Annotated in this window: 45 protein-coding genes; 23 read left to right on the top strand and 22 right to left on the bottom strand. The window is 67.7% G+C overall.

Annotation, left to right across the window (positions count from 1 at the left end):
• Positions 1-370 precede the first annotated feature (370 nt).
• Positions 371-1,099: a response regulator gene (locus N5D45_RS18940; RefSeq protein WP_010482825.1), complete on the bottom strand. Its 729-nt coding sequence runs from the start codon at positions 1,097-1,099 to the stop codon at positions 371-373.
• Positions 1,100-1,226: 127 nt separating this feature from the next.
• On the opposite strand from N5D45_RS18940, the gene rlmD reads away from it, so the two are divergent.
• The 9 genes from rlmD (at position 1,227) to N5D45_RS18895 (ending at position 8,560) form a co-directional block, all read left to right on the top strand.
• Complete coding sequence (gene rlmD / locus N5D45_RS18935) at positions 1,227-2,561, top strand: 23S rRNA (uracil(1939)-C(5))-methyltransferase RlmD (RefSeq protein ID WP_010482826.1); 1,335 nt, start codon at positions 1,227-1,229, stop codon at positions 2,559-2,561.
• 33 nt (positions 2,562-2,594) lie between these two features.
• Complete coding sequence (locus tag N5D45_RS18930) at positions 2,595-3,080, top strand: CYTH domain-containing protein (protein WP_043402365.1); 486 nt, start codon at positions 2,595-2,597, stop codon at positions 3,078-3,080.
• 111 nt (positions 3,081-3,191) lie between these two features.
• On the top strand, positions 3,192-3,887 hold the full coding sequence (locus N5D45_RS18925; RefSeq protein ID WP_010482828.1) for a DsbA family oxidoreductase: 696 nt from the start codon (positions 3,192-3,194) through the stop codon (positions 3,885-3,887).
• A 165-nt stretch (positions 3,888-4,052) separates the two neighbouring features.
• Positions 4,053-5,060 carry a beta-N-acetylhexosaminidase gene (gene nagZ / locus N5D45_RS18920; protein WP_010482829.1) on the top strand — a complete coding sequence of 336 codons (1,008 nt, stop codon included), beginning with the start codon at positions 4,053-4,055 and terminating at the stop codon, positions 5,058-5,060.
• On the top strand, positions 5,060-5,614 hold the full coding sequence (locus tag N5D45_RS18915) for a hypoxanthine-guanine phosphoribosyltransferase (protein ID WP_005410592.1): 555 nt from the start codon (positions 5,060-5,062) through the stop codon (positions 5,612-5,614). Before nagZ ends, N5D45_RS18915 begins: the two co-directional genes overlap by 1 nt.
• A gap of 82 nt (positions 5,615-5,696) precedes the next feature.
• Positions 5,697-6,443 carry an S-methyl-5'-thioinosine phosphorylase gene (locus N5D45_RS18910; protein ID WP_010482830.1) on the top strand — a complete coding sequence of 249 codons (747 nt, stop codon included), beginning with the start codon at positions 5,697-5,699 and terminating at the stop codon, positions 6,441-6,443.
• A gap of 88 nt (positions 6,444-6,531) precedes the next feature.
• Complete coding sequence (locus tag N5D45_RS18905; protein WP_005410590.1) at positions 6,532-6,738, top strand: cold-shock protein; 207 nt, start codon at positions 6,532-6,534, stop codon at positions 6,736-6,738.
• A gap of 103 nt (positions 6,739-6,841) precedes the next feature.
• A complete protein-coding gene (locus N5D45_RS18900) occupies positions 6,842-8,110 on the top strand; it encodes an NAD(P)/FAD-dependent oxidoreductase (protein WP_164194166.1) in 1,269 nt (422 codons plus the stop codon).
• Between the two features lie 180 nt (positions 8,111-8,290).
• The gene (locus N5D45_RS18895; protein ID WP_019336695.1) at positions 8,291-8,560 is read left to right on the top strand and encodes a hypothetical protein; all 270 of its coding nucleotides are present in this window, start codon (positions 8,291-8,293) and stop codon (positions 8,558-8,560) included.
• Position 8,561: 1 nt separating this feature from the next.
• Here the strand turns inward: N5D45_RS18895 and pdeM are convergent, their stop codons facing one another.
• Genes pdeM through N5D45_RS18875 form a run of 4 tightly spaced genes read right to left on the bottom strand, consistent with a single transcriptional unit; the run spans position 8,562 to position 14,251 of the window.
• Positions 8,562-9,203, bottom strand: a complete 642-nt coding sequence (gene pdeM / locus N5D45_RS18890; RefSeq protein ID WP_010482837.1) for a ligase-associated DNA damage response endonuclease PdeM — start codon at positions 9,201-9,203, stop codon at positions 8,562-8,564.
• Positions 9,193-11,652: a ligase-associated DNA damage response DEXH box helicase gene (locus N5D45_RS18885; protein WP_057502227.1), complete on the bottom strand. Its 2,460-nt coding sequence runs from the start codon at positions 11,650-11,652 to the stop codon at positions 9,193-9,195. The genes pdeM and N5D45_RS18885 overlap by 11 nt, the downstream gene beginning before the upstream one ends.
• The gene (locus N5D45_RS18880) at positions 11,649-13,256 is read right to left on the bottom strand and encodes an ATP-dependent DNA ligase (RefSeq protein WP_019336698.1); all 1,608 of its coding nucleotides are present in this window, start codon (positions 13,254-13,256) and stop codon (positions 11,649-11,651) included. Before N5D45_RS18880 ends, N5D45_RS18885 begins: the two co-directional genes overlap by 4 nt.
• Positions 13,253-14,251, bottom strand: coding sequence for a ligase-associated DNA damage response exonuclease (locus N5D45_RS18875; RefSeq protein WP_053443362.1), 999 nt, complete (start codon positions 14,249-14,251; stop codon positions 13,253-13,255). The genes N5D45_RS18880 and N5D45_RS18875 overlap by 4 nt, the downstream gene beginning before the upstream one ends.
• Before the next feature lie 113 nt (positions 14,252-14,364).
• On the opposite strand from N5D45_RS18875, the gene N5D45_RS18870 reads away from it, so the two are divergent.
• Positions 14,365-16,002 (top strand): acyl-CoA dehydrogenase family protein, encoded by a 1,638-nt coding sequence (locus N5D45_RS18870; RefSeq protein ID WP_057502228.1) that lies wholly within the window; start codon positions 14,365-14,367, stop codon positions 16,000-16,002.
• Positions 16,003-16,281: 279 nt separating this feature from the next.
• Here N5D45_RS18870 and N5D45_RS18865 read toward each other — a convergent pair whose 3' ends face one another.
• From N5D45_RS18865 to N5D45_RS18855, 3 genes are all read right to left on the bottom strand, one after another.
• Complete coding sequence (locus N5D45_RS18865; RefSeq protein WP_049467900.1) at positions 16,282-16,692, bottom strand: hypothetical protein; 411 nt, start codon at positions 16,690-16,692, stop codon at positions 16,282-16,284.
• A gap of 158 nt (positions 16,693-16,850) precedes the next feature.
• Positions 16,851-17,192, bottom strand: a complete 342-nt coding sequence (locus N5D45_RS18860; RefSeq protein WP_004153024.1) for a hypothetical protein — start codon at positions 17,190-17,192, stop codon at positions 16,851-16,853.
• A 124-nt stretch (positions 17,193-17,316) separates the two neighbouring features.
• Complete coding sequence (locus N5D45_RS18855) at positions 17,317-18,492, bottom strand: thiolase family protein (RefSeq protein ID WP_010482849.1); 1,176 nt, start codon at positions 18,490-18,492, stop codon at positions 17,317-17,319.
• A gap of 183 nt (positions 18,493-18,675) precedes the next feature.
• On the opposite strand from N5D45_RS18855, the gene N5D45_RS18850 reads away from it, so the two are divergent.
• Positions 18,676-21,516 carry an autotransporter serine protease gene (locus N5D45_RS18850; protein ID WP_279939465.1) on the top strand — a complete coding sequence of 947 codons (2,841 nt, stop codon included), beginning with the start codon at positions 18,676-18,678 and terminating at the stop codon, positions 21,514-21,516.
• A gap of 44 nt (positions 21,517-21,560) precedes the next feature.
• Here the strand turns inward: N5D45_RS18850 and N5D45_RS18845 are convergent, their stop codons facing one another.
• A complete protein-coding gene (locus N5D45_RS18845) occupies positions 21,561-22,658 on the bottom strand; it encodes a Glu/Leu/Phe/Val dehydrogenase dimerization domain-containing protein (RefSeq protein ID WP_279939464.1) in 1,098 nt (365 codons plus the stop codon).
• A gap of 278 nt (positions 22,659-22,936) precedes the next feature.
• On the opposite strand from N5D45_RS18845, the gene N5D45_RS18840 reads away from it, so the two are divergent.
• Positions 22,937-24,013, top strand: a complete 1,077-nt coding sequence (locus N5D45_RS18840; RefSeq protein ID WP_049409049.1) for an HDOD domain-containing protein — start codon at positions 22,937-22,939, stop codon at positions 24,011-24,013.
• 3 nt (positions 24,014-24,016) lie between these two features.
• Here N5D45_RS18840 and N5D45_RS18835 read toward each other — a convergent pair whose 3' ends face one another.
• The 3 genes from N5D45_RS18835 to N5D45_RS18825 all read right to left on the bottom strand — a co-directional run bounded on the left by N5D45_RS18835 (position 24,017) and on the right by N5D45_RS18825 (position 26,959).
• On the bottom strand, positions 24,017-25,609 hold the full coding sequence (locus N5D45_RS18835) for a phospholipase D family protein (RefSeq protein WP_049481929.1): 1,593 nt from the start codon (positions 25,607-25,609) through the stop codon (positions 24,017-24,019).
• Positions 25,610-25,712: 103 nt separating this feature from the next.
• Positions 25,713-26,411, bottom strand: a complete 699-nt coding sequence (locus tag N5D45_RS18830; protein ID WP_019338833.1) for an RNA pseudouridine synthase — start codon at positions 26,409-26,411, stop codon at positions 25,713-25,715.
• 47 nt (positions 26,412-26,458) lie between these two features.
• The gene (locus tag N5D45_RS18825) at positions 26,459-26,959 is read right to left on the bottom strand and encodes a M48 family metallopeptidase (RefSeq protein ID WP_049409052.1); all 501 of its coding nucleotides are present in this window, start codon (positions 26,957-26,959) and stop codon (positions 26,459-26,461) included.
• Positions 26,960-27,021: 62 nt separating this feature from the next.
• Here N5D45_RS18825 and N5D45_RS18820 point away from each other — a divergent pair, with 62 nt between their 5' ends.
• Positions 27,022-27,579, top strand: coding sequence for a DUF2058 domain-containing protein (locus tag N5D45_RS18820; RefSeq protein WP_019338831.1), 558 nt, complete (start codon positions 27,022-27,024; stop codon positions 27,577-27,579).
• A 170-nt stretch (positions 27,580-27,749) separates the two neighbouring features.
• The gene (locus tag N5D45_RS18815; RefSeq protein WP_010482865.1) at positions 27,750-28,016 is read left to right on the top strand and encodes a DksA/TraR family C4-type zinc finger protein; all 267 of its coding nucleotides are present in this window, start codon (positions 27,750-27,752) and stop codon (positions 28,014-28,016) included.
• A 512-nt stretch (positions 28,017-28,528) separates the two neighbouring features.
• Here N5D45_RS18815 and N5D45_RS18810 read toward each other — a convergent pair.
• Entirely contained in the window at positions 28,529-29,122 is a 594-nt protein-coding gene (locus N5D45_RS18810) for a mechanosensitive ion channel family protein (protein ID WP_010482867.1), read from the bottom strand.
• A 34-nt stretch (positions 29,123-29,156) separates the two neighbouring features.
• Positions 29,157-29,336: a hypothetical protein gene (locus N5D45_RS18805; RefSeq protein WP_057504189.1), complete on the bottom strand. Its 180-nt coding sequence runs from the start codon at positions 29,334-29,336 to the stop codon at positions 29,157-29,159.
• Positions 29,337-29,462: 126 nt separating this feature from the next.
• On the opposite strand from N5D45_RS18805, the gene N5D45_RS18800 reads away from it, so the two are divergent.
• From N5D45_RS18800 to N5D45_RS18790, 3 genes are read left to right on the top strand one after another with little or no spacing between them, the layout of a single operon-like run.
• Positions 29,463-30,041: an RNA polymerase sigma factor gene (locus N5D45_RS18800; RefSeq protein WP_279939462.1), complete on the top strand. Its 579-nt coding sequence runs from the start codon at positions 29,463-29,465 to the stop codon at positions 30,039-30,041.
• Entirely contained in the window at positions 30,038-30,571 is a 534-nt protein-coding gene (locus tag N5D45_RS18795) for a hypothetical protein (protein ID WP_057504190.1), read from the top strand. The genes N5D45_RS18800 and N5D45_RS18795 overlap by 4 nt, the downstream gene beginning before the upstream one ends.
• Positions 30,572-30,581: 10 nt before the next feature.
• On the top strand, positions 30,582-31,463 hold the full coding sequence (locus N5D45_RS18790; protein ID WP_005414223.1) for a DUF4097 family beta strand repeat-containing protein: 882 nt from the start codon (positions 30,582-30,584) through the stop codon (positions 31,461-31,463).
• 49 nt (positions 31,464-31,512) lie between these two features.
• Here the strand turns inward: N5D45_RS18790 and N5D45_RS18785 are convergent, their stop codons facing one another.
• The 3 genes from N5D45_RS18785 to N5D45_RS18775 form a co-directional block, all read right to left on the bottom strand.
• Positions 31,513-31,695: a hypothetical protein gene (locus N5D45_RS18785; protein ID WP_005410566.1), complete on the bottom strand. Its 183-nt coding sequence runs from the start codon at positions 31,693-31,695 to the stop codon at positions 31,513-31,515.
• Positions 31,696-31,706: 11 nt separating this feature from the next.
• Positions 31,707-32,000, bottom strand: a complete 294-nt coding sequence (locus N5D45_RS18780) for a YkgJ family cysteine cluster protein (protein WP_053462562.1) — start codon at positions 31,998-32,000, stop codon at positions 31,707-31,709.
• Positions 32,001-32,229: 229 nt separating this feature from the next.
• Complete coding sequence (locus N5D45_RS18775; protein ID WP_057504191.1) at positions 32,230-33,591, bottom strand: Hsp70 family protein; 1,362 nt, start codon at positions 33,589-33,591, stop codon at positions 32,230-32,232.
• A 181-nt stretch (positions 33,592-33,772) separates the two neighbouring features.
• On the opposite strand from N5D45_RS18775, the gene N5D45_RS18770 reads away from it, so the two are divergent.
• A complete protein-coding gene (locus N5D45_RS18770) occupies positions 33,773-34,108 on the top strand; it encodes a zinc ribbon domain-containing protein YjdM (protein WP_010482882.1) in 336 nt (111 codons plus the stop codon).
• A gap of 6 nt (positions 34,109-34,114) precedes the next feature.
• Here N5D45_RS18770 and N5D45_RS18765 read toward each other — a convergent pair whose 3' ends face one another.
• Complete coding sequence (locus N5D45_RS18765) at positions 34,115-35,269, bottom strand: tetratricopeptide repeat protein (RefSeq protein WP_197657229.1); 1,155 nt, start codon at positions 35,267-35,269, stop codon at positions 34,115-34,117.
• A gap of 228 nt (positions 35,270-35,497) precedes the next feature.
• Here N5D45_RS18765 and N5D45_RS18760 point away from each other — a divergent pair, with 228 nt between their 5' ends.
• The 4 genes from N5D45_RS18760 to N5D45_RS18745 all read left to right on the top strand — a co-directional run bounded on the left by N5D45_RS18760 (position 35,498) and on the right by N5D45_RS18745 (position 38,363).
• Positions 35,498-36,100 (top strand): hypothetical protein, encoded by a 603-nt coding sequence (locus N5D45_RS18760; RefSeq protein ID WP_279939461.1) that lies wholly within the window; start codon positions 35,498-35,500, stop codon positions 36,098-36,100.
• 50 nt (positions 36,101-36,150) lie between these two features.
• On the top strand, positions 36,151-36,324 hold the full coding sequence (locus N5D45_RS18755) for an oxidoreductase-like domain-containing protein (protein ID WP_049398321.1): 174 nt from the start codon (positions 36,151-36,153) through the stop codon (positions 36,322-36,324).
• Positions 36,321-36,938: a DUF998 domain-containing protein gene (locus N5D45_RS18750; RefSeq protein ID WP_010482890.1), complete on the top strand. Its 618-nt coding sequence runs from the start codon at positions 36,321-36,323 to the stop codon at positions 36,936-36,938. Before N5D45_RS18755 ends, N5D45_RS18750 begins: the two co-directional genes overlap by 4 nt.
• Positions 36,939-37,016: 78 nt before the next feature.
• Entirely contained in the window at positions 37,017-38,363 is a 1,347-nt protein-coding gene (locus tag N5D45_RS18745) for an AcvB/VirJ family lysyl-phosphatidylglycerol hydrolase (protein ID WP_279939460.1), read from the top strand.
• Positions 38,364-38,392: 29 nt separating this feature from the next.
• On the opposite strand, the gene mprF is transcribed toward N5D45_RS18745, so the two are convergent.
• Positions 38,393-40,957: a bifunctional lysylphosphatidylglycerol flippase/synthetase MprF gene (gene mprF, locus N5D45_RS18740; RefSeq protein ID WP_197657228.1), complete on the bottom strand. Its 2,565-nt coding sequence runs from the start codon at positions 40,955-40,957 to the stop codon at positions 38,393-38,395.
• A gap of 191 nt (positions 40,958-41,148) precedes the next feature.
• On the opposite strand from mprF, the gene N5D45_RS18735 reads away from it, so the two are divergent.
• Positions 41,149-41,496, top strand: a complete 348-nt coding sequence (locus tag N5D45_RS18735; protein WP_005410556.1) for a RidA family protein — start codon at positions 41,149-41,151, stop codon at positions 41,494-41,496.
• Positions 41,497-41,547: 51 nt separating this feature from the next.
• On the opposite strand, the gene rnfB is transcribed toward N5D45_RS18735, so the two are convergent.
• The 3 genes from rnfB to metG form a co-directional block, all read right to left on the bottom strand.
• The gene (rnfB, locus tag N5D45_RS18730; protein WP_010482896.1) at positions 41,548-41,961 is read right to left on the bottom strand and encodes an Rnf electron transport complex subunit RnfB; all 414 of its coding nucleotides are present in this window, start codon (positions 41,959-41,961) and stop codon (positions 41,548-41,550) included.
• Between the two features lie 25 nt (positions 41,962-41,986).
• Entirely contained in the window at positions 41,987-42,577 is a 591-nt protein-coding gene (locus N5D45_RS18725) for an HAD family hydrolase (protein ID WP_010482899.1), read from the bottom strand.
• A gap of 76 nt (positions 42,578-42,653) precedes the next feature.
• Positions 42,654-44,735 carry a methionine--tRNA ligase gene (gene metG / locus N5D45_RS18720; RefSeq protein ID WP_049411854.1) on the bottom strand — a complete coding sequence of 694 codons (2,082 nt, stop codon included), beginning with the start codon at positions 44,733-44,735 and terminating at the stop codon, positions 42,654-42,656.
• Positions 44,736-44,779 lie beyond the last annotated feature (44 nt).

Below are 44,779 nucleotides of genomic sequence, written 5' to 3'. Positions count from 1 at the left end.
GACACTCCCGCAACCGGACCCACCCCGCCTTCGACAGATTCTTGCGAGCTGTTGGACATGCCGACGGGGTCAGATCCGTTTTCCGAAGGAAAACGGATCTGACCCCAGTTTGAATTTCGATATCTGACAGAGATTCATCCACGCATGGCGTGGATCTACTGGCCACCGGTCAACTGTCGAAGGCGGGGCACTGTGGGTTTGCGGGGTGTGAGCGCCATGGATGGCGCGACCAAGGCTACATGGACGTACTTGCGCCGTCCCCGCATACCCACAGTGCCCCGCCATCCCACGGGGTGCCTGCTGTTGCCGTTGCTTCGGCTGTTGCTCTGGCTTGAAGCAGGTGCAGGGCTGCAAGCCCTGCCGCCCCCCCTCAGTGCAGGAGCGCTGCCACCGCCGCGCGGAATCCGTCCTGGGCCTGCCCGGACTCCGGCGCATGATGCAGCTGCCGCACCGCGCGTCCCAGCCGTGCCGCGCCGACGAAGCCACAACTGGCCTGCAACCGGTGCAGCTGGCTGCGCAGCTGGCGCTCGTCGTGCTGGTCCACGGCCTGCTCGACCGCGTCGCGTACCCCCGGCAACTCGGCCAGGAACAGCTCGCGCAGGGCGATCAGGTGGTTGCGCTGGCCATTGAGCGCGGCCAGTGCCGCGGTCTCGTCCCAGTCCTGCACCTGCAGCTCGACCGCAGCCGGAGCCGGCGCAACGAAGATCCCCGCGGGGCTGTTCACCAGCGCGCGGCGCACGGCTTTCAGCAACTGGTCGCGGCCCAGCGGCTTGACCAGCGTGTCGCTGAAGCCAGCTTCACGCAGGCGGGCATGGATGGAGGTGTCGCCATCGGCGGTATGCGCCAACGCCGGGGTGTCGGGGTGTGAACGGCGCAGTTCGCGCAGCAGCTGCGCGCCATTGCCGTCCGGCAGGTTGACGTCGATCAGCCACAGGTCATGCGCGCCGGGTTCGGCGCTCGCCAGCGCACTGGCCAGTGAATCTGCGGTGTCCACGTCCGCCGGTAACGTTTCCAACGCCGCCTTGAAAAAACCGCGGCTGATGATGTCGTCCTCGACAAGCAGGAAGCGGGGCCGGCTGGCCCGCGGGGTCATCTGCATCAGGGCTGCCTCCATGTCAGCTGTTGCAATCATCAAGCACGGCGGCGGCGGGCGCAAGCGGGTCCGGGCCCTGCCGGTCAGGATCTGCGACAATACGCCCCCATTTTTGCCCGCAGCCTGTTGCCACGTGGCCCGATCCCGCTCCCGCATCGACCGTACCCCGTTCCAGACCGAGATCCTCGACCTCAGCCATGATGGTCGCGGCGTCGCCCGCCGTGAGGGTGAGGGCGGCAAGGTCACCTTCGTCAGCGGCGCACTGCCGGGTGAGGTGGTCATGGCCGAACAGACCGCCCGCAGCCGCCATTTCGACGAAGCGCGCACGGTGGAAGTGCTGAAGGCCTCGCCGCAGCGCGTCACCCCGAAGTGCCCGCACTTCGGCACCTGTGCCGGCTGCGTGCTGCAGCACCTGGACGAAGACCAGCAGATCGTGGCCAAGCAGCGCGTGCTGATGGACAACCTGGAGCGCATCGGCCACGTGAAGCCGGGAACCGTGCTGGCGCCACTGGTCGGCGAGAGCTGGGGCTACCGGCGCAAGGGCCGCTTCTCGGTGCGCCGGGTCGAGAAGAAGGACAAGACCCTGGTCGGCTTCCGTGAACAGGACCCGCGTTTCGTCGCCGACCTCAGCCAGTGCCTGACCGTGATCCCGGAAATCGGCACCAAGGTCGAGGCGCTGTCCACTTTCATCGAATCGCTCGACGGCAAGCGCGATATTCCGCAGATCGAGTTCATCGCCGGTGACCAGGCCGTGGTCCTGACCGTGCGCCACCTGCAGCCGCTCAGCGATGCCGATCGTGCGGCCTGGGCCGCCTTCGGCCAGCAGCATGGCTTCGTGATCTACCTGCAGTCCGGCGGCGTGGACACCGTGCAGCCGCTGGACGGGCAGGGCGTGCCGCTGTCGTTCCGGCTGGCGCCGTGGGACGTGGAACTGGCGTTCCGTCCGCTGGACTTCATCCAGGTCAATGCCAAGCTCAACGAGAAGATGATCGCCCACGCCCTGGACCTGCTGGAACCGGGTGAGGACGAGCGCGTGCTGGACCTGTTCTGCGGCCTGGGCAATTTCACCCTGCCGCTGGCGCGCCGCGTGCGCGAAGTGGTCGGCGTGGAAGGCGATGCCGGCCTGGTCGCGCGTGCCCGTGAGAACGCCGAGCGCAATGGCCTGGCCAACGCCCAGTTCTTCAGCGCCGACCTGACCCAGGATCAGCGCAGCACGCCGTGGATGCGCCAGGGCTTCGACAAGCTGCTGCTGGACCCGCCGCGCTCGGGCGCGATCGAAGTGCTGCAGCAGCTGCCGCTGAAGCAGTTCAAGCGCATCGTCTACGTCAGCTGCCACCCGGGCTCGCTGGCCCGCGATGCCGGCTATCTGGTCAACGAACAGGGCTTCACCCTGGTCAGCGCCGGTGCCATGGACATGTTCCCGCACACCGCGCACGTGGAAAGCATCGCGGTGTTCGAGAAGCGCTGATCGGCTGTCATGCCCATCGCGCATAATGGTGCGATGGGCATCGAAATCGAACGCAAATTCCTCGTCAGCAGCGATGGCTGGCGCGCCGCCGCGCACCGGGTGATCCCGATGGCGCAGGGCTACATCAACGACATGGGCGCGCTTGACCGCGGCACCCAGAACGCCTCGGTGCGGGTGCGCATCGAAGGCGACCACGCCGCGTTGAACCTGAAGTCGCGCACCATCGGCCATACCCGCCAGGAGTTCGATTACCCGATCCCGGTGGACGATGCACGCGCACTGCTGGCGTTGTGCGTGGGTGGCCTGATCGACAAGCGCCGTCATCTGGTCGAACACGCCGGCCTGACCTGGGAGGTGGACGAGTTCCTCGGCGACAACGCCGGCCTGGTGGTGGCCGAGGTCGAGCTGGACAGCGCCGACCAGGCGATCGACCTGCCGGATTGGGTGGGTGCCGAAGTCACCGACGATGCGCGCTACTACAACGTCGCGCTGGCCAGTCACCCCTATTCACAGTGGTGAATCCCAAAAAGGGGACGAGGGGATTAAGTCATCTTTACCCCACCTGTGCGGGAACCGACTTAGTCCCCTCCGTCCCCTTTTAACGAGGGAGGCGGGCCCCATGTCGTGGGGATGAGAATCGATATCTACTCCGACGTGGTCTGCCCCTGGTGCTGGATCGGCAAGCATCGTTTCCAGCAGGGCGTGCAGTTGCTGGGCGCGAACGCGCCTGAACTCGATATCCACTGGCAGCCGTTCCAGCTGGATCCGGATGCGGACGCCACCCCGGTGCCGCTGCGCGAGGCCTACGTGCGCAAGTTCGGGGGCGTCGAGCGTACCGAGCAGATCCTCGGCCAGACCCAGACCACCGCGCGTGCCGAGGGCCTGCCGATGGACTTCAGCCAGGGCCAGGTGCGGGTGACCACGCTGCCGGCGCACCGGGTGCTGTGGCTGGCCGGCGAGCACGGCGTGCAGGATGCGGTCGGCGAGGCTCTGTTCCGCGCCCACTTCGAGCATGGCCAGAACCTGGCCGACCCCTCGGTGCTGATCAAGGCCGGCGTGGCGGGCGGCCTCGACGCCGGCGAAATCGCGCAGATGCTGGCCTCCGACCGCGGCCTGGCCGAGGTCGAAGCCAAGCTGGCGCAGGCCCACGCATTGGGCGTTTCTTCGGTGCCGACCTTCGTCATCGATGGGAAGTGGGCCATTTCCGGGGCACAGCCGCCGGAGGCCTTCGCCAACGCCCTGCGCCAGATCGCGGCCGAACAGGGCGCTCCGGCAGCGTCGGCTGACGGCGACGAGGCCTGCGGCCCGGACGGCTGCAAGGTCTGACCTGCCCCCCCAAAAGGGGACGGAGGGGATCAAGAGGTATCCAGCCCACCTGGGTCGATTGCGCCTTGATCCCCTCCGTCCCCTTTTTCTGACCACTGCGCCTGTCGGCCGGTTCTGCGACAATGCGGCACTGCGCCATGCGGGCGCGCGTTGTGGAGATCGACCATGCTGCTGATCGGCGTTGCCGGTACCGAACTGACCGCCCAGGAACGTGACTGGCTGCAGCACGATGCCGTGGCCGGGGTGGTGCTGTTCAAGCGCAACTTCGCCTCGCGCCAGCAGGTGACCGATCTGAGCGCGGCCATCCGCGCCGCTGCCCCACGCCCGCAGTTGATCTGCGTGGACCAGGAAGGCGGCCGCGTGCAGCGTTTCCGCGAGGGTTACAGCGATCTGCCGCCACTGCAGGACATTGGTGCGCTGTATGCCACCGACCCGCAGCAGGCCTTGGCATTGGCCGAACGGCACGCCTGGCTGATGGCCAGCGAGGTACGGGCCAGCGGTGTGGACCTGAGCTTCGCGCCGGTGGTCGACCTTGGCCGTGGCAACCGTGCCATCGGCAACCGCGCCTTCAGTGAAGACCCGCAGGTGGTGGCCGCGTTCACCGCCGCCTACGTGCGCGGCATGCATTCGGTCGGCATGGCCGCCACGCTCAAGCATTTCCCCGGCCACGGCACCGTGCTGGAAGACACCCACGTGGATACCGCGATCGACCCGCGCGCGCTGGACGAGCTGCGCGCGCAGGACCTGGTGCCATTCCAGGCCGGCATCGCCGCCGGTGCCGACGCGGTGATGATGGCGCACGTGATCTACCCGCAGATTGCGCCTGAACCGGCCGGCTACTCGCCGCGCTGGATCCAGGACATCCTGCGCGGCGAGCTCGGCTTCCGCGGCGTGGTGTTCTCCGATGACATCGGCATGGCCGCCTCGCACAGCGCCGGTGGTGTGCCCGCGCGCGTGCACGCGCATCTGGATGCCGGCTGCGACGTGGTGCTGGTCTGCCACCCGGAACTGGTCGATGAAGCCCTGCACGCGGTGCAGGGACGCTCCCTCAATACTGCTGCGCTGCTGGGCCTGATCGGCCGTGGCGCGCTTGGCTGGGATGGCCTGCTGGCCGATGCCCGCCATGGCGACACCCAATCCCGTCTGCTTGAAACCCTTGGAAGAACCGTCTGATGCCCAACCTCACCATTTCCCAGGCCCTGGCCCAGGCTGACCTGCTGGTCGACCGCCCCACCATCGACAAGGCCATCGCTGGTATCGCCGACGCCATCGCGCGCGATTACAAGGGCGAGGTGCCGCTGTTCCTGTCCATCATGCACGGTGCGCTGCCGTTCGCCGGCCAGCTGGCACTGGAACTGGGCGCGCGCGGCCAGGACGTGCAGTTCGATTACCTGCACGCTACCCGTTACCGCGGTGAAACCACCGGCGGCGACCTGGTCTGGAAGCACAAGCCGGCCACTTCGCTGTTCGGCCGCCGCGTGCTGCTGGTCGACGACATCCTGGACGAGGGCTACACCCTGCAGGGCGTGCGCACCTGGTGCCTGGAACAGGGCGCGACCGACGTGCGCATCGCCGCGATGACGGTGAAGAAGCACGACCGCGCGCTGCCGGACGTGACCGCCGACTACGCCGGCATCGAACTGCCGGACCGCTACGTGTTCGGCTTCGGCATGGACGTCAATGAAACCCTGCGCTGCGTGCCGGCCATCTACGCGATGAAGGAATAACGGCGCAGCCGCCCGCGGCGCGTCTTCTTCTGCCGCCGGCATCCTCGGGTGCCGGCGTTCGTCTTTTCATGGAGTGCTTCGAATGCAACAGATCGCCCTGGCCGTGATCGGCGGTACCGGTGTCTACAATCTGGCCAAGCTTGACGATGTGCAGACCCACGAGGTCGACACCCGCTTCGGCCGCCCGTCGGGCCCGGTGCGCGTCGGTACGCTGCTCGGCCATCGCGTGGCGTTCCTGGCGCGGCATGGCGAAGGCCATTCGCTGCCGCCGCACAAGATCAACTACCGCGCCAACCTGGCCGCGCTGCAGCAACTGGGCGCGCAGCGCGTGCTGGCGTTGAACACGGTGGGGGGCATCACCGAACACTTTGGTCCGCGCGTGCTGGCTTGCCCGGACCAGATCATCGACTACACCTGGGGCCGCATCAGCACGATCTGTGAAGAAGAAGGCACCGACGTGGTCCACGTCGATTTCGGCCACCCGTACACGCCGATGCTGCGCAGCAAGATCCTGGCCGCGGCCAAAGTGACCGGTGTCACGGTCCATGACGGTGGCTGCTACGGCGCAACGCAGGGCCCGCGCCTGGAAACCATCGCTGAAATCGCCCGTATGCGCCGCGACGGCTGCGACCTGGTGGGCATGACCGGCATGCCGGAAGCCGCGCTGGCACGCGAGCTGGGGCTGGATTACGCCTGCCTGGCGATCATCGCCAACTGGGCTGCCGGGTGTGGTGATGGCGAGGAGATTACGATGGCCGAAGTGCTGGCCAACGTGCAGGCGGCCGGCAACGGACTTCCGGAACTGGTGGGCGAATTGGCACGGGGGTGATTGTCTTCCCCGAGCAAGCTTTGCATACTCAGCTTGTGCGCGGGTTCAGCGTACACCACCCATTCATTGCATAAGGTCTCGCATCACCATGCCGAACGGTACCGTCAAGTGGTTCAACGACGCCAAGGGATTTGGCTTCATCTCGCCGGAGGATGGCAGCGCCGACGTGTTCGCGCACTTCTCCGCCATCAACTCCAAGGGCTTCCGCAGCCTGCAGGAAGGCCAGCGTGTCACCTATGACGTGACCCAGGGCCCGAAGGGTGCCCAGGCTTCGAACATCACGCCGGCCGAGTGATCCACTCGACAGTGCGTTGAAAACCCCGCTCCGGCGGGGTTTTTTTTTGTGCGGCATGCCTGTGGCCCGTTCGCGATCCACCCACCTCGGGCACAATGCGTCCATGAAGGAACGACTGCGCATCGCCGTGATCGGCTACGGCACCGCTGGACAGGCAGTGTCCATCCTGCTCACCCGTGACGGCCACGAGGTGGAGATCTTCGAACGCGTGCCGACGCCGGGACCGGTTGGCGCCGGCTTCCTGCTGCAGCCCAGCGGCCTGCAGGTACTGTGGCAGATGGGCCTGCTTGATTCCGTGCGCGCACATGCCGCGCCGGTGCACCGCCTGTATGGCGACACGCCGTGCGAGCGCGCGGTGATGGACATGCGTTACGACGGACTGGATGCGCGCCTGCACGGCCTGGGCATGCAGCGCGGGGCCTTGTTCTCGCTGCTGGATGAAGCGCGTGCGGGTGCAGGCCAGTTGCATGCGGGCGTCAGCATCGCGGCGGTGGATGCCGAGCAGGGCCGCCTGCGCGACAGCGACGGTCGCATGCACGGTCCGTTCGATCTGGTGGTGGCCGCCGATGGCGCCGCCTCGACGCTGCGCGGCACGATCGCCGGCGGTGCCGGGCTGGACCGCGTGTATCCGTGGGGGGCGCTGTGGTGCCTGCTGCCGGCCGAAGACTGGCCGCACGTGCGGGAGCTGCGCCAGCGCTACGTGGCCGCGCGCAAGATGATCGGGCTGCTGCCGGTCGGCACGCGCCCCGGTGATGACACGCCGCGCCTGAGCTTCTTCTGGAGCCTGCCACGCGCCGACTTCGAGCGCTGGCAGGCCGACGGCATGGCCCCCTGGCTGGATGAACTGCATGCACTGTGGCCGCAGGCCAGTGCGCGCTTCGCCGATCTGCGCGATGCCGGCCAGATGGCGCGCGCGGTCTACCGTGATGCGGTGATGACGCGCTGGCACCAGGGCCGCATGGTGCTGGCCGGTGATGCCGCGCACGCGATGAGCCCGCAGCTGGGGCAGGGGGTGAACATGGCGCTGCTCGATGCGTTGGCATTGCGCGATGCCGTTCGCACGCATGGCGGTGGTGCCGAAGCGTTGCAGGCGTACCAGGCGCAACGCAGGGCGCACGTTGCGGTGTACCAGCGCTGGAGTCGTTGGCTGACGCCGCTGTTCCAGTCCGACCGCGACGCCTGGGCCAAGGCGCGTGATGTGCTGCTGGGCCCGATGGGGCGCCTGCCCGGTGGCCGTGGCCACATGCTGCGCGTGCTCAGTGGCACCCAGCACGGCTGGTTCGGTGCGCTCGCACTGGATCCGGCTTTCGTCGACGCATTGGCCACCGCAGCGGAGACACCTCGCATCAACGCGATCACGGCCAATGCGTGAAGCGCGTCGTCACGTGAATTAACGGTTGCCTCACCGCGGATATGCGAGAAGTAGGTTGCACGCGATTGCGCGTCGCCCGTTTTCCTTTCCGTGATCAACATCGCGCGTGGCCCGGGCGGCGCTGCCGTTGCGGCCTGTTGCGGCCCGGACGTGCCGCCTGTTGTTGAAGAGGAGGACGCCATGTTGTTCGCGGTCGAGGAGCTGGAATCGGAAATCTGCAAGCTGCGCGGATTGCTGCAGATGCTGCACGAGGACCAGCCCGACGTACTGGAGGACGTATTCGAGTTCCATGTCGGCAGCCTGATCAGTCATGCATCAGCTGAGCACCACGCACGCATCCGCACCTGCGCGCAGGAGATGCTGGCGGCGATCCAGGCGTTGCCGCGACGACGTGAAGATGACACGCCTGATTTCCGGTTGATGCCGCAGCTGGGCATTCGTCCGGCCTGATTCAAGCTTCCGGCAGTTCCACCAGGCCGCCCTGCACGCAGACGATCATCTGCTCGCCAGGGACGGGGGCAGGGACGATTCCGGCGGTAAACGCGGAGAAGGCGGGCAGGATTGTCGTCCGGTCGCGCAGCCAGAACGCGGCGAAGCGCCGCCGCAGGGGCGGCAAGGCAACCTGCGGATGCAGATGCCCGGCGATCACATGCAGCTCTGCATCAGGCATCGGCTCATGCCGAAGCAGGAACGGCCCCAGCCGTACTTCATCGTGGATCTGGACCTGCAACTGCGCATGAGGCAGCTGGCGGTCGTGATTGCCGCGCAGAACATGCACGTCCAGTGCGGCATTGCGTTCACGCCATCCCAGCCATTGCTGGTACCAGGCAGCGCGATGCGCCGGCCCATGCAGGATGTCGCCCAGGATCCACAGCTCGCGGCAGGCATGCCTGTCCAGCAGCCCCTGCAGGCGTTGCAGGTCTTCGCCGGTGCCGCCGCTGGGCAACGCGATGCCGGCACGACGGAATACATCGGCTTTGCCCAGGTGCAGGTCGGCGATCAGCAGCGCCTGCCGCGCAGGCCAGTACAGTGCACGCGCGCCAAGCAGAATCAGCGATTCGCCGGCGCGCAGCAGCGGCAGTTCATCGGCCATGGCGGCGCTCCAGCTGCTGGGCCGCGCGTTGCACACGGGTGCGCCAGTCTTCGTTGCTGAACTGCCCGCGCAGGCGTTCGGCCCACAGTGGAAAGCCCAGCGGTGTGAGTGATGCCGGGTGCTGCACCGAGAAGACCTGCATGCCGATCCTTGCCAGTACCTGCTGCAGCCCTGGGAGGTCCAGGCTGTCGTGCAGCACTTCGCGTTCGGCCAATGCCAACAGCAGGTGGCCGGGATCATGCTCGCGCAGTACGTCGTAGAGCAGGCCCGCCGAGGCCTGCAGCTGGCGCAGCGACCGCGGCATGCCGCCGGGCAGGCTGGGCACCAGCAGGCCGGCGACGCGTGCGATGCCACGGAACTGGCGCCGCGCCAGCTCGCCCAGGTTCACTGCCGCGCGCAGATCGTCCAGCAGCTGATCGGGGGTGAACAATGCGCGCCATTGCGCCGCATCCAGCTCGATCGCCTGCGCCGGTGCCAGCACCAGGCCATGATCGTTCACCGCATAGCCGATGCTGTTGCGCTGCCAGCGGGTACAGCGCAGTGCCAGCAGGGCGGCCAGCGCCTCGTGCACGTGGCGGCCGGCAAAGGGGTAGACGAACAGGAACTGGCCTTCGCGGCGCCGCACCTCTTCCACCAGCAGATGTTCCGGGCCGGGAAGCGCCGACAACTGCTGCTGCAGTGCCAGCAACGGTGACAACCAGCGTGATTCGGCACTGTCGTCGGCGCCGGACAGTACCCACTCCAGCTCACGGCCGAGCGGCATCGACAGCGGCAACTGGCCTCCCTGCCAGCGTGGCACCACACCATCACCGCGCCCTCGTGCCAGCCGCACGAAGGCGGTCATGTCGCGCAGCTGCACCAGTTCCAGCAGGCGCCCGGCGAACTGGAAGCGATCACCACGGCGCAGGCGGCTGGCGAACTGTTCCTCCACGGCGCCCAGGCCACCCCCGCGCAGGAACTGCACGCGCACGCTGCCATCGCTGCTGATGGTGCCGATCGACAGCCGATGGCGCAGTGCCTGGCGGCGATCGTGCATGCGGTAGCAGCCGTCGTCATCGCGCACGACCTTGTGGAAATCAGGGTACTGGGCCAGCGCCTGGCCGCCCTGCACGATGAAGGTCAGTACCGCCTGCCATTGGCCGTCGCCGAGCGATGCGAAGGCGTGGGTGCGCCGCACCTGCGCCAGTAGCGCATCGCTGTCGAAGCCACCGGCCAGCGCGCGGCTGACCGCATGCTGGGCCAGCACATCCAGCGACAGCGTCGGCGGCCTGCGTGCTTCGACCACGCCGGCGGCCAATGCACGGCGCACGGCGGCGTACTCGGCCAGTTCCAGCGCATGACTGGGCACGCACAGGATGGAGCCGCTGGCGCCCGGGCGGTGGCGCGCACGTCCGGCGCGTTGGCGCAGGCGGGCCACACCCTTCGGGCTGCCCAGCTGCAATACCTGCTCAACCTCGGGGAAGTCCACGCCGAGGTCGAGGCTGGAGGTGGCCACCACGCAGCGCAGCACGCCCGCGCGCAGGCCATCCTCCACCTGCTGGCGCAGCGCCGGATCCAGTGAGCCGTGGTGCAGCGCAAGCGTGCCCTGGTCTTCGGGCCAGACCGCGGCCAGCGCCTGATGCCATAGTTCCGCCTGCGCACGCGTATTGGTGAACAGCAGGCTGCTGCGTGCCTGCATCAACGCGTCCAGCACGCGCGGCAGTTGCGCCAGGCCAAGATGCCCGGCCCAGGGGAAACGTTCGCCGGGGTCGGGCAGCAGGCTGCGCACGCCGACTGCGCGCGTGCGCACGCCCTGCACGATGGGCGCGTCGGGCTGCCCGGGCAGCAGCACGTCGCGTGCTTCATCAAGATTGCCCAGCGTGGCCGAGAGCCCCCACAGCTGCAACGCGGGGGCGATGTCGCGCAGCAGCGCCAGGTTCAGTTGCAGCAGCACTCCCCGCTTGTTGCCCAGCAGTTCATGCCACTCGTCCACCACCACGCAGCGCAGCTGGCGCATGCGTGCCACGGTATCGGGATAGCTCAGCAGCAGCGCCAGCGATTCGGGCGTGGTCACCAGCACGTCGATGCGGCCTTCGCGGGCCTGGCGCCGCTCGCGGTTGCTGGCGTCACCGCTGCGCAGGCCGACACGCCATCCCAGTCCCAGGCCGTCGACGACGGCCTGAAGGGCGCGGGCGGTATCACTGGCCAACGCGCGCAAAGGCGTCACCCACAGCACCTGCAGTGGGCGCACCGCGCTGGCCCTGCGGGGCGGTGGCGGTGGATCGACCAGCGCCTGCAGCAACGGCCCACCGAACATCGCCAGCGTCTTGCCGCTGCCCGTGGGCGTATGCAGCAACCCGGATTCGCCGGCCAGGTAGTGGCGCCACATTGCGCGCTGGAATGGCAGTGAGCGCCAGCCGCGTGCCGCGAACCAGTCTTCCAGCCTGCGCAGCGCCTGGCTGCGGTTCATCGCGCCAGCGCCTGCAGCGTAGCCAGCTGATCGGCCTCGCTGGCAGGCTTGTCGTGGCGCCAGCGCAGGATGCGCGGAAAGCGCACGGCGATACCGGATTTGTGCCGGCTGCTGCGGTTGACCGCTTCGAAACCCAGTTCGAACACCTGTTCGGCGCGCACGCTGCGCACTGGACCGAAGCGCTCGCGGGTGTTGGCGCGGATCCAGCGGTCGAGCGCGAGGATCTCCTTGTCGTCCAGGCCCGAATACGCCTTGGCCACCGGCACCAGCGTGTCTCCGTCCCAGACGCCGAAGGTGTAGTCGGTGTACAGCGTGCTGCGCCGCCCATGGCCGGCCTGGGCGTACAGCAGCACCGCGTCGATCGTGAGTGGATCGACCTTCCATTTCCACCAGTCGCCGCGTCGTCGCCCGGTCTGGTAGGGCGAGACACGCCGTTTCAGCATCAGACCTTCCACGCCGCGTTCGCGTGCCACGTCGCGCATCGCTGCTGCCCGTTGCCAATCGTCGGCGTCAACGTCGGGCGACAGCTGGATCCGCACATCGTCCAGCGCACCGATGACCTCAGTGAGCCGCGTACGCCGTTCCTGCAACGGCAGCTCACGCAGGTCCGCGCCATCGACTTCCAGCAGGTCATAGGCGAGCACGCGCACCGGCGTGTTGCGCAGGGTGGCCGCACCGGGTTTGCGGCGCTGGATGCGGGTCTGCAGCGCGGTGAAGGCACGCGGCAGGTTGGCGTTTTCGTCCCAGGCCAGCAGCTCGCCGTCCAGTACGCAGCCATCGGGAAGCGCCATCGCCGCCTGCTCGATTTCGGGGAAGCGGCCATCCAGCCGCTCTTCGCCACGCGACCACAATGCGACCTCGCCACGCCGGCGAAGCAGCTGCAGGCGAATGCCATCCCATTTCCATTCCAGCAGCCAGTCATCGATCGGGCCGAGCCGTTCGGCAGGTTCACCTTCCAGTGGCGATGCGAGGAAGAACGGGTAGGGCTGCTGACGGTCCAGCGGAAGCTCATCCGGCGACAGCAGCTGAGCCAGCAGCCCGGGCGAGGGCACCCACTCACCAAGCATGCGCTGGGCGATGCGTGCGATGTCCAGGCCGGACCATTCGGCCAGCGCCTGCTGTACCAGCCGCTGCGAAACACCTACGCGCAGGGCACCGGTCAGCAGCTTGTTGAACACCAGGCGTTCGCTGCTGCACAGCTGCTGCCAGCCTGCGACGACCGCCGCACGGCGCACTGCTTCGGCTTGATTGGCCACCGCCAGCAGATGTTGTTCGATCCATTCGGCCAAGGGGCGGTCGACAGCTGGCCGGGATGGATCATCCAGCAGCAGGGTCAGCGTTTCGGCCAGGTCCCCCACCTGCGCATAGCTGTCCTCCACCAGCCAGGGCGGCAGGCCCGATTCCTCGCTCACCCACGCGCGCAGTTCGCTGCTGGCGGCGATCTTCCGGCGTGCGCCGCCCACCTTGCCGCCGCTGAGCAGGTACAGCGCCCATGCCGCGTCATGCGCACGCGCCTGGCGGAAGTAGTCGACCAGCGCCGCACGCTTGTCCAGCGTGGCGGTGCTGCGATCCAGGCGCTGGTAGAGCGCAGCGAATGCCTTCATTCTTCGCTCCCGAAATCGGTACGGAAGGCTTCGGCAGCCACGCCGCGCTCGCGCAGGAACGGAATCAACGCATCGGTATTGCCATGGGTGGCGATCACCCGCCGGGCGCCCGTCTGTTCGATGGTCTGCAGCAGTGCTGGCCAGTCGGCGTGATCGGAAATGACAAAACCGCGATCGACATTGCGACGCCGCCGATTGCCGCGCAGCTGCATCCAGCCGGATGCGAAGCCCAGCTGGTGGCGGCCGAAGCGACGCATCCAGGGCGTGCCCGCAGCTGACGGCGGCGCGAGGATCAGCTGGCCGGCGGCATCCGGCTGGCGGCCCTGTTCGGCCACGGTGAGCGTCTCCAGCATCGGTACGCCGGCCTGCCGGTAGACCGCCACACCATTGGCGATGGCGCCATGCAGCCAGGCCGGGCGATCGTCCAGTGGCCGCAGTTCGGCCAGCACCCGTTGCGCCTTGCCCAATGCATAGCACAGCAGGATCGCCGCTTCGCCACGTTGTTCGCATTCGCGGCGCCACGCCACGATTTCCGCCGCCACCGCCGGCGTGTCCGGCCAGCGGTAGATGGGCAGGGCGAACGTGGCTTCGGTGATGAAGGTATCGCAGGGCACCACTTCGAACGGCGCGCAGGTCGGGTCGGGCTGGCGCTTGTAGTCGCCCGAGGCCACCCAGACCTGCCGGCCGTCGTCGATGCGTACCTGCGAAGAGCCGAGGACATGGCCGGCAGGGTGCAGCGATACCTGCACCTTCCCCAGGCGGAACGGCACGCCCTCGACGTGCGCCTGCACCGGCACGTCACCCAGGCGCCAGCGCAGGATCGGCAGGCTGCCTTCGCTGCAGTGGTACTCGCCCATGCCCGGACGGGCATGGTCGCCGTGGCCATGGGTGATGACCGCGCGCGCTACCGGTCGCCACGGGTCGATATGAAAATCGCCGGCGGCGCAGTACAGCCCCTCCGGGCGCAGCACCACCAGATCGTCGTTGCCTGCCATGTGGTCACTGTGGCCTGCGTCTCGTGCAGAGGGTGAGAACCGGCCTGAACACGGGCTTGGCAGGCGATGCGGCACAATCGGGCCGCAGACCTCTTGCCGCCAGGATGGACCGGATGAGTGGACCCAGCTTCAGCAGCAACGCGCCGTATGAAACCCATGTGGTGCTGAACCAGCCGCCGCCGTTCGCAGGGCGACAGTTGTGGACCGACGACGTGGCGCTGATGGAAGCCGTGCAGCGCGAAGGCGCCGCCAGCTTCGCGCCGCGGCTGGGTGTCTATGGTGCACTCGCCGGTGATGAACTGTACCGGCTCGGCTTCGATGCCAACCGTGATCGTCCGCGGCTACGCACGCATGATGCACAGGGCCATCGCATCGACACGGTGGAGTTCCATCCGGCCTATCACCGGTTGATGGACGCGGCCAAATCGCACGGCGTCGCAGGATTGTCCTGGCATGAGCCGCAGCCTGGCGCACACGTGGCACGTGCGGTGTTGAGCTACCTGCATCACCAGGCCGAGGCGGGCACCAGCTGCCCGTTGACCATGACCCATGCGGCGGTGGCGGTGCTGCATTCGCAGCCGCATCTGGCCGAGTGGGCGCGCAAGGCCGCTGCACCGGTCTATGACCCGCGCGACGTGCCGGTGGCGGACAAGGCCGGCATCACCCTGGGCATGGGCATGACCGAGAAGCAGGGCGGCTCGGATGTCCGTGCCAACAGCACGCGCGCCGAACCGATCGATGGCGAGCGTTATCGCCTGGTCGGCCACAAGTGGTTCTTTTCCGCGCCGATGTGCGATGGCTTCCTGGTGCTGGCGCAGGCGCCGGGAGGACTGACCTGCCTGCTGATGCCGCGCCGGCTGGCCGATGGTGACCGCAATGCGTTCCGGTTGATGCGGCTGAAGGACAAGCTTGGCGACTGGGCCAACGCCTCCAGCGAGGTCGAGTTCTGCGGCGCACAGGCATGGCGCGTGGGCGAAGAGGGGCGCGGCGTGGCCACCATCATCGGCATGGTGATGATGACCCGCTTGGACTGCATGCTGGGTGCGGCGGCAGAGATGCGCATGGCGCTGGCGCAGGCGCTGCACCACGCACGCCATCGACGCACCTTCGGCAAGCTGCTGGTCGAGCACCCGTTGATGACCAACGTGCTGGCTGATCTGGCGCTGGAGTCGGAAGCGGCCACGGTGTTGGCGATGCGCATCGCACGCGCGGTGGATCGTGCCGGTGTGGATGCCAATGAAGCGGCGATGGCGCGGTTGGGGACGGCACTGGGCAAGTACTGGCTGTGCAAGCGCGCACCGGCTTTCGTCAATGAAGCGCAGGAATGCCTGGGCGGTGCAGGCTACGTAGAGGAGTCGATGCTGCCGCGCCTGTACCGGCAGGCACCGTTGAATTCGATCTGGGAGGGCAGCGGCAACATCCAGTGCCTGGATGTGCTGCGCGCGCTGGCGCGTGAGCCGGAGGCGATGGCGGCGTTGCGCGGTGAGCTGGCGTCGGTGGCTGATCGTGATGGGCGCTATGCAGCGTCATTGCAGCGTTGGGCAGCGGCGCCGCCACCGGAGGAAGCGCAGGCGCGGCTGTTCTGCGAGCGTACCGCGCTGCTGCTGCAGGCGGCGCTGCTGCTGCGTGCGCGCAGCCCGATGGCGGAGGCGTTCGTGCGCAGCCGGCTGGAAGGGGAGCATGGGCTGGCGTTTGGGACGCTGCCGGCGGGGCTGGAGCTGACGGCGATGCTGGCGCGCGCGCTGCCGTAGGGAATGGCCAACGGCGGTGCCCCTCGTGGTGGGCGCTGATACTGATGGATGGGCCGCGCGGGTAGGTCGCGCAGGGGGCGCCGTGAATACGTCCTTGTAGGCCCGGGCGCGCCATCCATGGCGCTTACGCCCCTGCGCAACCCACTCGCGCGGCCTTGGACGGTTTCCGTGCGGTCCACCACGGAATCAACAGAGAGCAGAGAGCGAAAAGCAGAAAAGCCGCGGCAGTGCCGCGGCTTTTCCTGTAGCGCCGAGCCGATGCTCGGCTGCCGATAAGGCTTAGTGCTTGGCTTCTTCCTTGGCGGCGTTGGCCTTGGCGTCATTGGCGACATCACGTGCCTTGTCGGCAACCTTCTGCGCGGCGTCGGCGGTCGCGTCGCTGGCGTGTGCGGCGGCGTCGGTTGCGGCGTCCTTGGCCTTGTCGGCAGCGTTCGCGGTGGCGTCTGCAGCCTTGTCCAGCGCCTGCTGGGTATCGGCGGCGGCCTGCTCGGAAGCGGCAGCGGTCTTGTCGGCGGCTTCGCGGGTGGCGGCAGCAGCCTTGTCGACGGCGTCGCGGGCGGCAGCGCCTGCGCTGTCGGCCGCCTGCTGTGCGTCCTGCTTGGCCTGTTCGGCTTCCGGGCCCTTGCAGGCGGCCAGGGCCAGCAGCAGGGAGGCGGCCAGCAGGGGGGTAGTGATCGGACGAATCTTCATGGCGGTCTCCGGTACTGCAATGGATGGGGACGCCAGCCTATTCATGCCGTTGTGAAGACGGGGTCGCGATGCAGCGGCTCAGTCGCGCGCATTTCGACAAAAGAAAAAGCCGCTGGCGAACCAGCGGCTTTTCCAGAACAGCGTGAAGAAAGAAGTTATTACTTCTTGGCTTCTTCAGCAGCGTCCTTGGCCTTCTCAGCGGTGCCTTCAGCAGCCTTGGCAGCGTCAGCAGCGGCGCCGGCAGCGGCGTCGGTGGCAGCAGCGCCAGCCTGGGCAGCAGCGTCAACCGAAGCGTCAGCAGCGGTGGCGGCGGTGTCAGCGGCCTGCTGGGCAGCGTCGGCGGTCTGGGCGCCAGCAGCGGCGGCCTGGTCGGCAGCAGCCTGGGCTTCGGTGGCGGCTTCGTTGGCCGAAGCAGCGGCGTCCTGGGCAGCTTCCTGCTTCGAGCAGGCGGCCAGGGCCAGAGCCAGGGACATCGCGACCAGCAGCTTGTTGATGCTCATTGTGTGAATCCTCGTCGTTAGAATTAGGCAACGCGCATGCTGCGCGCCGACAACATGATGACAAGCCAAGATTGGGTGTCAAGCGATCCCGCATTCATTTTTGCGAAATCATCGTTAAATCCATTTAAATCAATTCGATGGCGATAGCCGTTGCTTCGCCACCGCCGATGCACAGGGTGGCAATGCCGCGCTTGCCACCGCGCGTGCGCAGGGCGTTGACCAAGGTCACCACCAGGCGTGCACCGGAGGCGCCGATCGGATGGCCCAGTGCGCAGGCACCGCCATTCACGTTGAGCTTGTCATGCGGGATGCCCAGTTCGCGCATCGGCGCCATCGCCACCACGGCAAAGGCTTCGTTGATTTCAAACAGATCGACCTGGTCCAGCGACCAGCCGGTCTTGTCCAGCAGCTTGTGCAGCGCGCCGATCGGGGCGGTGGTGAACCACTCCGGTTCCTGCGAGTGGGTGGCGTGGCCGACGATGCGGGCCAGCGGGGTGATGCCACGTGCGGCTGCGTCTTCCTCGGTCAGCAGGACCACAGCGGCGGCGCCGTCGGAGATGCTGGAGGAACTGGCGGCGGTGACGCTGCCGTCCTTCTTGAAGGCCGGACGCAGGGTCGGGATCTTGGCGATGTCCGAGCGGCCGGGCTGCTCGTCGGTGGTGACCTCGACCTCGCCCTTGCGGGTGGCGACCTTCACCGCGACGATTTCATCGGCGAACGCACCGTTGGCCTGGGCCGCCTGCGCGCGCTTGACCGATTCGATGGCGTAGGCGTCCTGCTCTTCGCGGCTGAACTGGTACTTGTCCACGGCGCATTCGGCGAATTCACCCATCGCCTTGCCGTCGTATGCGTTGACCAGGCCATCGTGGGCCATGTGATCGACCGCCTGGAAGTTGCCGAAGCGGTTGCCGGTGCGCGAGTTGGGCAGCATGTGCGGCGCGTTGGACATCGATTCCATGCCGCCGGCGACCACGATGCTGGCCGAACCGGCCTTGATCAGGTCATGGCCGAGCATGATGGTCTTCATGCCCGAGCCGCACACCTTGTTCAGCGTGGTGGCACCGGTTGACAGCGGGATGCCGGCAGCGATCGCCGCCTGGCGGGCCGGCGCCTGGCCCAGATTGGCCGGCAGCACGCAGCCCATGAGGACTTCGGAAACGTCGCTGGCCGGGATGCCCGACTGTTCCAGGGCGGCGGCGATGGCGGCCGCGCCGAGGGTCGGGGTCGGCACGCCGTTGAACTGGCCGAGGAAGGAGCCGATGGCGGTGCGCTTGGCGGCGGCGATGACGATGTTGGACATGGCAATCTCGTTGATGCGTAAGCAATGTTCGGAAAGGAGACCGTGGGCCGTTGGAAGCGCCCCGGTTTCCCGGCAGACTGCGTGGGGGTCGGCCCAAGTATAGAGGGTCGGGGAGGGCCGCCGTTGGACGGCGCCGCATGCCTGCCGGCACAAGGGCGGGCCAACGTTCATGGGAAGGAATCGATGAAACGCACGACGACGGTGAGATCTGCCCTGGCAACCGCGCTGGCACTGGCGCTGACGGCCTGTGGTGGAGGTGGCGGGGGCGGCAACGTGCGCATCGATACACCGCCACCACCGCCGCCACCGACTACCCCGCCACCGACGACGCCGCCCCCGGTCAAACCACAGGAGCCGGCTTGCGACGCGCATCTGTCAGTCACCAATGCGCGCGCCGCACAGGCTGCCGGCCTGACCGGTCAGAACGTGCGCATCGGCATCGTCGACTCCGGCGTGCAGCGCAATGCGGTGGCATTGAATGGCCGGGTGCTGGCCAACCTCAACTACATCGATCCGGCCAGAAACAATCTGGGTGTCGATGATGTGGTCGGCCACGGCACCGCCGTGGCCAGCCTCGCCGCCGGCGCGGCAACGGGCTCCTGGCCAGGCGGCATCGCGCCAAAGGCGCAGATCGTGTCGGCACGGATCATTGCCGACAAACCGCCGACCGACGACGGCAGCGGACGCGGCAATGCATTCAGCGGACCGCTGGGTGTGGCCCAGGTCCACCAGGACCTGATCAGCTACAACGTGAAGGTGATGAACAACTCGTGGGGCGGCCTGTACTGGACCGACCTGCCGACCACCGCGCAGGTGGCCGCCGAATATCGTCCCTTCGTGATCAACCACGGCGGGCTGGTGGTGTTTGCCGCGGGCAATGATGGCCGCAGCGAACCGAGCAGCCTGGCCGCGCTGCCCAGCCAGCAGGGCGTGGCCGGCACGCTGCCGGCCGCCGATCTGGAGCGCGGCTGGCTGGTGGCCACCGCCGTGGATCCGTATGCGCCAGGTACGCTGGCCAGCTATGCCAATGCCTGCGGCCAGGCAGCCCGGTACTGCCTTGCGGCGCCAGGCAGCGCGGTCTATCCCGATGCCAATGGTGGCAGCTACTACTGGAACTACGGCACGTCATTTGCGGCGCCCTTGATTTCCGGCGCGGCGGCGCTGGTCTGGGAGCGCTTCCCGTACTTCAGCAACGATCTGGTGCGGCAGACCCTGCTGGGCACCGCCAAGGACATCGGCGCGCCGGGCGTGGATTCGGTGTTCGGCTACGGCCTGCTCGACATCGGCCGTGCGATCAACGGTCCGGGCCGTTTCGACTGGGGGGATGTGGTCGCCAACGTGGATCTTGCTTCGACCGGCTCGGCGTGGCGCAACGATATCGTCGGCAGCGGCGGCCTGGTCAAGCAGGGCGGGGGCACCCTGGTGCTGGCCGGCAACAACAGTTACACCGGCGCCACCCGCATCGAACGCGGCATCCTGTCGCTGCAGAACGGTGGTGTGGTCCGTTCCAATGTGACCATTCTCGGCCAGTCCGATCCGGATTCGACCGGCCTGCAGTTCAATGGCGGCACGCCCCGCGTGATCGGCAATGTGGTCAACGGCAGCAGCGTGTTCCTCACCACCGGCAACACCACCGGCACGATCGAGGGCAACTACACCCAGCAGGCCGGTGCACAGCTGATGATCGCACTGGGCGCCAATGCGCTGCAGGTCACCGGCAATGCCGCGATCGACGGTGGCGTGCGCGTGCATGGCTTCGTTTCCGGCTACGTGCCACAGAACGGCAGCCGCCAGGACCTGATCCACGCGGCAGGCGGACTCAGTGGCACCTTCAGTACGCCGGCTACCTCCAGTGGCCTGCAGGGGCTGTCGTTGCTGCAGAGCAGTTACGGCTACGACAGCAACAACGCCTGGTTGAACCTGACCCAGGTCAGCGTCACCGCAGCGGCCAGCGGCCTGGGGGCGTCCGCCCAGGCGGCAGCACAGCGCCTGGAAGGTGCATTCGCAGCACTCGACAAAAACGCAGGGCTGCAGGGATCGGCCTTTGGTGCAGCGGCCGGCGCCCTGCAGTGGACCGGCGGTGGCCCGCAGGGCCTGGCCGCCAGCCTGCAGAGCCTGTCCGGTCAAGCGCACGCCCGTGCCGAAGCGGCGACCTTCGACAGCATCGACATGTCGCGGCGTGCGATCGCCGAGCGCTTCGATCGTGTACAGGCCGCACCGCGCCTGCGCGGTAGCTGGCAGAGCGCGCTGGGTGAGGCGGGGCAGGGCAGCTTCGCCGGCAACGCCGCCGACAGCCGGGGCTGGATGGCCGGCCAGGATCTGCCACTGGGCAGCAACGGCCTGATGGGCGTGGCGTTTGGCGAGACCCGAAGTAATGGTGGCAGCAGTTTCGGCGGCGATCGTGGGCGTGATCGCCAGGCGCAGGCGCAGCTGTACGCGGGCTGGAATCTGGGGCGTGGCTACGCGCTGGCCCAGGTCGGCAGCGGCCAGTTCACCCGCGCGCTGGATCGTCAGCTGCTGCTCGGTGCGGGCGCCTATGGTGTCTCTGCGCGGTATGGCGGCCGTTTCAGCAGTGCCAGCGTGGAGGGCGGGTACCGGCTGGGGCGTGCAGGCGCATCGTTGACGCCCTACGTCGGCGCCAGCACCACGCGCGTGGATACCGACGCCTTCAATGAGCTCGGCGGCTTCGGTTTCGGCCTGCGGGGTGATGCCAATCGCGTGCAGCGCAGCCAGATGCTGGCCGGTATCCGCGGCGAGCGTGCCTGGGGGCGTTGGACGCTGCGTGGGCATGCCGAATGGCAGCAACGGATTGATGGCGCGGATGCGGACTGGCAGGCCAGTTTCGTCGGCGTCGATGCCTGGGCACCGCTGGCGGGCTGGAACGCACCGCGCGGCAGTGCGCTGATCGGCGTGGCGCTGGAATCGTGGTGGGGCCGCAATGGCCGCCTGAGCCTGGGCTTCGACCAGCGCGTCGGTGGCGAAGGTGCGCGGCAGGCAGCCTTGCGCTACAGCACCGGCTTCTGAAGGACAGGTCGCGCCGGGTCATGCCCGGCGCGACGTCGGCTGGCTCAGCCGCCGCGCAGGTTGCCCAGGCGCGGGGTGCTGCGGCCCAGCGGCATCTTCAGCTTGCCGATCGACAGGATGCGGCTCTCGGCGATGCGGTCGGCGGCACGCTGCGGCGCGATGTTCTCGCGCTGCGACAGTTCGAAGATGCGGGTGAGGTTGTGGTAGATGCTGCGGATCAGGCGCATCGCGCGTTCGCGGTTGTAACCGTCGATCTCCAGCGACACGTTCATCACGCCGCCGGCATTGACCGCATAGTCCGGTGCATACAGGATGCCGCGCGCATGCAGCTCGTCGCCGATCTCCAGGCTCGACAGTTGGTTGCTGGCGGTGCCGCAGATGATCTTCGCCTTGATCCGCGGCAGGGTGTCGGCGTTGATCGCGCCTTCCAGCGCGCACGGTGCGAACACGTCGGCGTTCACTTCATGGATCTCATCCGGCTTGACTGCTTCGGCACCGAAATCGCTGACCGCGCGATCAACCAGCGCGCTGTCCAGGTCGGTGACGTAGAGCTTGGCGCCGCGGTCGCGCAGCAGCTTCACCAGTTCCATGCCGATGTGGCCCAGGCCCTGCACAGCGATGCTGGTCTTGCCCACTTCCTCATGGCCGAACTTGAAGCGCATCGACGCCATCAGTGCCTGCAGCGCACCGTAGGCGGTGAACGGAGCGGGATCGCCGGAGCCACCATGGACCTGGTGCACGCCGGTCACGAACTGGCTTTCCAGGTAGATGTTCTCCATGTCGTTGACGTCGGTGCCGACGTCCTCGGCAGTGATGTAGCGCCCGCCCAGGGAATCGACATAACGGCCGAAGGCACGGAACAGCACCTCGGTCTTGTCCACTTTGGGGTCGCCGATGATCACCGCCTTGCCGCCACCTACGTTGAGGCCGGCCAGTGCATTCTTGTAGGTCATCGTCCGGCTTAGCCGTAGCGCATCGGCCAGCGCCTCGTCGGTGCTGGCGTAGGGGCGCATGCGCACGCCGCCCAAGGCCGGGCCGAGGGTGGTGTTGTGGATGGCGATGATCGCCTTCAGGCCGGCGTCGTGGTTGTGGCAGAACACCACCTGTTCGTGGCCGGTGGTGGCGAGGGTTTCGAATAGCATGGCGTCTCCGATGGCGCGATCAGCGGCGAACTGCAGCGAACGGCCAGTGAACGGTAGGGTCCCAAAACAAAAAAAGCGACGTCGTCGGTGCAGGGGGACGGGTCGCGCGGCGCCATTCTAGTCCATTCCCCCGGCCGGTGCCGTCGACATCGGCGGCCTTCCGGTTAAAGAAGATGAAAGTGCGGCCGATGCTGCGACGACGGCGGGTGGCCGGATTCGCGTGAAGAGGCAGGGCGGTCAGTGACGGCAAGGGCACCACAACGACAGGGCGGGCGGCGATGACGCCGGCCTGGTGGCGATCGCTGCGCGGCTGGCTGGCGCGCTCGACCGGGGCCGCGCCGTCCCGGTTGGCGGCGGTGTCGCGACAGGCGGTGGCGGCGGCTGCGGCCAGCCTGCAGGGTGAGGCGCTGCCTTCGGCCGAGATCGCTGCACATCTGCAGCGCGGCCTGCATGCGCTGGCCCTGTACCCGCGCCTGGCCGGTGAATCCACGCCGGTGCAGGCCGCGGGACTGGGCGAGGCGGTGGCGCGCGCGCTGCAGGACCGGGACTGGGCGGCCCGTCAGTTGCCGCGCCGCCCGCAGCTGCTGCCGCAGCTGATCCAGACGGTCAACGACGATGCGGCATCGGCGCGGGTGATGGCGGCGATCATCGGCCAGGACCCGGTGCTGACCGGCAACCTGCTGCGCATCGCCAACAGCCCGGCCTACAAGGTGCACGAGCGCCCAGTGGAAAGCCTGCAGCGGGCGGTGACACTGGTCGGAACCGAAGGCGTGCGACAGATCATCAGCGCGGTGCTGGTACAGCCGGTGATGCAGGTGCAGTGCGAGGTGTTTCCGCAGTTCAGCACGATCATCTGGGAGCACGCGCTGCTGGCTTCGCGCGCAGCCGCTGACCACGCACGCACGGTCACCTTCGGCGATGCCTTCGCCGCCCAGTGGCTGGGCCTGGTACAGGGGCTGGGGGCCGCACTGGTGATGCGCCAGCTGCTGCAGGAAGCGCAGGCACGCGATGAGACGGTGGAGCCGGCGCTGGCGCTGCAGCTGCTCCAGCAGTGGTCGCTGCCGTTGGCGCAACGCGTGGCTGCGGCCTGGGAGCTGCCCGAGCCGGTGCACCAGGCACTGGCGCCCGAGGCGGATGGCCCGCTGGCTGACAGCCTGCGCCTGGCCAGTGCGGCCGCAGCGGCCAGCCTGCTGTGCCGGCATGGACATGCCAGCCAGAGCCGCATGCTGGCCCTGCTCGAACAGTTGCCTTCGGCGCCGCCGCATGCCCTGCGCTGGATCTGGCGGCGCCTGCACGGGCGCAGCGTGGAAACACGCGATGACGCTGGACAGGAAGAGGCGGGTCCGGCGCCCTGAGCGTTACAGCTGCGATTCCACCGGCAGCCAGCTGATCACCCGCGACAACCAGCGCTTGCGCGCCGTTGCCCCTGGCTCGGCCTCCACCCAGTGTGGTGGTGGTTCACGCTCCAGCCAGCGCAACCGGTGACGGTCGTCCAGCGCCAGCCACCAGCTGTGCCTGGGATCGGCCAGGCGCAGGTACTCGTCCCGCAGCTGTGCGCCCAGTACCGGATCGTCGAACAGCACGCCCATTTCAGTGTTCAGATAGGCCGAGCGCGGGTCGAGGTTGAACGAACCGACGAAACCGCGGCGATCGTCGACCAGGAACGCCTTGGTATGCAGGCTCGCGCCGCTGCTGCCGAACACGCCGGCATCGGCGGACTGCCCCTGCGCTTTCAGTTCGTACACGTGGACGCCAGCTTCGAGCAATGGCACGCGGTAGCCCATGTAGCCACCGTGCACGGCGGCAACGTCATTGGCGGCCAGTGAGTTGGTGACCACGCCGACCTGCACGCCCCGCCCGGCCATGGCCGAAAAGCCATCCAGGCCTTCGTTGCCGGGTACGAAGTAGGGCGAGATCAACAGGACCTTGTGCCGGGCGGCCTGCAGCTCACTGATCAGGGTCGACACCAGCCAGGCAGCGCGATCGTCCTTGCGGTGCTTCATCGGCGGGTCCGACACGATGCGCACTGCACCGCTCCAATGTAGCGGCTCAGGGCTTGGGCGCTGCCGTTTGCGCGATTCGGCCACGCGCGCAAGGTAGGGCCGGGCCACGTCGCGCTGCGCTTCGTGATCCGATTCGCGGACCAGCAGGCGCAGCTGTGCATCGGTATGGAAGGCAAGCGCCGATACCGGTATGGCCGCTTCACTGTTCCAGTAGTCGTCGAAGATGCGGTTGGCCTGCTCCACGGCGGGGCCGGCAACCAGCAGATCCAGGTCCTGGAAATTCACATCGGTGCGTGCGCTGAAGTACTCCTCGCCGATGTTGCGGCCACCGACGATCGCGACTCGGCCGTCGGCAATCCAACTCTTGTTGTGCATGCGGTGGTTCACGCTGAAAGCGCGCTGCACCAGTTCCAGCGTGCGCGCGATGCCGCTGCGGTTTCGGAACGGGTTGTAGAGGCGGATTTCAATGTTCGGGTGCCGGTCCAGCGCCATCATCAGCGCGTCCTTGTCCTGGGCGTTCATGTCGTCAAGCAGGATGCGCACGCGCACACCGCGCTCGGCGGCGTCGTACAGCGCCTTGGCCATCAGGTGGCCGATCAGGTCGTCGTGCCAGATGTAGTACTGCAGGTCCAGGCTGCGGCCTGCGTGCGTGGTGATCATCGCGCGTGCGGCGAAGGCATCCATGCCATCACTGAGGAACGCCACGCCGGACTGTCCGGGGTGTGCGTCCTGCAGCGGCACGATTTCCTGGTCGATGCGGGTCTGCGCCGGCTGCAGTGGCAGCACATGCGAGGGTGCGCCCTGCGCCCGTGGCGTGAGATGGTCGGCCAGCAGCAGCCCGGACAGGACCAGCAGCAACAGCGCGGCGAGGATGATTGCAGCGACGCGCAGCAGGCGTCGCCACAGGGGCTTGGGCAGGCTCATGCCCCGATGGTAGAGCCACGCCATGCGTGGATGAAAGCCAACAGATTCATTGCAGTAGATCCACGCCATGCGTGGATGCCTTCTTCAGGCAATGTCACGCCATGCGCGGATGACTGGAACTTCGCGGTCAGAACCGCTCGTCGCTGCCCAGGTAACGCCACTGCCGCGCGGGCAGCGGTCCCAGTGCCACGCGGCCAATACGCAGCCGGCGCACGGCCGTCACCTGCAGGCCGGCAGCGGTGACCGCCACGCGCAGGCCCTTGGCCGTCAGGCCCTTGCCCGCGAAGCGCAGGCGCTGCTCGCTCTGCCAGCTGACCTTGGCGCCGCCTGATTCCTGCTGCAGCCGCGCCATCAGCCACGGGCCGCGCTCGGGCCCGCCTTCGGCCACTTCAATCAGGTATTCCTGTTCGGTGCGGCCCAGATTGCGCTGCAGATGGGCCAGCGTGGCCGGATCCTGGCTGACCACCACCAGGCCGCTGTCGCTGGCCGGAAGCGAGGCGGCCAGCTGCAGTCCGTGGAAGTGGCGCTGCAGCGGACGGATGTCGCTGGCGTCGAGTTCGCTGCGGCTGTCACTGCTGACCAGCGCGCACAGGGTTTCGGCGGCAACGCCAGCCGGTTTGTGCAGCAGCATGCTGACCCGCTCGGCCTTTTCATCGCTGGCCTGCTCGGCCACGACGATCACCGCGCTGTCATCGACCGGACGCTGTGGCTGTTCCACCACGTCGCCGTTGACCGTGACCCAGCCGCCTTCGATGTAGCGTCGCGCTTCGCCGCGTGGGATGCCGAGCAGAGCGGACAGGCGTTTGTCGAGACGGATCGGTTCCATGGCGGAAAGGTCAGGCAGGGGGCGCGCAGTGTAGCTGCTGCGGCCGGTCAGCGCTGGCCGCGGTTGGCCAGCTCGGTCAGGTACAGGCGGGTATCGAACTCCAGCTGCAGGTAATCCGGCTCCATGTGCTGGCACAGCTGGTAGAAGGCCTTGTTGTGGTCGGCTTCCTTCAGGTGGGCCAGCTCATGCACCACGATCATGCGCAGGAACGCGGCCGGTGCCTGGCGGAACACGGTGGCGATGCGGATCTCACGGCTGGCCTTGAGGCGGCCGCCATGCACGCGGGAGATGGCGGTATGGGTGCCCAGCGCGTGCTTGATCACTTCCAGCGTGTTGTCGTAGCAGACCTTGTTGAGCGGCACCGACTTGCGCAGGTAGCGGTCCTTCAGGTCCTGGGTGTAGTCGTACAGCTGGCGGTCGCTGCGCACTTCGTGCGGGTCGGGGTAGCGCTGCTGCAGCCAGGGGCCGAGTCTGCCCTGTGCCAGCAGGTCGCTGACCTGGGCGACCAGGGGTTCGGGATAGCCGTTGAGGTACTTCAGGACTGCCATGCAGGGGCGGCGGGGCGTCGGTAGAATGGAGCATCCAAGATTACACGCGGTACGCATCGACCATGGCAAAGCCCAACGCGCTGCAGGAACAATTGCTCAAGGCCGGCCTGGCCAAGAAGTCGCAGGCCAGCGCTGCCGCGAGCGCGCAGGCCAAGGCCCGGCAGGGCAAGGCCGAATCGACCTCGGCCGACGTCCAGCGCGAGGCTGAACGGGCCCGCGCCGAGAAGGTCGAGCGCGACCGCGCACTGGCCGCCGAGCGCAATGCCCAGGCCCGTCAGGCTGAACAGAAGGCGCAGGCGAAGCAGATCATCACGGCCCATGCCGTGCCCCACAAGGGCGACGACGAGTACCGCTTCAGCGATGGCGCGGCGATCCGCACTCTGCTGATCGACCCCAAGCTGCGCAAGGCGCTGTCGGTCGGCGTGCTGGTCATTGTCGCAAATGGCGAGGGCTACGCCCTGCTGCCACGTGCTGCTGCCGAGAAGGTGCGTGAGCGCGCCCCGGAGGCGATCATTGTCGACCATGGCCAGCCGGGCTCGACCGCCGAGATCTCCACCGGCAACGCCGAGGACGACGCCTACTACGCGCAGTTCCAGGTGCCGGACGACCTGGTCTGGTAAACAAGAAGGGGACGGAGGGGATTAAGTCGCAATCGGCTTGATCGAACCCATCCGCGCTCTGTTCGTCTTCCTGAAGAGCAGCCGAGCGTGGCTCGGCTCTACATTAAGGCGTGCCTTTTTGCCGGGGTGTATCGTCTCCATATCAGGCGACACACCTGCGGAGGATGGCCATGGCTACCGGTTGGGCGGGAGACGGCGCGGTCCAGGACCAGATCGACGCCACCGTCGACGATGCGATCGCCCGCGCGCGGCGCCAGCTGCGCGAGGGCCCGGGTCTGGAGCACTGTGAGGAATGCGACGCGCCGATCCCGTTGGCGCGGCGCCAGGCCGTGCCCGGTGTCCGGCTGTGCGTGGCGTGCCAGCAGGCGCATGACGACGAAGAACAGGCGCATGCCGGCTACAACCGGCGTGGCAGCAAGGACAGCCAGTTGAGGTAAAGGTTGTTCGGCAGGGCTGCGCCCTGCACCCGCCGAAGCCTTCAAGCCAAGGCAGCAGCAACAGCAAAAGCTGGCATTCCGTGGGGTGGCGGGGCGGTGTCGGAGTGCGGGGACGCCGCAAGTACGTCCTTGTAGGCTTGGCAGCCGCATCCATGCGGCTGACACCCCGCACTCCGACACCGCCCCACCTCCGACAGATTTCCGCGATCGGGTACATCCCGCCGTGCGTGGATAAATTTCCATCGAAATCGAAAATTTCGATATCGGAATGATTTGAGCCGAGCATGGCTCGGCTCTACAGAAGAACGGACAGCTCGCGGAAATCTGTCGAAGGCGGGGTGGGTCCGGTTGAGGGGGCGTGAGCCGCATGGATGCGGCGACCGAGCTTACATGGACGTACTTGCAGCGTCCCCCTCAACCGGACCCACCCCGCCATCCCACGGATAGCATGCTTTTGCCGTTGCCGTTGCTCCAAGCAGGTGCAGGGCGCAGCCCTGCCGAAAACCCCACCCTCAACCGTCGCCCTGGATGCCACCAGGCGCCTGTGCCGGGTCGCGCCAGCGGCGCACCGTGCGCTGGAAGAACAGGTTGTTCGGCAGCTGCAGCACCGTGCCTTCGTGGCCGTCGCCGGTCTCCTGCAGCGTGGTGTAGATCAGGTTCACGTCGATCACCCGGCCCTTCAGGCCCGGCTTCTCGCCGTTCTCCAGCACCTCGATGTAGTCGTGCAGGCGGAACGGGCGGGTGGTGAAGATCAACAGCGTGCAGAAGATGTTGGACAGCACGCTCCACGCCGCGAAGAAGGCCACCGCGCCCACGGCGGCGAAGCCGGTAAACGCGGTCCACAGCACCGACGGCTTCGCGCCGAGCAGGCTGAGGATGTAAAGCAGGGCACTGAAATAGACCACGAAACTGGTGATCCGGCGTGCACCCATCACCATTTCGGGCGGCAGCGTGTAGTGCTCGGCGAAGCGGCGGATCAGGCGACGGGCGAGCACGCGCAGGAGCCACGCAACCAGCAGCACCAGTACGATCTGCACGGCGACGCCGGCGTAGTTCAGCCACGGGTGGGTCCAGGCGGGCAGGTGATCCTTCAGCGACAACATCATGGGGCGACTACGGAGGGGGAAACGGCCCCCGATGTTACCCGGCGCGTGCGGGGGATTCGACCGCCGGGGTCCAGGCCAGGCAGACCAGCTCCTGGCGGTGCTGCTGCAGGCAGGCGCGGCCGTTGTCGGGGCGCAGTTGCAGTGACAGGCCCAGCGCCTGCAGCAGGATGCAGGCGGTGATCACCAACAGGGCGGCGCAGGATGGGCTGGACATGGCAGGACTCCTGGACGGCAATTTTGCGAAGGACCTTCCATGGATGCAGCAGCCATCAAAAAGGTTGCATGGCATTGATCGTGGATGAGCTCTAAACCTTTTTCCGGGTTGCCGCATCCAAGCGATATGCTCGACACCACCATGCCCGCGCTGCCTGCCGCCAACGACGCCGTCGACGAACCCGCCCTGGTGCGGGCGGCCGCCGCCGGCGACACCGCGGCCTATGAACTGCTGTACCGGCGCCACGCGCCCCGGGTATTCGCTGTGCTGTGGCGGCTGTGTGGCGGCCAGCAGGTACGCGCCGAGGACGCGCTGCAGGAAGCGTTCCTGCAGGCATGGAAGGCGCTGCCGGGCTTCCGTTTCGAGAGCAGCCTGTCGACCTGGCTGCACCGGCTGGGCGTCAACGCCGCGCTGATGGAACTGCGCGGGCGTGCTGCCGGGCAGGACCATGACAGCCTCGACGAAGTGGACGGAGGGTTGCAGGAACTGGCGGTACACGACCGCTGTGCCGGCACCGAACGCGACCTCGAACGGGCGCTGTCGACACTGCCGCCACGGGCACGTGCGGTACTGGTACTGCACGACATCGAAGGCTGGAAACACCAGGAAATCGCCGAACAGCTGCAGATGGCCGTCGGCAGTTCCAAGGCACAGTTGCATCGTGCGCGCGGCCTGTTGCGCGCACGGCTGGGAGACATGACATGAATACACCCGACCACGATTCCGACCACGATCTACTGGCACGGCTGCGCGCGCTGCCAAGCGAGCGCGACGTACCCACCGATGGCTGGGCACGCCTTTCGGCCCAGCTGCCGCCGCGTGAGCCGCAGGCGGCGCCTGCGCCGGGCGACAACGTGGTGGCCCTGCCGAACCGTTCGCGTCGGCGTTGGTGGTTGCCGGTGGGTGCGGTGTTGGCGGCCAGCCTGGCGGTCTACGCCGTGGCGCCGTGGCGCCATGCGCAGCCAGAGGTGCCGGTACCTTCAGCACTGCAGCTGCAGGCGGCGGCGATGACCGAGCAGTACCAGCAGGCCGTTGCTTCGCTGCCCGATGGACGGGCGCCGGAATGGCAGCCGGCCCTGCACGAACTGGATGAAAGCGCGGCGCAGATCCGTGCCGCCCTGGCGCAGGACCCGCGTGCGCCGCACCTGCTTGGCCAGCTCAAGCGCACCTATGCGCTGCGGCTGGAACTGACCCGGCAGGCGGCCTATGCCGCCGAGTCCGGCTTGACGACCTGAGGAGACCCCCATGACCCGAACCCTGATTTCCTGCTGTGTCGCGCTGCTGCTGGCCCCTGCCGTAGCACTGGCCGACACCCGCATCGACGAGCGCCACACCCTGGCCGCGGGCGGTCGCATCGAGCTGAGCAACGTGGCCGGCAAGGTGACCGTGCGTGGCTGGGACCGCAATGACGTGCAGCTCACCGGCACGCTCAGCGACGGCCTGCAGTTGCGCCAGGAGAAAAGCGCCAACCGGGTGCGCTGGGAGATCGAATATCCGCGCCGCAGCAACAATGGTGGCGCGACGCTGGTGCTGAACGTGCCGCGCTCGGTGGAGCTGCTGCTGAGCACGGTCAGCGCCAGCCAGGACATCAGTGGCATCGATGTGCGACGGCTGCAGGCCGACACGGTCAGCGGCAGCCTGAGCGCAGCTGGCCGCAGTGGCGACAGCAAGCTCAACACGGTCAGTGGCAGCGTCAGTGCACGCCTGCAGACGCCGAAGCTGGACGTGAATACGGTCAGTGGCCGGATCGAGGCCGGCGGCGGGGTATCCGGTGATATCGGTGCGCAGACGGTGTCTGGCCGGGTCGAGGTGGACGCCGGGCGCGTGCAGCGGCTGGCGGTGGAGACCGTCTCGGGCAGCATCGATCTGGCAGCAGCCGGATTGGCACCCGGTGGCCGCATCAATGTCGAATCGGTCAGTGCCTCGGTCACGCTGAGCCTGCCGCGCACGGTGTCGGCACAGCTGTCGGTGAACAGCTTCAGCGGGTCGATCAACAGCGATGCCGGGCAGGTGGAGCGGCCGCGCTATGGGCCGGGCAGCCACCTCGATACCCGGCTGGGCGGCGGCGACGGTGACATCCGCATCCAGTCGCATTCGGGCAGTGTGCGGGTACGCCTGGACCGCTGAGCGCGATCCGGCAGGCCGCGGCGGCAGCGCCGCCGCGGTCAGTGTTGGGTCAGCTGGCCTTCTTCAGTGCCCAGGTGGTGCCGAGAACTTCGATCTTGCCACCGGCCTTGCGGAACGCTGCCAGGTCCGAAGCGATCGAATCGCTGCTGACCACGGTGCTGGCGGCCGCGCCCTTGCGTTCGCTGCGGATGCTGTTGCTGGCCTTCGCGGGGGTCTTTGCCTTGCGGGGCATGGTTGCTCCTGTCAGGTGGAAGGGGAGGAAAGCGCCCAGGCGTCGGCCTGGCGCAGGTAGTCCTGCCGCTCGCGGCGGCAGTCATCGCCGCCCATCGAAAACTGGCGGCAGATCGCCGGGCGCTGCGAATAGATCGTGCAGCGCAGGTGATAGGGATCGATCGCCGCACACCAGCCTTCCTCGTTGCGCGCCATCACGGCACGGCCGTGGGTGTCGCGTGACAGGAACTGGCCAGGCACGTGGTCGCCGGGCTGCAGCAGCACGGGCAGCCGGCAACAGACCGCGTCACAACGGCGGCAGTCGATGGGTGCAGGTGCTGCGTCAGGTTGTAAGGCCACAGGGGCCTGGCGGGTGCCCAAAGCGGGTCTCGATGGCGGCTCAGGTGCTGCGCGGACCATGAACGAGCCAGGAAGGCATGGCCGCTAGGCCCGCAGGGCGGGCCAGGCTGCACCGTGGACACACACCGGCGTGGCCGGTGGAAGGTGCAGCGGAGTTCTAGCCGACCAAGAGTAACTTAGACCGCGTAACGTTTTGTTAATCCTGGCTGGCTGCCGCCAAGGCCAGGCCCTGGACCACGCCCAGCGAGGGCTCGCCGTGGACCATACGGGCGCCCGGGAAGGCCTCGGCCACGGCCTGGCGCAGGTAACCGGCGCGGGACATGCCGCCGGTGAGGAACACCGCATCCGGGTCGCCCCCGATGTCGCTGCGGACCTGGGCCAGCAGTTCCCGGATCTGCTCCAGGTAGCCATGGGCGGCGGCGGCCAGGCCATCGGCGCTGCTGTCGGCATGCAGGTCGCGGGCGATGTAGTCCAGCGTGCTGCGGTGCTCGCTGGCGGCGCTGAGGGCGATCTTGGCGCGTTCGACGTCGCGGTACAGCCGCGCGGTGTTGCCGGTGTCCTGCAGCGCCTGCAGGCGGTCGCCCCACGGTGCGTCCACATGGTCGTACTTGTGCAGGCGGAACTCGCGCTGGCGGGTCATGTCCTGCACGGTGGCCGCTTCCACGTAGTGGTGGGCGGGCACGCGGGTGATGCCGCGGCCGAACAGCGGCATGTAGCTGGACAGGCTCAGCGCCAGGTCGATGTCGGTACCGCCGCGGGCGATACCCCAGGCGCGGTGGATGCGCGGGGCATCGTCGCCGCCGACTTCGGCATGCGCGATGTCGGTGGTACCGCCACCGATGTCGACGATCACCGCCTGGTGCCGCTCGCGGCTTTCGGCGTGGTAATGCATGGCCGCCGCGGCCGGTTCCTCGAGGAAATCGATCTGGTCGAAGCCGGCCTGGGTGGCGGCCTCGCGCAGGATGTCCAGCGCCTGGTCGTTGCCGGCCGCACCGATCGAGCTGCGGAACTGCACCGGGCGACCGAGCAGGGCGGCACGCAGCGGCTGGCCGAGCTGGGCGCTGGCAGTCAGGCGGATGTGCTCGAGGATGTGTGCGGCGATGCCGGTGATGGTCTGCTTCGCGCGCGGGTGCAGGTTGTAGCCCAGCATCGACTTCGGGCTCTGCACCAGGTTGCCTTCGTGTTCCTCGAAATAGGCTTCCAGCGCGTCATCGCCGTAGACCGCGTTCTGCAGCAGGTCGCTGGCGCTGCGTTCCTTGCCGGCGCGGGCTTCCATCCATTCCCGGCGCAGTGCGCGCAGGGCTTCGCGGCGCAGTGCCTGTGGCGTGCGTTCCTGGCCGGCGGCACGGGCTGCGCGCGCGGCGCTGTCGATCATCTGCTGCAGCTGGTGTTCCTGGCCGTCATCGAGCTGGAAGTCGTCCGGATCGGGCACCACGCCGGGGAAATACACGCTGGTGCGGAACTGCTCGGCATCGCCGAAGCGGATCGGCAGCAGTTTTCCCTCATGCACGATGGCGGCGGCGGAGTTGCTGGTACCGAAGTCGATGCCGAGGCGCATGGGAGTTCCGGGGGCGATCAGGGGCCGCGCACTCTGCTGCAGTTCGCCGCCGACTGCAAGTTCCAGCGGGCGTGCTGTTCTGGTCCGGGTCCAGTGGGCAGCCCGGAGCCTGCCCGGAAAAGGGCCGGGGAAGCCAGCCGGTTACAATGGCGGCTGTTGATTCACTTTGAGGTATTTGCTGATGTCTTCTGCCCCCGCCTGCCCGCAGTGCACCCTGGAAAACACCTACGCCGATGGTGCGCTGTGGATCTGCGCCGACTGCGGTTTCGAATGGACCGCCGAGGAAAGCGCCGGGTCCACCCTGGTCGTGCGTGACAGCAACGGCAATACCCTGCAGGCCGGCGACACCGTCACCGTGATCAAGGACCTGAAGGTGAAGGGGTCTTCGATCCCGCTCAAGCAGGGCACCGTGATCCGCAACATCCGCCTGGTCGAGGATGATGCCGAGCACATCGAAGGCAACTCGGACAAGATCAAGGGCCTGGTCCTGAAGACCTGCTTCCTCAAGAAGGCCTGATCACCTTCAGCGCCTGGCCTGCTGCTGCGCGCGCCAGCGGGCCAGGCTGTCCAGCTTGGCCTGGTAGCGCGCCTGCTCCGGCGCGCCCCCCAGTTCCTGTGCACGCAGCAGTTCGCGATCGGCGCGCTTGAGCTGGCCAGCCAGGAAATAGACCCGCGCCAGCCCGAAGTGGAACTGATGCGCGGTGTCATACAGGCGCACGGCCTGCCGGTAATAGCGGATCGCCTGGTCCAGCTGGCCGGCCCGTTCGGCCTTGGCGCCGAACATGTACTGCGCGAACGGGTCTTCGCGCTGCACCGATTTCAACCGGCGCTCAAGTGACTGCGCCTGCGCGGTCAAGCCCAGGCTGCGGAACAGCGCGGAGGCATTGGTCAGTGCGGCATCCTGGCGGCCGTCCAGCTGCAGCGACCGGTCCAGCGCCTGCCGCGCCGCCTCGTTGTTGCCTTCGCGGTGGTCGAGCACGCCGAGGTTGTTCCACACTGGAGCGAACCTGCTGTCCTGAGCCACGGATGCGTCGAAGAATGCACGGGCGCCGCCGAAGTCACCGTCGGCGAGGCGCTCCGCACCCCGGTTGTTGTAGAAATGCGCCAATGCCCGCGCACGGCTCACGGGAACCGGCCCGCGGCGGTCATAGAGCACATTGCGATCCAGGTCGACGGTACCGAAACGCCCGCCGACATCGACGCCGGCATTGACGTGGCCGACGCTGTAGACCACGCCCGCGTCCTGGTCCTGGTACCAGGACACCACCTGCCCGACTTCCTGCACGCGGGCCTGGATGCCCGCCTCCCGCGCAAGCGTCACGAACAGCAGGGTGAAGGCCAGACAGTTGGCGCGGCGGTGCTGCCAGATATCGCTGACGGTGTAGGTCGCATTGGCGTCGTACTGCAGGTCCAGCCCGTGCTGGTCGAAGATCATCTCCACGAGCGCCTGCAGGCGCTGGTCGCGGGAGTAGCTGCGCTGGATCACCTGCTTCTGGAGCATCGCACGCAGGTCCGCGGGAATGGCGAACACTTCTTCCGGGGTCGGCACGCGTGCGGCCGACACGGTGATGGTCGGGGTCGTCACCACGTCGGCGGGCGGTGCCTGGCCTGCGCCGAAGGCAGGAGCACAGAAGGCCAGCAGCGAAAGGGTGAGGCAATGGGCGGCAGAACGGTACATGACGGTTCCCGGCAGCGGCGGGCGCTCCCGCCTGGGGCGAGTGTATTCCCATGGATGCCCAGCTGCAGCGACCGTTGGTCGGCGCCGCGTTCATCCACAACCGATGTGGACCAGCGCGCGACAAAGCTGTGGACAACTGGCTCCGGGCCTCGCCTGGCAAGCGTTGTGAGTGTGTGGTGAAAAAACCGCCAGCTTGCCCGGCGCCGGCACAGGCGGGATGATCCGGGCATGGAATTCTCACCGCTGACGCTTGCCCCGGCGCAGTGGCAGGCGCTGCAGGACAGCTATGCCACGCCGCCACGCGCCTACCACCACTTCGGCCATGTGCGCGCGGTGCTGCAGCACTGCCAGGAGGTGGCCGACGGCCCCGGCTGGAAGCAGCCGGCCGAGATCTACCTGGCCGTGCTCTATCACGACGCGATCTACCAGGCGGGTCGCAAGGACAACGAGGCGCGTTCGGCGCAGCTGGCCCTGCAGGCGATCGCACAGGCGCCGGCGCTTGCCGGTGTCGACGCTGCTCGCGTGGAGCAGTTGATCCTGCTGACCGCCCGCCATGGCGCGCTGGGTCCGGAGGATGTGGATGCCGAGGCGGCGCTGTTCCTGGACTGCGACATGGCGATCCTGGCTGCACCGGAGCCGGTGTTCGCCGCCTATGACCGTGGCGTGGCCGAAGAATACAAGGGCGTGGTGCCCGGCTTCCTGTACCGTGCCGGCCGTCGCCGATTCCTGCAGGGCCTGCTGCGCGCACCGCGGATCTTCTTCAGTGAGTTCTTCCACCAGCGCCTGGACGCGGCCGCCCGTGACAACCTGCGTCGCCAACTGGGTGGTTGAGCCGGCCCGGTACACTGGTGTCCTGTTTCCAATGATTGTTGTTTCCGACCGTGTCCGTTCCTGATCCCGATCCCCGCCCGCTGCCACCGGAAGAGCCCGGTCCCAACGAGTGCTGCGGCAGTGGCTGCCCGCTATGCGTGCTGGACCTGTATTCCGATGAGCTGCAGCGCTACCGCAAGGCACTGGCCGAGTGGAAGACGCGGCATCCCGAGGCCGCACCATGAGCCGTGCGCGCCCGGCGGCGGTGCTGGCATTGGTGGCGCTGCTGCTGTTCGTGGCCACCGCGCTGTGGACCCAGGTCGCGCGCAGTGATCTGGACTGGGTGCGGGCGACCTTGAGCCTGTACCTGCACGGGCCGTGGGGGCTGGCGTTGCGTGCTGCCTACTGCCTGCTGGCGCTGGCCATTGCCGCACTTGGCATTGCGCTGTATCGCGGCAGCATCGGCCCGCGGCGCAGTGCGGCCGCCCCCTTGCTGTTCACGGTTTCCGCGCTGGGCCTGGCGACGGTGGCGATCGGCGACAGCTGGCTGCCTGAAGCGACGCCGCTGCTGGCACCGTTCATCCATGGACTGGCAGCCAACACGGCGTTCCTGTGTGCCAGCGTCGGCATGCTGTTGCAGGCCTGGTACCTGCGCCGCGAACCGGGTTGGCAGTCCGCCGCGGGCCTGCTCTGGGGCTGGGCATGGCTGGCCTTCGTGCTGCTGTGGCTGCATGTGCTGTGGCGTGGTGGACCACCGCGTGGGCTGGGACAGAAAGTGGTGATCGCGGTGATCGTTGGCTGGCTGCTGTATCTGGCGATGGCCCTGTACCGTCGCAGCCGCCAGGCCGCGGCCCACTGAATCCCCAACGGCCTGCGCCGGTACGTGCCGTGCACGCGGCGGCGGCGTATCGTGTGCGCATTCCATCGGGGATGCGATATGAAGCGTGCAGGGCTGGGCAGGGCAATGGGTGTGGTACTGGCGCTGGCCGCGCTGCCGGCGACGGCGGCCGTGACCCCGCAGCAGTTCAGCCATGGGCGGTTCGAGCAGATTCCGGTGCACATGCCGGCCGGCACGCCGCAACGGGTGGTGATCTGGTTCCACGAACCCACGGCCGGCGGTGACACCAGCCGCCTGCCGATCGAGGCCCTGCGTGCCGATGGCGCGCTGGTCGCGGCAGTGGACATTGCGCACCTGCGCGGTGTGCTCAAGCGCGAGGGGGACCCGACCTGTTCGTTCGGTTCCGGTGACGTCGAGAATTTCTCACGCTGGCTGCAGGCCTCGTTGCATCTGCCCGGCTACCACCTGCCGCTGGTCGGCGGTGATGGCGAAGGTGCCGAGATGGCCTATTCGCTCGCGGCGCAGGCCGATACCCAGGTGTTCGCCGGTGTACTCACCACCGGCTTCTGCCCGGACCACAACCACCAGCGCATGGTCTGCGGCGATGGTGTGAAGCACAACAGGCTGCAGCCTGCCGAACTGAATTTTCCGTGGTTGAGCGCGGCAGGTGATCACGGCTGCAAGGTGGGCCAGGCCAACCAGTTCGTGCAGCAGGTCGCCATGGCGCGCGAGTTCAAGCGCACTGCGCGCGGTGATGCGTCACCGGGCCTGGTGGCTGCAGCACGGGTGATCGGCGCGCAGGCCGGCGTCAGCCTGGCCCCCCCGCCTGCTGCACTGAAGGGCCTGCCGGTGGTGGAAATGCCGGCGACCGGCAACGGCGATACGCTGGCGGTGTTCGTCTCCGGCGACGGTGGCTGGGCTGGCCTGGACAAGAACGTGGCGTCGTCACTCAACGAGCATGGCGTGGCGGTGGTCGGCATCGATTCGCTGCGTTACTTCTGGAGCGAGCGCACACCGAAGGGCTTTGCGGGCGACCTGCAGAAGATCATCGACCACTACCGCCAGCAGTGGCACCGCGACAAGGTGATGCTGATCGGTTTCTCGCAGGGCGCCGACGTGCTGCCGGCCACGATCAACCAGCTCGACGCCGGTACCCGCGAGGCGCTGGAGCGCATCGTGCTGCTGTCGGTGGGCAGGAAGGCCGACTTCGAATTCCATGTCAGCAACTGGCTGGGCGGTGGCGGCGACGGCCTGCCGATCGCGCCGGAAGTGGCCAGGCTGCCGGCGGAAAAAACGTTGTGCGTGTACGGCGACAAGGATGAGGACGCACTGTGCCCGGACCTGCCGGCCAATGACGGCGTGAGGAAGGTGAAGCTGCCGGGCGATCACCATTTCGGGGGGGACTACGATCGCTTGGCCGGAGTGATCCTCAAGGGCGGGGCGTAGCGTCAAGCCATGCCCGACGCATCGCGGCTTCAGTTCCGCCGCGGATCCAGCGAGATCAGGCGCGTGGCATCCAGCAGCGCGGCCGGCAGATGCATGCCGCCGGGCGCCGCGAGATAGCGTGGCCGCCACTGCGGATCGAACTTCGACTTGAAGCGGCGCAGGCCACTGAAGCCATAGAAGCGTTCGCCATGCCGCGCCAGCAGGCCGGCCAGGCGGTTCCAGCGACCGGCCAGCCGATGCTGGGCCAGACCGGACAACGGCGCCATGCCCAGCGAGAAGCGCGCATAACCCTGCGCGCGGCCCCACAGGAACAGTTCGATGAAGAGGAAGTCCATCGTGCCCTTCGGTGCTTCGTTGACGTGGCGCATCAGGTCGACCGACAGCTCGGCGCCGGCCGGTGCCTGCCACAGGTTGGCGAACGCCACGATCTGGCCTTCGGCCTCGACCAGCGCTACCGGGAAGCGCACCAGGTAATCGGGGTCGTAGCTGCCCAGCGAGAAGCCCTTCTCATCGCCGGCCTTGTCTTCCAGCCATGCATTGGAAATTGCGTGCAGGCGCGGCAGCAGGCTGGGAATTTCCTCCACCGGTGCCACGCGGAAGGACAGGCCGCCGCGTTTGCCACGGTTCCAGGCCTGGCGCAGATCGGCGCGTTCGCGACCTTCCAGCCCGAAATCATGCAGCGGCACCATCGCTTCCTCGCCCAGCTTGACCAGGCCCAGGCCCAGGTCGAGGTAGGTCTGCCAGTAGGTCTCGCCCACCTGGTAGAACACCGGGCGCAGGCCCAGCCGGTCGGCTTCCTCGCGGAAGCGCCAGATCAGCGCGCGCGCCACGTCAGGCGGGCCGACCGGGTCGCCCATCGCGATCAGCGAACCGCCGTAGCGCTGCATCATCACGAAGCCCTGTTTCGCATCATCGCGCAGCACCGCCTTGTCGGCGGTCAGTACCAGGCAGGCCTGGGTATCGGTGGCGCCGGCCAATACCGGCGCCAGTGATTGCAGCGTGGCTTCGTCGGCGGCCGGCAGCGGGCTGCGGGTGCTGTGCAGCAGCCGCGCCAGGCCGAACATCACCAGCGCGATGGCTACCACCAGCAATGCACGCAGCGCGCGCGGTGCGTTGCCCGACACCGCGAACTGCCACCACAGCTCGTTCTGGTACTCGACATGGCTGTAGGTGAAGAACAGCAGCCAGGTGACCGCGACCAGCACCAGGCCGAGATTGCGCAGCCACGGCCACGACCAGGCTTCGTCCAGCAGCGCACCCTGGCGGTAGAACTCGCGACGTGCGGCCCACAGCGCCATCGCCACCAGCACTGCCGAGACGGCGATCAACAGTTGGCCACCGCGCAGCCACAGCGGCAACGGGGTGATCACGCACACCGCCATTGCCAGCATCCACGCGGCGTGGCTGCGTCGGGCCAGGCCCTGGCCGATCAGCAGCAGGGCGACGCCGCTGAGGCTGCCGATCAGGTGCGAGGTTTCCAGGATCGGCAGCGAGGCGTTCACCAGGTGACGGCGTGGCGTCGGCAGCGTGCCGTCGATGACCAGCGCGGCGCCGATGCTGAATACCGCCAGTGCGATGATCTGCGGCAGCCATGGGCGCAGCGCGTTCCAGCCAGCACGGGTTGCCCCGGCGCTGGCCTGCAGCGGCTGACGCAGGGCGGGCGCAAGGGCAAGCAGGGTGGCCAGCAGCAGCGGCAGCACGTAGTAGGTGACACGGTAGATCAGCGCTGCCGCCAGCACCGCTGCCGGTGCCACCTGCGGCAACAGCTTCAGCAGGCTCCACTCGAACACACCCAGGCCTGCGGGCACGGTGGAGACCAGGCCGGCCAGCACTGCCACCAGGTAGAGGCCGACGAAGCCCGGCAGGCCGGTCGGCGTGGAGTCCGGCAGCAGCACATAGAACGCGGCACTGGCCAGCACCAGCTCGATGACGCTGAGTACGGTGACACCGATCATGGTGCGGCGATCGGGCAGCCACAAGGCGTGACCGAGCACACTGAACTGCCGTCCGTCGCGGCCGACCAGCAGCACGATGCCGAGATAGGCGAGCAGGGCAACGATGCCGACGATGCGCACGGCATCGGGATTCAATGGCAATGCCAACGCTGCCGCGGCGGGTTCCATGCACAGGGCCACGCTGATCAACAGCCATGCACCGAATACGAAACCGAGCGTGCTCATCAGCACCACCTGGCCGATCTGCGCCAGGTCCAGGCCGGCGCTGCGGTAGCCACGCAGGCGCACCGCGCCACCGGTCAACGCGGCAAAGCCCACGGTCTGGCCCAGCGTGTGCGCAAGGAACGCGGTGATGCCGACGCGCGCGGGGTGCACGCGGATGCCGCTGCGACGCAGGCCGATTGCATCGAAGCCGATCAGGCAGGCGTAACTGGCCAGGCCGAGTACCACGGTGAGCGCGATCTGCGTGCCGCTGAGCTGCCGGAACGCCTGGCGGATCGCACGATAGCCGTGCTCGTCGAACTCATTGGCCAGGCCGTGCAGGGCCAGGGCGAGGATCAGCAGCGGGATGACGATGGTGGCAACCCGCTTCCAGGTTGGCGTGGAAGGGGCAGTGGTGGAATCGACGGGGGCGGTCATCGGCGCAAGGGTGCGGCAGGAGGGGCGAGGGTGGTGTCAACGCGGGCGTGGCGCATCGTGCGCCTGTCATCGTCATTTGACCAGTGGGACCGTCGGAGCCCGGTAGTGACTGTCGCGGAGGGTACCCGTGCACCCACCGTCGACCGGTTTGGAGGACAATGCAGGCCTGATCAACCGCAGGAGCCACGCCCATGATGGAGCGTTACGACGTCGGACCGCGCATGTCCGAAATGACCGTATACAACAAGGTCGCCTACCTCTCCGGCCAGATTCCGGAAGACACCAGCCAGGACATCACCGGCCAGACCCGGCAGGTGCTGGCGGAGATCGACAAGCTGCTGGCGCTGGTCGCCAGTGACCGCCAGCACGTGCTGCGCGCCGAAGTGTTCCTGGCCGACATGGCCGACTTCGACGGCATGAACAAGGCGTGGGACGAGTGGGTGGTTGAAGGCGCGACCCCGGCACGTGCCACGGTCGAGGCCAAGCTGGCCCACGCTGACTGGAAGGTCGAGATCGTGGTGACGGCGGCAGTACCGTAACGATTGAATGGGGTCAGATCCTTTTCGCTCAGGAAAGCGGATCTGACCCCGTCACAGCGGCACCAGCTCGATGCAGTCCACCGGGCATGGCGGGATGCACAGCTCGCAGCCGGTGCACAGATCGGCGATTACCGTGTGCATGTACTTGGCGCCGCCGACGATGGCGTCCACCGGGCAGGCCTGGATGCACTTGGTGCAGCCGATGCAGTCGGCTTCCACGATCAGCGCCACCTGCGGCGCCTTGTGCTCGCCGCGCGATCGATCGAAGGGAATGGCAGGTACTCCGAGCACCTGCGCCAGTGCGCGCGCACCGGTATCTCCGCCCGGCGGGCAGCGGTCCACGCCTGCCTCGCCGCGAGCCATCGCCTGCGCATACGGGCGGCAACCGTCGTAGCCGCATTGCCCGCATTGGGTCTGCGGCAGCAGGCGGTCGAGGCGTTCGGTCAGGGGCGGGATCAGGCTCATGCGTGGCGAAGGCTGCGCGTTGGGGTCATTTCAGGGGTTTGCCACGGAACCAGCGCTCGTGGGCCAGGGCCAGCATCGGCTTGTCTTCGGAACTGTCCCCGTAGGCATGGATGCGCACGTAGCGCGACAGGTCGAACTGGCGACGGATGTGCTCAACCTTGCGCGGGCCACAGTCGCCACCGGCATAACGGCCTGTGAGGCGGCCGTCCTGGCTCTCCAGCCGGTTGCAGATCAACTGCAGGCCCAGCTGTTCGCACCATGGCCGCAGGTACAGGTCCAGCGAGCCGGACACGATCACCACGGTGTGCTGCTGTTCCTTGTGCCAGCGGATCTGCTCCAGCATTTCCGGGCGCACCACGTCGGGCAGGAACTCACGCGAGAAGCCGGCGGCCAGCGTGGCGATGTCATCGCTGTGGCGGTCGCTGAAGGTCAAACGGGTGACGCGCGCGCGGATGCGCTCGGCCGATATCAGTTTCAGCTTATACGCGGCCAGCCATGGACCAATCTTCCACCACGCCTGTGCCAGCTGTTCGGCGGTGGCCACGCGGCGCAGGAAACGGCCGTAGGTATCGCAGGTGGTCACGGTGTGGTCGAAGTCGAACAGCGCCAGTTCCATTCCGTTGCCTCCCATCGCGTTGCCCTGTGGCCGGTGCTGCCGGCGGGCGTGGCCGCAACCACGCCCGCTGCAGGCATCAGCGGACCGGCATGCCCGGCTGTGCGCCGCTGTCGGCGTCCAGCAGCGCCAGTGCGCCGCCGTCGAAACCGGCCGACAGGATCATGCCTTCGCTCAGGCCGAAGCGCATCTTGCGCGGGGCCAGGTTGGCGATGAACACCACGCTGCGGCCAACCAGCGTTTCCGGCTCGCCGTAGCTGCCGCGGATGCCGGAGAAGATCTGGCGCTTGCCCAGCTCGCCGGCGTCCAGTTCGAAGCGCAGCAGCTTGTCCGAACCTTCCACGAACTCGCAGACCAGCACCTTGCCGATGCGCAGGTCGAGCTTGGCGAAATCGTCGATGCCGATGTAGGCCGGGGCGTCGGCGCTCTTTGCGTCGTCCTTGGCCGGGGCCGAGGCGGCCGGCTTGACCGCTTCGGTCTTGGCGGCGGGGGCGGCGGCAGCGGCCGGCTGCAGGGTGTCCTTGGAGGCGTCGATCATGGCGTCAATCTTCTTCGGGTCGATACGGGTGAACAGCGGGGTGTAGTCGGTGATGCGGTGGCCCAGCAGCGGCTGCGCCAGTTCGGTCCAGTCGTTGACCGGCGCGGCCAGGAAGGCCTCGGCCTGCGCGGCGGTGGCCGGCAGCACCGGCTTCAATGCGGTGACCAGCACGCGGAACAGGTTCAGGCCCTGGCTGCACACGGCCTGCAGCTGCGCGTCGGCGCCTTCCTGCTTGGCGATGACCCACGGCTTGACGTCGTCGATGTAGCGGTTGGCTTCGTCGGCCAGGGTCATGGTCAGGCGGATCGCTGCGGCCGGGTCGTTGCGCTCGTAGGCTTCACGGATCGGCGCCAGGCCGTCGACGAAGCGCTGGTACTGCGCGGCATCAGGCAGCTGCGCGGCCAGCTGGCCGTCGAAGCGCTTGCTGATGAAGCCGGCGCAGCGGCTGGCCAGGTTGACGAACTTGCCGACCAGGTCGGCGTTGACGCGGGCGATGAAGTCACCCAGGTTCAGGTCGAGATCGTCGACGCCTCCGCCGGACTTGGCGGCGTAGTAGTAGCGCAGCGCTTCCGGTTCCAGGCCGGCGTCGAGGAAGGTGCGGGCCATCACGAAGGTGCCGCGCGACTTGCTCATCTTGGCGCCGTCCACGGTCAGGTAGCCGTTGACGTGCAGGCGGGTCGGCGCGCGGTGGCCGGTACCGTGCAGCACCGCCGGCCAGAACAGGCCGTGGAAGTTGACGATGTCCTTGCCGATGAAGTGGTGCAGCTCGGTGGCGGTACCGGCGCGCAGATGCGCTTCGAAGTCCTCGCCGATCCTGCCGCACAGAGTCTGGAAGCTGGACAGGTAGCCGATCGGCGCGTCCAGCCAGACGTAGAAGTACTTGCCCGGCTGGCCGGGAATCTGGAAACCGAAGTACGGTGCATCGCGCGAGATGTCCCACGCGCGCAGGCCACCTTCGGCATTGAGCCACTCACCGAGCTTGGCCTTCACGCCCGGCAGGGCGACGTCGCCGGTCAGCCATTCGCGCAGGAACGCGTCGAAGTGGCCCACCTCGAAGAAGAAGTGCTCCGAATCGCGCATTTCCGGCGTGGCACCGGAGATCACCGAACGCGGTTCCTTCAGGTCGGTCGGCGCATAGGTCGCGCCACAGACTTCGCAGTTGTCGCCGTACTGGTCGGGGCTGCCGCAGTTCGGGCAGATGCCCTTGACGTAGCGGTCGGGCAGGAACATGCCTTTGGCCGGGTCGTAGAACTGCGCCACCGAACGGCGGCTGATGTGACCGGCCGCTTCCAGCTTCAGGTAGAACTGCTCGGTCAGCGCCTTGTTGGCCGCCGAATTGGTCGAGTCGTAGTGGTCGAAGGCCACGCCGAAGGCGGCGAAGTCACGTTCGTGGCTGGCCTGGATGTTGGCGATGAAGGTTTCCGGGGTGACCCCGGCCTTTTCCGCGGCCAGCATGATCGGCGTGCCGTGGGTGTCGTCGGCGCAGACGAACCAGGCCTTGCCGCCGCTCATTCGCCGCGCACGCACCCAGATGTCGGCCTGGATGTAGCCGACCAGGTGGCCCAGGTGCAGCGGGCCGTTGGCGTAGGGCAGGGCGGTGGTGACGAGCGCGGTACGGGTCATGGTCGCGGGGTGAAGCCGAGGGGAACCGCAGAGTATCGCATGCC

This window comes from Stenotrophomonas sp. GD03819 (assembly GCF_029841665.1).
Classification (GTDB): Bacteria; Pseudomonadota; Gammaproteobacteria; order Xanthomonadales; family Xanthomonadaceae; genus Stenotrophomonas; species Stenotrophomonas geniculata.
Note: the sequence above shows the minus strand (reverse complement) of the source record. Positions and strands in the feature narration are given on the sequence as shown.

Bases quoted from the DNA above. Each gene is read 5' to 3' on its own strand.
- N5D45_RS18825 (WP_049409052.1), bottom strand. From the start codon at position 26,959: ATGGCAGTCCTGAAGTACCTCAACGGCTATCCCGAACCCCTGGTCGCC.
- N5D45_RS18775 (WP_057504191.1), bottom strand. From the start codon at position 33,591: ATGCGCCTCGGCATCGACTTCGGTACCAGCAACTCCGCCGCCGCCATC.
- N5D45_RS18830 (WP_019338833.1), bottom strand. From the start codon at position 26,411: ATGGAACCGATCCGTCTCGACAAACGCCTGTCCGCTCTGCTCGGCATC.
- pdeM (WP_010482837.1), bottom strand. From the start codon at position 9,203: ATGGCCGATGAACTGCCGCTGCTGCGCGCCGGCGAATCGCTGATTCTG.
- N5D45_RS18835 (WP_049481929.1), bottom strand. From the start codon at position 25,609: ATGGCGTGGCTCTACCATCGGGGCATGAGCCTGCCCAAGCCCCTGTGG.
- N5D45_RS18745 (WP_279939460.1), top strand. From the start codon at position 37,017: ATGAAGCGTGCAGGGCTGGGCAGGGCAATGGGTGTGGTACTGGCGCTG.
- N5D45_RS18940 (WP_010482825.1), bottom strand. From the start codon at position 1,099: ATGCAGATGACCCCGCGGGCCAGCCGGCCCCGCTTCCTGCTTGTCGAG.
- N5D45_RS18735 (WP_005410556.1), top strand. From the start codon at position 41,149: ATGATGGAGCGTTACGACGTCGGACCGCGCATGTCCGAAATGACCGTA.
- N5D45_RS18770 (WP_010482882.1), top strand. From the start codon at position 33,773: ATGTCTTCTGCCCCCGCCTGCCCGCAGTGCACCCTGGAAAACACCTAC.
- N5D45_RS18930 (WP_043402365.1), top strand. From the start codon at position 2,595: ATGGGCATCGAAATCGAACGCAAATTCCTCGTCAGCAGCGATGGCTGG.
- N5D45_RS18885 (WP_057502227.1), bottom strand. From the start codon at position 11,652: ATGAACCGCAGCCAGGCGCTGCGCAGGCTGGAAGACTGGTTCGCGGCA.
- N5D45_RS18845 (WP_279939464.1), bottom strand. From the start codon at position 22,658: ATGCTATTCGAAACCCTCGCCACCACCGGCCACGAACAGGTGGTGTTC.
- N5D45_RS18805 (WP_057504189.1), bottom strand. From the start codon at position 29,336: ATGTCCAGCCCATCCTGCGCCGCCCTGTTGGTGATCACCGCCTGCATC.
- N5D45_RS18875 (WP_053443362.1), bottom strand. From the start codon at position 14,251: ATGGCAGGCAACGACGATCTGGTGGTGCTGCGCCCGGAGGGGCTGTAC.
- N5D45_RS18760 (WP_279939461.1), top strand. From the start codon at position 35,498: ATGGAATTCTCACCGCTGACGCTTGCCCCGGCGCAGTGGCAGGCGCTG.
- N5D45_RS18800 (WP_279939462.1), top strand. From the start codon at position 29,463: ATGCTCGACACCACCATGCCCGCGCTGCCTGCCGCCAACGACGCCGTC.
- N5D45_RS18785 (WP_005410566.1), bottom strand. From the start codon at position 31,695: ATGCCCCGCAAGGCAAAGACCCCCGCGAAGGCCAGCAACAGCATCCGC.
- N5D45_RS18900 (WP_164194166.1), top strand. From the start codon at position 6,842: ATGAAGGAACGACTGCGCATCGCCGTGATCGGCTACGGCACCGCTGGA.
- N5D45_RS18840 (WP_049409049.1), top strand. From the start codon at position 22,937: ATGACGCCGGCCTGGTGGCGATCGCTGCGCGGCTGGCTGGCGCGCTCG.
- N5D45_RS18895 (WP_019336695.1), top strand. From the start codon at position 8,291: ATGTTGTTCGCGGTCGAGGAGCTGGAATCGGAAATCTGCAAGCTGCGC.
- N5D45_RS18750 (WP_010482890.1), top strand. From the start codon at position 36,321: ATGAGCCGTGCGCGCCCGGCGGCGGTGCTGGCATTGGTGGCGCTGCTG.
- N5D45_RS18725 (WP_010482899.1), bottom strand. From the start codon at position 42,577: ATGGAACTGGCGCTGTTCGACTTCGACCACACCGTGACCACCTGCGAT.
- N5D45_RS18910 (WP_010482830.1), top strand. From the start codon at position 5,697: ATGCAACAGATCGCCCTGGCCGTGATCGGCGGTACCGGTGTCTACAAT.
- N5D45_RS18865 (WP_049467900.1), bottom strand. From the start codon at position 16,692: ATGAAGATTCGTCCGATCACTACCCCCCTGCTGGCCGCCTCCCTGCTG.
- N5D45_RS18925 (WP_010482828.1), top strand. From the start codon at position 3,192: ATGAGAATCGATATCTACTCCGACGTGGTCTGCCCCTGGTGCTGGATC.
- N5D45_RS18790 (WP_005414223.1), top strand. From the start codon at position 30,582: ATGACCCGAACCCTGATTTCCTGCTGTGTCGCGCTGCTGCTGGCCCCT.
- nagZ (WP_010482829.1), top strand. From the start codon at position 4,053: ATGCTGCTGATCGGCGTTGCCGGTACCGAACTGACCGCCCAGGAACGT.
- N5D45_RS18810 (WP_010482867.1), bottom strand. From the start codon at position 29,122: ATGATGTTGTCGCTGAAGGATCACCTGCCCGCCTGGACCCACCCGTGG.
- N5D45_RS18795 (WP_057504190.1), top strand. From the start codon at position 30,038: ATGAATACACCCGACCACGATTCCGACCACGATCTACTGGCACGGCTG.
- N5D45_RS18820 (WP_019338831.1), top strand. From the start codon at position 27,022: ATGGCAAAGCCCAACGCGCTGCAGGAACAATTGCTCAAGGCCGGCCTG.
- N5D45_RS18880 (WP_019336698.1), bottom strand. From the start codon at position 13,256: ATGAAGGCATTCGCTGCGCTCTACCAGCGCCTGGATCGCAGCACCGCC.
- rnfB (WP_010482896.1), bottom strand. From the start codon at position 41,961: ATGAGCCTGATCCCGCCCCTGACCGAACGCCTCGACCGCCTGCTGCCG.
- N5D45_RS18870 (WP_057502228.1), top strand. From the start codon at position 14,365: ATGAGTGGACCCAGCTTCAGCAGCAACGCGCCGTATGAAACCCATGTG.
- mprF (WP_197657228.1), bottom strand. From the start codon at position 40,957: ATGACCGCCCCCGTCGATTCCACCACTGCCCCTTCCACGCCAACCTGG.
- metG (WP_049411854.1), bottom strand. From the start codon at position 44,735: ATGACCCGTACCGCGCTCGTCACCACCGCCCTGCCCTACGCCAACGGC.
- N5D45_RS18905 (WP_005410590.1), top strand. From the start codon at position 6,532: ATGCCGAACGGTACCGTCAAGTGGTTCAACGACGCCAAGGGATTTGGC.
- N5D45_RS18815 (WP_010482865.1), top strand. From the start codon at position 27,750: ATGGCTACCGGTTGGGCGGGAGACGGCGCGGTCCAGGACCAGATCGAC.
- N5D45_RS18915 (WP_005410592.1), top strand. From the start codon at position 5,060: ATGCCCAACCTCACCATTTCCCAGGCCCTGGCCCAGGCTGACCTGCTG.
- N5D45_RS18765 (WP_197657229.1), bottom strand. From the start codon at position 35,269: ATGTACCGTTCTGCCGCCCATTGCCTCACCCTTTCGCTGCTGGCCTTC.
- N5D45_RS18850 (WP_279939465.1), top strand. From the start codon at position 18,676: ATGAAACGCACGACGACGGTGAGATCTGCCCTGGCAACCGCGCTGGCA.
- N5D45_RS18855 (WP_010482849.1), bottom strand. From the start codon at position 18,492: ATGTCCAACATCGTCATCGCCGCCGCCAAGCGCACCGCCATCGGCTCC.
- N5D45_RS18860 (WP_004153024.1), bottom strand. From the start codon at position 17,192: ATGAGCATCAACAAGCTGCTGGTCGCGATGTCCCTGGCTCTGGCCCTG.